At 71.7% G+C, this 57,016-nt stretch carries 48 protein-coding genes, 1 other RNA gene and 1 pseudogene (2 of these 50 running past the window's edge); 29 read left to right on the forward strand and 21 right to left on the reverse strand.

Features of this window, described 5'->3' with window-relative positions; all coding sequences use genetic code 11:
• On the forward strand, positions 1-12 hold the final stretch of the coding sequence (locus ACLHRZ_RS13735; protein ID WP_490418667.1) for a hypothetical protein. The gene continues 186 nt to the left of window position 1, outside the view; only the last 12 of its 198 coding nucleotides appear in the window; its start codon lies off the left edge, out of view; it ends in the stop codon at positions 10-12.
• Positions 13-59: 47 nt separating this feature from the next.
• Here ACLHRZ_RS13735 and ACLHRZ_RS13740 read toward each other — a convergent pair whose 3' ends face one another.
• The 5 genes from ACLHRZ_RS13740 to ACLHRZ_RS13760 form a co-directional block, all read right to left on the reverse strand.
• On the reverse strand, positions 60-647 hold the full coding sequence (locus ACLHRZ_RS13740; protein WP_490418668.1) for a hypothetical protein: 588 nt from the start codon (positions 645-647) through the stop codon (positions 60-62).
• Positions 640-2,418: an alpha/beta hydrolase gene (locus ACLHRZ_RS13745; protein WP_490418669.1), complete on the reverse strand. Its 1,779-nt coding sequence runs from the start codon at positions 2,416-2,418 to the stop codon at positions 640-642. Before ACLHRZ_RS13745 ends, ACLHRZ_RS13740 begins: the two co-directional genes overlap by 8 nt.
• Before the next feature lie 15 nt (positions 2,419-2,433).
• Complete coding sequence (locus ACLHRZ_RS13750) at positions 2,434-2,832, reverse strand: hypothetical protein (RefSeq protein WP_490418670.1); 399 nt, start codon at positions 2,830-2,832, stop codon at positions 2,434-2,436.
• A gap of 49 nt (positions 2,833-2,881) precedes the next feature.
• The gene (gene mycP, locus ACLHRZ_RS13755) at positions 2,882-4,147 is read right to left on the reverse strand and encodes a type VII secretion-associated serine protease mycosin (RefSeq protein WP_490418671.1); all 1,266 of its coding nucleotides are present in this window, start codon (positions 4,145-4,147) and stop codon (positions 2,882-2,884) included.
• A gap of 1,535 nt (positions 4,148-5,682) precedes the next feature.
• Positions 5,683-6,384: a hypothetical protein gene (locus tag ACLHRZ_RS13760; protein WP_490418672.1), complete on the reverse strand. Its 702-nt coding sequence runs from the start codon at positions 6,382-6,384 to the stop codon at positions 5,683-5,685.
• A gap of 280 nt (positions 6,385-6,664) precedes the next feature.
• On the opposite strand from ACLHRZ_RS13760, the gene lanKC reads away from it, so the two are divergent.
• The 4 genes and pseudogenes from lanKC to ACLHRZ_RS13780 form a co-directional block, all read left to right on the forward strand.
• Positions 6,665-9,223, forward strand: coding sequence for a class III lanthionine synthetase LanKC (gene lanKC / locus ACLHRZ_RS13765; protein WP_490418673.1), 2,559 nt, complete (start codon positions 6,665-6,667; stop codon positions 9,221-9,223).
• A gap of 91 nt (positions 9,224-9,314) precedes the next feature.
• The gene (locus ACLHRZ_RS13770; RefSeq protein ID WP_490418674.1) at positions 9,315-9,434 is read left to right on the forward strand and encodes a SapB/AmfS family lanthipeptide; all 120 of its coding nucleotides are present in this window, start codon (positions 9,315-9,317) and stop codon (positions 9,432-9,434) included.
• Positions 9,435-9,530: 96 nt separating this feature from the next.
• Positions 9,531-11,309 carry an ABC transporter transmembrane domain-containing protein gene (locus tag ACLHRZ_RS13775; protein ID WP_490418675.1) on the forward strand — a complete coding sequence of 593 codons (1,779 nt, stop codon included), beginning with the start codon at positions 9,531-9,533 and terminating at the stop codon, positions 11,307-11,309.
• 956 nt (positions 11,310-12,265) lie between these two features.
• A pseudogene (locus tag ACLHRZ_RS13780) lies at positions 12,266-12,751 on the forward strand (ATP-binding cassette domain-containing protein); the annotation flags it as partial.
• A gap of 282 nt (positions 12,752-13,033) precedes the next feature.
• On the opposite strand, the gene ACLHRZ_RS13785 reads toward ACLHRZ_RS13780, so the two are convergent.
• Together ACLHRZ_RS13785 and ACLHRZ_RS13790 are read right to left on the reverse strand one after the other, a co-directional pair.
• A complete protein-coding gene (locus tag ACLHRZ_RS13785; RefSeq protein ID WP_490418676.1) occupies positions 13,034-13,648 on the reverse strand; it encodes a LuxR C-terminal-related transcriptional regulator in 615 nt (204 codons plus the stop codon).
• A gap of 182 nt (positions 13,649-13,830) precedes the next feature.
• The gene (locus ACLHRZ_RS13790) at positions 13,831-14,430 is read right to left on the reverse strand and encodes a TetR family transcriptional regulator (protein WP_490418677.1); all 600 of its coding nucleotides are present in this window, start codon (positions 14,428-14,430) and stop codon (positions 13,831-13,833) included.
• Positions 14,431-14,659: 229 nt separating this feature from the next.
• On the opposite strand from ACLHRZ_RS13790, the gene ACLHRZ_RS13795 reads away from it, so the two are divergent.
• The 6 genes from ACLHRZ_RS13795 to ACLHRZ_RS13820 all read left to right on the forward strand — a co-directional run bounded on the left by ACLHRZ_RS13795 (position 14,660) and on the right by ACLHRZ_RS13820 (position 20,316).
• On the forward strand, positions 14,660-15,982 hold the full coding sequence (locus ACLHRZ_RS13795) for a glycosyltransferase family 4 protein (RefSeq protein ID WP_490418678.1): 1,323 nt from the start codon (positions 14,660-14,662) through the stop codon (positions 15,980-15,982).
• A gap of 265 nt (positions 15,983-16,247) precedes the next feature.
• Complete coding sequence (locus tag ACLHRZ_RS13800) at positions 16,248-16,985, forward strand: class I SAM-dependent methyltransferase (RefSeq protein WP_490418679.1); 738 nt, start codon at positions 16,248-16,250, stop codon at positions 16,983-16,985.
• The gene (locus tag ACLHRZ_RS13805; protein WP_490418680.1) at positions 16,982-18,061 is read left to right on the forward strand and encodes a prenyltransferase/squalene oxidase repeat-containing protein; all 1,080 of its coding nucleotides are present in this window, start codon (positions 16,982-16,984) and stop codon (positions 18,059-18,061) included. Before ACLHRZ_RS13800 ends, ACLHRZ_RS13805 begins: the two co-directional genes overlap by 4 nt.
• Positions 18,062-18,214: 153 nt before the next feature.
• Positions 18,215-18,757, forward strand: a complete 543-nt coding sequence (locus ACLHRZ_RS13810; RefSeq protein ID WP_490418681.1) for a hypothetical protein — start codon at positions 18,215-18,217, stop codon at positions 18,755-18,757.
• A 52-nt stretch (positions 18,758-18,809) separates the two neighbouring features.
• A complete protein-coding gene (locus ACLHRZ_RS13815) occupies positions 18,810-19,601 on the forward strand; it encodes a maleylpyruvate isomerase family mycothiol-dependent enzyme (protein ID WP_490418682.1) in 792 nt (263 codons plus the stop codon).
• A gap of 142 nt (positions 19,602-19,743) precedes the next feature.
• Entirely contained in the window at positions 19,744-20,316 is a 573-nt protein-coding gene (locus tag ACLHRZ_RS13820) for a Uma2 family endonuclease (RefSeq protein ID WP_490418683.1), read from the forward strand.
• 16 nt (positions 20,317-20,332) lie between these two features.
• Here ACLHRZ_RS13820 and ACLHRZ_RS13825 read toward each other — a convergent pair whose 3' ends face one another.
• Complete coding sequence (locus tag ACLHRZ_RS13825) at positions 20,333-21,634, reverse strand: alpha/beta hydrolase (RefSeq protein WP_490418684.1); 1,302 nt, start codon at positions 21,632-21,634, stop codon at positions 20,333-20,335.
• 251 nt (positions 21,635-21,885) lie between these two features.
• Here ACLHRZ_RS13825 and ACLHRZ_RS13830 point away from each other — a divergent pair, with 251 nt between their 5' ends.
• The 4 genes from ACLHRZ_RS13830 (at position 21,886) to ACLHRZ_RS13845 (ending at position 25,677) form a co-directional block, all read left to right on the forward strand.
• Positions 21,886-22,533, forward strand: coding sequence for a class I SAM-dependent methyltransferase (locus ACLHRZ_RS13830; protein WP_490418685.1), 648 nt, complete (start codon positions 21,886-21,888; stop codon positions 22,531-22,533).
• 35 nt (positions 22,534-22,568) lie between these two features.
• Positions 22,569-23,468 carry an N-acetylmuramoyl-L-alanine amidase gene (locus tag ACLHRZ_RS13835; RefSeq protein ID WP_490418911.1) on the forward strand — a complete coding sequence of 300 codons (900 nt, stop codon included), beginning with the start codon at positions 22,569-22,571 and terminating at the stop codon, positions 23,466-23,468.
• 163 nt (positions 23,469-23,631) lie between these two features.
• Complete coding sequence (locus ACLHRZ_RS13840) at positions 23,632-24,546, forward strand: DUF5336 domain-containing protein (RefSeq protein ID WP_490418686.1); 915 nt, start codon at positions 23,632-23,634, stop codon at positions 24,544-24,546.
• A 114-nt stretch (positions 24,547-24,660) separates the two neighbouring features.
• On the forward strand, positions 24,661-25,677 hold the full coding sequence (locus ACLHRZ_RS13845) for an LLM class F420-dependent oxidoreductase (protein WP_490418687.1): 1,017 nt from the start codon (positions 24,661-24,663) through the stop codon (positions 25,675-25,677).
• A gap of 161 nt (positions 25,678-25,838) precedes the next feature.
• Here the strand turns inward: ACLHRZ_RS13845 and ACLHRZ_RS13850 are convergent, their stop codons facing one another.
• Positions 25,839-26,444 carry a response regulator transcription factor gene (locus ACLHRZ_RS13850; RefSeq protein ID WP_490418688.1) on the reverse strand — a complete coding sequence of 202 codons (606 nt, stop codon included), beginning with the start codon at positions 26,442-26,444 and terminating at the stop codon, positions 25,839-25,841.
• Complete coding sequence (locus ACLHRZ_RS13855; protein ID WP_490418689.1) at positions 26,441-27,592, reverse strand: sensor histidine kinase; 1,152 nt, start codon at positions 27,590-27,592, stop codon at positions 26,441-26,443. The genes ACLHRZ_RS13850 and ACLHRZ_RS13855 overlap by 4 nt, the downstream gene beginning before the upstream one ends.
• Positions 27,593-27,814: 222 nt before the next feature.
• Between ACLHRZ_RS13855 and ACLHRZ_RS13860 the strand changes: the two genes are divergently transcribed.
• From ACLHRZ_RS13860 to ACLHRZ_RS13870, 3 genes are read left to right on the forward strand one after another with little or no spacing between them, the layout of a single operon-like run.
• Positions 27,815-28,675 (forward strand): MaoC/PaaZ C-terminal domain-containing protein, encoded by an 861-nt coding sequence (locus ACLHRZ_RS13860; RefSeq protein WP_490418690.1) that lies wholly within the window; start codon positions 27,815-27,817, stop codon positions 28,673-28,675.
• Positions 28,676-28,712: 37 nt separating this feature from the next.
• Complete coding sequence (locus ACLHRZ_RS13865; RefSeq protein WP_490418691.1) at positions 28,713-29,795, forward strand: Zn-dependent alcohol dehydrogenase; 1,083 nt, start codon at positions 28,713-28,715, stop codon at positions 29,793-29,795.
• 11 nt (positions 29,796-29,806) lie between these two features.
• A complete protein-coding gene (locus ACLHRZ_RS13870; protein ID WP_490418692.1) occupies positions 29,807-30,772 on the forward strand; it encodes a 3-oxoacyl-ACP reductase in 966 nt (321 codons plus the stop codon).
• Positions 30,773-30,809: 37 nt separating this feature from the next.
• Here ACLHRZ_RS13870 and ACLHRZ_RS13875 read toward each other — a convergent pair whose 3' ends face one another.
• Both ACLHRZ_RS13875 and ACLHRZ_RS13880 read right to left on the reverse strand, forming a co-directional pair.
• On the reverse strand, positions 30,810-30,980 hold the full coding sequence (locus ACLHRZ_RS13875; protein ID WP_490418693.1) for a hypothetical protein: 171 nt from the start codon (positions 30,978-30,980) through the stop codon (positions 30,810-30,812).
• Between the two features lie 228 nt (positions 30,981-31,208).
• On the reverse strand, positions 31,209-32,300 hold the full coding sequence (locus tag ACLHRZ_RS13880; protein WP_490418694.1) for a hypothetical protein: 1,092 nt from the start codon (positions 32,298-32,300) through the stop codon (positions 31,209-31,211).
• Between the two features lie 243 nt (positions 32,301-32,543).
• On the opposite strand from ACLHRZ_RS13880, the gene ACLHRZ_RS13885 reads away from it, so the two are divergent.
• From ACLHRZ_RS13885 to ACLHRZ_RS13895, 3 genes are read left to right on the forward strand one after another with little or no spacing between them, the layout of a single operon-like run.
• Positions 32,544-33,389, forward strand: coding sequence for a Nif3-like dinuclear metal center hexameric protein (locus ACLHRZ_RS13885; RefSeq protein ID WP_490418695.1), 846 nt, complete (start codon positions 32,544-32,546; stop codon positions 33,387-33,389).
• Positions 33,390-33,399: 10 nt separating this feature from the next.
• Positions 33,400-34,143, forward strand: coding sequence for a zinc ribbon domain-containing protein (locus ACLHRZ_RS13890; RefSeq protein ID WP_490418912.1), 744 nt, complete (start codon positions 33,400-33,402; stop codon positions 34,141-34,143).
• Positions 34,144-34,150: 7 nt separating this feature from the next.
• Positions 34,151-35,284 (forward strand): bifunctional RNase H/acid phosphatase, encoded by a 1,134-nt coding sequence (locus ACLHRZ_RS13895; protein WP_490418696.1) that lies wholly within the window; start codon positions 34,151-34,153, stop codon positions 35,282-35,284.
• Positions 35,285-35,377: 93 nt separating this feature from the next.
• On the opposite strand, the gene ACLHRZ_RS13900 is transcribed toward ACLHRZ_RS13895, so the two are convergent.
• From ACLHRZ_RS13900 to yaaA, 3 genes are read right to left on the reverse strand one after another with little or no spacing between them, the layout of a single operon-like run.
• Positions 35,378-35,821, reverse strand: coding sequence for a hypothetical protein (locus ACLHRZ_RS13900; RefSeq protein ID WP_490418697.1), 444 nt, complete (start codon positions 35,819-35,821; stop codon positions 35,378-35,380).
• A 5-nt stretch (positions 35,822-35,826) separates the two neighbouring features.
• Positions 35,827-36,468 carry a bifunctional 4-hydroxy-2-oxoglutarate aldolase/2-dehydro-3-deoxy-phosphogluconate aldolase gene (gene eda, locus ACLHRZ_RS13905; protein WP_490418698.1) on the reverse strand — a complete coding sequence of 214 codons (642 nt, stop codon included), beginning with the start codon at positions 36,466-36,468 and terminating at the stop codon, positions 35,827-35,829.
• 57 nt (positions 36,469-36,525) lie between these two features.
• Positions 36,526-37,326, reverse strand: coding sequence for a peroxide stress protein YaaA (gene yaaA / locus ACLHRZ_RS13910; protein ID WP_490418699.1), 801 nt, complete (start codon positions 37,324-37,326; stop codon positions 36,526-36,528).
• A 99-nt stretch (positions 37,327-37,425) separates the two neighbouring features.
• Between yaaA and rnpB the strand changes: the two genes are divergently transcribed.
• The 3 genes from rnpB (at position 37,426) to ACLHRZ_RS13925 (ending at position 39,109) form a co-directional block, all read left to right on the forward strand.
• An RNA gene (gene rnpB, locus ACLHRZ_RS13915) (RNase P RNA component class A) lies at positions 37,426-37,827 on the forward strand.
• Positions 37,828-38,018: 191 nt separating this feature from the next.
• Positions 38,019-38,561 (forward strand): superoxide dismutase family protein, encoded by a 543-nt coding sequence (locus ACLHRZ_RS13920; RefSeq protein ID WP_490418700.1) that lies wholly within the window; start codon positions 38,019-38,021, stop codon positions 38,559-38,561.
• A gap of 107 nt (positions 38,562-38,668) precedes the next feature.
• Positions 38,669-39,109, forward strand: coding sequence for a YidB family protein (locus ACLHRZ_RS13925; protein ID WP_490418701.1), 441 nt, complete (start codon positions 38,669-38,671; stop codon positions 39,107-39,109).
• 152 nt (positions 39,110-39,261) lie between these two features.
• Here ACLHRZ_RS13925 and ACLHRZ_RS13930 read toward each other — a convergent pair whose 3' ends face one another.
• Positions 39,262-39,594 carry a hypothetical protein gene (locus tag ACLHRZ_RS13930; RefSeq protein ID WP_490418702.1) on the reverse strand — a complete coding sequence of 111 codons (333 nt, stop codon included), beginning with the start codon at positions 39,592-39,594 and terminating at the stop codon, positions 39,262-39,264.
• A gap of 118 nt (positions 39,595-39,712) precedes the next feature.
• The gene (locus tag ACLHRZ_RS13935; protein WP_490418703.1) at positions 39,713-41,569 is read right to left on the reverse strand and encodes a stealth family protein; all 1,857 of its coding nucleotides are present in this window, start codon (positions 41,567-41,569) and stop codon (positions 39,713-39,715) included.
• A gap of 406 nt (positions 41,570-41,975) precedes the next feature.
• Here ACLHRZ_RS13935 and ACLHRZ_RS13940 point away from each other — a divergent pair, with 406 nt between their 5' ends.
• Genes ACLHRZ_RS13940 through ACLHRZ_RS13950 form a run of 3 tightly spaced genes read left to right on the forward strand, consistent with a single transcriptional unit; the run spans position 41,976 to position 48,064 of the window.
• Positions 41,976-43,004, forward strand: coding sequence for a hypothetical protein (locus tag ACLHRZ_RS13940; protein WP_490418704.1), 1,029 nt, complete (start codon positions 41,976-41,978; stop codon positions 43,002-43,004).
• Positions 43,005-43,047: 43 nt separating this feature from the next.
• Positions 43,048-45,918, forward strand: a complete 2,871-nt coding sequence (locus ACLHRZ_RS13945) for a stealth conserved region 3 domain-containing protein (protein WP_490418705.1) — start codon at positions 43,048-43,050, stop codon at positions 45,916-45,918.
• 4 nt (positions 45,919-45,922) lie between these two features.
• Positions 45,923-48,064, forward strand: coding sequence for a PIG-L family deacetylase (locus ACLHRZ_RS13950; RefSeq protein WP_490418706.1), 2,142 nt, complete (start codon positions 45,923-45,925; stop codon positions 48,062-48,064).
• A gap of 83 nt (positions 48,065-48,147) precedes the next feature.
• Here ACLHRZ_RS13950 and ACLHRZ_RS13955 read toward each other — a convergent pair whose 3' ends face one another.
• Positions 48,148-48,552, reverse strand: a complete 405-nt coding sequence (locus tag ACLHRZ_RS13955) for a hypothetical protein (protein ID WP_490418707.1) — start codon at positions 48,550-48,552, stop codon at positions 48,148-48,150.
• Positions 48,553-49,304: 752 nt separating this feature from the next.
• On the opposite strand from ACLHRZ_RS13955, the gene ltrA reads away from it, so the two are divergent.
• Positions 49,305-50,507, forward strand: a complete 1,203-nt coding sequence (gene ltrA, locus ACLHRZ_RS13960; RefSeq protein ID WP_490418913.1) for a group II intron reverse transcriptase/maturase — start codon at positions 49,305-49,307, stop codon at positions 50,505-50,507.
• A 262-nt stretch (positions 50,508-50,769) separates the two neighbouring features.
• On the opposite strand, the gene ACLHRZ_RS13965 is transcribed toward ltrA, so the two are convergent.
• The 3 genes from ACLHRZ_RS13965 to ACLHRZ_RS13975 are packed head-to-tail and all read right to left on the reverse strand — an operon-like array spanning position 50,770 to position 54,477.
• Positions 50,770-52,320: a S1 family peptidase gene (locus tag ACLHRZ_RS13965; protein ID WP_490418708.1), complete on the reverse strand. Its 1,551-nt coding sequence runs from the start codon at positions 52,318-52,320 to the stop codon at positions 50,770-50,772.
• Between the two features lie 12 nt (positions 52,321-52,332).
• Positions 52,333-53,937 (reverse strand): S1 family peptidase, encoded by a 1,605-nt coding sequence (locus tag ACLHRZ_RS13970; protein ID WP_490418709.1) that lies wholly within the window; start codon positions 53,935-53,937, stop codon positions 52,333-52,335.
• A gap of 51 nt (positions 53,938-53,988) precedes the next feature.
• The gene (locus tag ACLHRZ_RS13975; RefSeq protein ID WP_490418710.1) at positions 53,989-54,477 is read right to left on the reverse strand and encodes a hypothetical protein; all 489 of its coding nucleotides are present in this window, start codon (positions 54,475-54,477) and stop codon (positions 53,989-53,991) included.
• A 503-nt stretch (positions 54,478-54,980) separates the two neighbouring features.
• On the opposite strand from ACLHRZ_RS13975, the gene ACLHRZ_RS13980 reads away from it, so the two are divergent.
• Positions 54,981-57,016, forward strand: partial view of an ALF repeat-containing protein gene (locus ACLHRZ_RS13980; protein WP_490418711.1) — the 5' portion only. 1,222 nt of this gene lie beyond the right edge of the window; only the first 2,036 of its 3,258 coding nucleotides appear in the window; it begins with the start codon at positions 54,981-54,983; the stop codon falls past the right edge of the window.

Here is a 57,016-nt window from a genome sequence, read left to right on the forward strand (position 1 = left end):
TTCGTCGTGTAGCCGCCTTCCGAGTCATCGCCGCCTTCGGGTAGCCGTGACTTGAGTTCTCAGTACTCGGCACCCAAGTCCGTGCCCTCGGGCGCTCGGAAACACGCAGAGACCAGCGTGACCATGATTCCGGACTCCTTGCCGGCAGACGGAGGGTTTCCGGGCTTCGTCCCGTCGAACAGCTCAATTCTGGCTGTGTATTGCTCCTTGGTGGAGTTGGCGAAGATTCGCAGATCTTTGGACTGGCTAGTATCTGGCCCGTACTCGGTGATCTTCCATCCGTTGTCGGGCAGCCCCCCTCTCGCCGTTTGAAACCCTTGGGACAGAGTGTCCAGAGAGACCCCGTAGACGGACCACGTGTGACGCACTCTGTAGAGGTGCTCGGGATCCTCGGCGCATGTTGAAACGCTGGGGCCGGGTCGAGTTGTCGCCCCATTCCGGATTCCTATCAGGTCGAATATTTGACTCGAAAGCGTTTTCGTCTTCGTTCTGGCCTCGTCAACATCAAGCGTGACCGGCTTGTATCCGAGCTTATCCACTTTATTCACTTTCGAGCATGCCGTTCCGGCAGCTGCCAGAATCACTACGATTGCGGCCGTGACGAGTGGGCGGCCTCGACGTCCCACGGCGGAGATTGCTCTACTCATGTTCCACCTTGTTGTACTGTCGGACGACAACTGCTGCCTGGTTGTAGAGGCTTTGTGAGCCGGCGTCCCAGTAGCCGCCATGTCCGTCGGAATCCGTCGCCATTCTGTTGGCGCCGAATGCTTCATCGGATGGCACGGTCTGCTGGTACCCGAAGTTATATGGGATGCCGTGCCAGGTCTGCACTCCCCATTTGTACCCGCCAAGGCCCGCGACCCGGCCTCCGGCCGGGACTTGATCATCTGCAACCGAGGCAGCCTCGGACCAAACATGCCCCTTCCCGACGTCGAGGTCGTCGGCTTTGCCGACCAGCATTCCCGGGCTGCCTGCCACAATGATGTCATCAGCCGCGAGGTGCCCTCTATTGGAGGCGTCCCCGACCACGGTGCTGCCGTAGCTGTGGCCAATGACAGTCGTGTGGCTCTTGCTCGGGCCACCCTGTGCAGTCTGCAACCCGTCCAGAAAATTATTCAGTTTCGGGGATCCCGCATGCGCGTACTTCTCTTCCGTAGCCTCAGGAACGATGCTCTGCGGAGCGTCATAACCAAGCCAAGTCACGGTTGACACGTCGGAAACCCCGGGCATGCCCTGCGCAGTTGTCCACAATCGGGTCATTCGCTTGATGTCGCCATCGATCTTCCCGAGTCGTGCGGTAGTTCCTGGCACGTAAACCGCAGTATGAGCGGCTGTATCCGGGTTCCCGTTCGCGACTATGGCGTGCCCATTGCCTCTGGTGTCGAAACCCAGCAGGTAGGCCTCAGGAAGCCCTTCCTTGCCATTGTTCCCGAGATCCAATCGCTGCTGAACCGCATCCATCCCCTTGAGGCTGTCAGTGAGCCGATTCTTCTCAGCATCCCACTTCCTCCATTCTGACGCGATCACCCACTCTCCGCGTGCGCCGTGCTTCAGCTTCTGAGGCTCGTGTTGGCTGATTTCGTCCAGGCGGGCAGTGGCATCTTCTCGACTTGCGGACAACACGATCCTGTTCGCGCCATCGCGAACATCGGCTGGCAGGCCGTCCAGCGAGCCGATACTGGCCGGGTATAGAGAGGAATATTCATCACGTTCCGCTTGGGACAGGCTTCCCCACCATCTGGCGTTCTCCTTGGGGGCCTTGCCTTTAGGAACGCGGGATTCTGGGAAGTGCTTACCTGCAGCGGCGCGGACGTCCTGCACGTCGTGAGCGACAGCGGACCAGTCGGTGTTTTTCAGATTTCCGTCAGTTCTGAGCTTGGCAAGAGATCGGGCATAGCGCCCATCGATCTCGTTCGCCTCGTTGAGCGCATCGCCTATGCGGTTCGCTATCTCCTGCGCCTTGGCCTGGTTGGGGTCCGGCGTGCTGTCCGGCTTCAGCAGTGACGGCATCGAGCCGGGGGCTGCCGGTGTCGGGAGCAACGGAGCCGGGGCTGACGGGTTCTTCGGGTACTCGACCGATCCATCCGGCTTGACCGTGAACTTCAGGCTCTGTGCGTCCTCAAGCGCCTGCTTCAACTTCCGCTGAGGAGCTTCGAGCTCTTCAGCCAGGCCGCTGAGAGCAGTGCGGATCAGTCCGCATTCTGCGTGGATGTACTGGTAGTTCTTGCTGAGCTTGTCCAGATTCTGCAGGGCAGCGTCTGCGGCGTTGCCCTGCTGGGTGCCGCGCAGCTTGGCGGTCATCTGTTGGTCCACGCACTCTCGTGCGGCGGCGGCCCGGTTACTTATCAGGCTCCAGCCTTCGGCTGCCTTGGTGAACTTCGAGCGGTCCAGGTTCGCCAGTTCATCGATGGTTACCACGGTTGGTTGTCGCTCCTACTTCGCGTAATCATCGATCTTGGACTTGGCGTGTGCGGCGTCGAACGACGCCTTCACGTGGGCTTCGTTCTCTCCGAAGTTGGTGCCGGCCTCCTTCAGCGATCCTTCGAGTTGCGCACAGTGGTCGCGGACAGCGCTGAGGCGACTCTGCCAACCACCCAGAATCCCGGCCAGACTTGAGGAACTCGCGAAGCCGGTTGTGCCCGACTTGATGCCGTCGTGGGCATGCTCCAGGTCCTGGAGGCCCGTCTGCATGCCGTGTTGCAGTTCGCTTGCCACTCCCGAGGCCGCAGTCCACGGCTGCACGCTCGCCTTGTGCGTGTCACCCCCTCCGGAGCCGGATCCGGTGGAGGCCAGATGTATTCGGGCGTCCTGTTGGAGGTAGGCGTCCGTCATCGTTCAGAGCTCCCAGGGGGTGGTGCGGTACTTCGGGGCGAGGGAATCGTCAGGCCTTGCGGCGGCGGGTGATGAGCATCGGGACGCCGACTCCCAAGGCCACTACGAGGGCGATGCCTGCCGCGAGCATGTTGCGCGTGGACAGGAGGCTGTCGCCTTCGGAGGCCTGGTCAGCGGCGGTTGGCTTGGCTTCGCTGTGCGGGGACGGTGACGATTCCGACTGCGGTGCGAGCGGGCTGACGTCGGGCGGGCCGGGGTCGCCGGGGGCCTGGAGGGCGATGCGGGGGCGGACGACGCCGTAGCCGATGGTGTCGCTGCGCTTCTCGCCGTTCTTCGGGCCGCCGGCCGTGTTGATGAGGACGCGGAGGACCTGGTTCGCGGTCCAGTCGGGGTGGACGGACCAGACGAGGGCGGCGGAGGCGGAGGCCAGGGCGGTGGCGTCGCTGGTGCCTTCACTTACGCAGACCCCTGAGGTTCCGTTAGTGCAGGGGGCTGCCATGTCTGCTCCCGGGGCGGCAAGCACGACCTGCGGACCTTGCTCGGACCAAGCAGTGGCCTTGATCTCTCGATCCACCGCCGAAACTCCTACGACGCCAGGAACTGCAGCTGGGTACAGCACGGGGTTTCCCTGGTCACCGGAGTTTCCGGCACCCGCGAAGACGAGCTTGCCTTTGCCCAGTGCGTAGTTGACAGATTTGGTGACCTGGTCGTCGTCGTGCCTCGCCAATGAGATGTTGATGACCTTCGCTTCAGAGTCGGCTGCGTAACGAATCGCAGAGGCGATTGCCCCGGACTCGTCTTCAAAGTTGTCCGTGTCGGTGACGCGAAGAGGAAGGATCTTGGCACCGGGAGCCAGACCGAAGGATCCTGCGCCCTTTCCTGTTCCCGCGATGAACAGTGCCATCCGCGTTCCGTGCCCATCAGCATCACCGCGCCCGTCACCGTTTTGCCCTGGAAAGTCGCGTCCCTTGAGTACTTGCCCTTGCAAGTCAGGGGTCGCAGCATCGACGCCGGAGTCGATGACAGCCACGGTCATTCCTTCGGCGGTGCTCGTCTTCCAGATTTCTTCAGCGCGCATCGCGTCCAGGTACCACTGCCGCGAGCGTGTTTGGTCGGCATGGGCCTGGGTCCCCGTCGAGCCTACGAGGAGTACACCGCCCGCGAGGAGTCCAAGCCATCTGCCGGCCCGGTTTCCGGCGTAGCCATACATACGCTTTCCCTCAGTCGATGACCGGCGGAACCACACGGCGGTGTCCCTCGTTCCAAGTTTCTTCATCCTCGACCAAGTAATCAGGCCGCCGACCGCGTTGTCCACGTTGCGGATTGGAGCGGCGCTCACTTGTGAGTCCCGTCCCGCCCGGGGTGAACGGACGATTCGCGGTTTGTGATCCCTGGTGAGGCTGTCCGCCCACAGTTCCTCCTGGCTCGGACGCCAGCCTCCTGCCGCCCCCATTCCCGAACTGATTACTAGGCCTCCCCGCTGGTGACGCGGTGCTAGGCCCTGGGAGGGTCGAAGCGCGCCCTCCGCCTTGCTGGGGCTCCGCGCCGATGACGGTGCCTCTGGGAATCGCGTTGCGCGGCTGCTCTCCCGGTCGCGGAGCCGGACGTCCCCCGACGATGCCGTCAGGAGCACGATTCGGGACCCGGCCTACGTGCTCGCTGGCCTCAGTCTGGCCGGGAGAGACCCTGCCCGAGGTTCCCTCGACGGCTCTGGTCCTGCTGAGCCCCTGTGCTGTTCCTGCAGGCAACCCGCGTGGGTTCCCGAAGCGGGGAGAAACAGACGGTGCCGGCACCATGTTCAGCGAGGCGCTGCCGCTAGGGAGCGACGCAGTTGCTGTGCTTGACGTTTCCGTCAATGCCTGAGGGACGGCGGTTGCCACCCCGTCGATCCGGCTGAATGCCGGCTGATCGGGAAGTCTGCGCACACCATCAGGAGCGGCTGCAGTCTGAGGCCTCGTCAAAGCTTGGTGGCCCGAGGTTTCCAACCCTGAAGCCAAGGCAGTTGGGGAGGAATTCGCGCCGGCAATCACTCGCTTGGAGTCCCGCGGGGTCTGAACATAACGGTCGACCCTGCCGTCTTCTTTTGGCAAGATCTTCCCGGAAATCGCAGGAAACACAGGCCGCTCCGCCCCCTGCACATTGTGCGCCGACCACGCATACGACTCCGCCAGCTGGCGCATCAGCCGTGCCGCTTCCGCGTGGTCCGCGTCCAGGCGTTGTTGCGCTGCGTACGCCTCCTGTTGCGTCGGGCCCCGCCCTTGCAAACCGCCGGACTGGCCTCCCCCCGCCAGCGGCGGCGACACCGCGCCCACCTGGCCGGGGTTGGCCGCCCGAAACGCGTCCAACGTCATCCGCGACCCCGCCGAGACCTCCGGCATCGCCCCATGCACATGCGTCAGCGTCTCCGCCGCGTGCCCCATCCACGTCCCCGTGGTGCTGCTGAAATGCGCAAGCCGCTGTGCCGCGTTCGCCAGGTCCGCGCCCCACATGCGGAACGCCTCGCCGCCCTCGCCCTCCCATTCCACATGGGCAGTGTGGGCCTTGAGGTCCTCGGCGATGCCGCTGACCGCCTCCGCGGCAGCCGTCAGCTTCCGGCTCAGCTCGGCGGCCGCCGACGGCGACGCGTGCTCCACCATCGCGCGCAGCTCGTCATGCGACTTCGACTCGAAGTCCGACACCGTGAAGAGGCCATTGACCTGCTGCCTGATGAGAGGGCTCACAGAACCACCGCCGACTGCAGGCGTGGTCATCGGATCGCCCCTTCGTCCTTCGTCGAGCTTCGTCGAATTGCTTCGCGTTGACGGATGGAGCTTACTGTCGGGCTCCGACAGCCCACCTGAGTACGCGTACTCAGTGAGGACTGTTCCCGTCCAGGACAAGTCGGGCAGCCGGACGGCACGGCCGGCCCATGGCCGCGCATCGTTGCTCGAAGTCCGGCGGGAGCCAGCTGTCCGCCAGCAGGCGAGGGTGGGCGGGGAACGCCGTGATGGCCGCCAGGGCGAACAGCAGCGACGCCCACGGCGTGTGGAGCCGGACGGTCAGGTACTGGCCGCTGTTGGTGTTGTGGAAGCCGGTTTCGAAGATGTCGGGGGCGACGAGGTCGATCGCGTCCAGGCCGTCCCATACGAGGTCGAGCCATGAGACGGGGTGCCCGAAACGGAGCTTCCGTGCCGAGACGGTGACTTCTCCGGGTCCCTCCGGCACCCATCGGGGTTGCGCGTCGAGTGCGGCATTGCGGCGGCGCGCGGAGTTGCCGAGGGCGGAGGCGGCCATGCTGCCGATCACGAAGGCGGGGCCGCCGAACGCGACGACGTTGTTGTGCGTATAGCTGCCGTCGCCCAGGGCTCGCCAGGTGAAGCGTTGTCCGGGGCCTACCGCGAGTACACGGTCGCCGGGGTCCACCCGGGCTGTGGTGGCGACGAGCGGGCGCCGGTCCAGCCGGCCTTCGAGCAGGTCGGCGAGGATGTCGCACGAGTGCCACAGGTACTCGTCGAGCGGGGACCATGTCGACTGGGGCCGATGCCCCGGCGGGGGCACAGAAGGCTTGGTCACTGTCTCTCCGGTTGTCCCGTATCCCTGCGCTGAGGTGCCGTAGGTCTTGTCCGGCAGACGAGGAGCCTAACGGTGGCCTTCGTACGTCCGTACGTCTTGCGGTAGTCAACCTGACGTAAGCGGGGGGACTGCTGTGGCTTGAGGCACCCAAAAAGGCCTGGACCAGGACAAGTTACTCATGCGTTCCGCACGCCTCCTTTGTGACAACCGCGACTGGTCGCCCCCACCCCGGCGTGGAACTCTCGTCCCGTCACCGGACGGGGCGAGGGGGAGTGCTCACATGGACATGCGGTACGAGGTCCACTGCCTGGCCGACCGGCACTTCTACGAGACCCCGGACCGTCTGGCCGCCCTCGGTTCCGAGGGGGGTGACGGGCTCTTCGAGCCCGCACGCCGGGCCGCGCCCGGTGGGTGGCGGACCGCGCGGAGCGGGGACTGGCTGCACTTCATTCCCGACGGGCCGCGGCTGCCGTCCCAGGGGTGGAAGATCCACGTGTCGGCCACCGCCGACGCCGCGGAGAAGACGGCCGCCGCCGTGTGGGACTACTGCATCCCGCGGGGCATCTCCTTCAAGTTCGTCCCCAGCCGGCCCCTTCTCCACCTGCGCAACAGCAAGTACGCCGCCCGCGACGCCAGCGGGAAGTTCGTCACCGTCTACCCGCGGGACGAGCAGCAGCTGCGCACGGTGCTCACCGAGCTGCACGAGATCGTCGGCGGGCGGCCGGGGCCGTACATCCTCACCGATCTGCGCTGGCACGAGGGGCCGTTGTACGTCCGGTACGGGGCCTTCGAGCAGCGCTACTGCCTGGACGGGCGCGGCGTGCTCGTCCACGCGGTCGAGGACGGCGCGGGGCGGCTCGTCCCCGACGCCCGGAACCCCGCCTTCCAGGTGCCGGCGTGGGTGACCCTCCCCGGCTTCCTGGAACCCCACCTCGCCGCGCGCAACGCCACGACCGTCGGCGAACTGCCGTACCGCATCGAGAAGGCCCTGCACTTCTCCAACGGCGGCGGCGTCTACCGCGGCACCGACCTGCGCGACGGGCGTGCTGTCGTCCTCAAGGAGGGCCGCCCGCACGCCGGGCTCGCCGCGGACGGGGCCGATGCGATCGCCCGGCTGGAGCGGGAGAAGGCGGCCCTGGAGAGGCTGGACGGGCTCGGCGTCGCCCCCGCCGTGCGCGACTGGTGCACCCTGGGCGACCACCGCTTCCTCGTCATGGACTTCGTCGAGGGCCGCACCCTCAACTCCTTCTTCGCCGAACGCCATCCGCTGATCGCCGCCGACCCCGACCCCGCCGCGCTCGCCGAGTACACGGCCTGGGCGCTGCGGATCCACCGTGCCGTCGAGGAGGCGGTCGAGGCGGTGCACGGCAGGGGAGTGGTCTTCAACGACCTGCACATGTTCAACATCATGGTCGCGCCCGACGAACAGTCCGTCGTCCTCATCGACTTCGAGGCCGCCGCGGACGTCTCCGACCGCGGCCGCCAGGTCGTCGCCCACCCCGGCTTCTGCGCCCCGCCCGGCCGTACGGGCACCGCCATCGACCGGTACGCGCTGGCGTGCCTGCGGCTCGCGCTGTTCCTGCCCATCACCACGCTCTTCGCCGTCGACCGCGGCAAGGCCGCCCACCTCGCGGACGTCATCGCCGCCGAATTCCCCGATGTGCCCAAGGGGTTCCTGGACGAGGCCGTCGACGAGATCACCCGCGAGGAGCGCGGCGTGCGGGGCCGGACGCCCCTGCCCGAGCCCGGCGACTGGCCGCGCAGCCGGGACTCCATGGTCCGCGCCCTCCTCGCCTCCGCCACGCCCGACCGCGACGACCGGCTCTTCCCCGGCGACGTCGCCCAGTTCACCGAAGGCGGCGGCCTCGGGCTCGCGCACGGCGCCGCCGGAGTGCTCTACGCCCTCGCCGAGACCGGCGCGCCGCGCCACGAGACCGGCGAGCAGTGGCTGCTCGACCACACCGACCCCGCACCGCCCGGCACCCCGCCCGGCCTCTACGACGGGCTGGCCGGTGTCGCCTTCGCCCTCGACCGGCTCGGCCACCGCGACCGTGCGCTCGGCCTCACCGAACTCGTCCTCGGCGAACGCTGGCAGCGGCTCGGCTCCGGCCTGCACGGCGGCGTCGCCGGCATCGGGCTCGTCCTCGATCACTTCGCCCGCACCACCGGTGAACCGGACTTCCATGAACGGGCCGTCGAGGCCGCCCAGTTGCTCGCCGACCGGATGGCGGCCCCCGCAACGCCGGGGACCGGCCGGGCCGGGCTGCTGCACGGCGCCACCGGGTCCGCCCTGCTCTTCCTGCGGCTGTACGAGCGGACGGGCGCCCCGGCCCTGCTCGACCTCGCCGGGTCCGCCCTGCGCGCGGACCTGGAGCGGTGCGTCCGCACGGCCCGGGGCGCGCTGGCCGTGGACGAGGGCTGGCGCACCCTGCCCTACCTCGGCGACGGCAGCGCCGGCATCGGCGCCGTCCTGGACGACTACCTCGGGCACGTCCCCGGATCCGACCTGGCCGATGCCCGCCCCGGGATCCTCGCCGGTGCCCGCTCGCGCTTCTACGCCCAGCCCGGCCTGTTCCAGGGCCGGGCCGGGATGATCTGGCACCTCGCCCGCACCACCGCTCCCGGCGTCACCCCGGACCGACTGGTGCGGCAGATCGCCGCACTGGGCTGGTACGGCATGGACTACCAGGGCGGACTGGCCTTCCCCGGCCACCAGATGATGCGGCTGTCCATGGACCTCGCCACCGGAACCGCAGGCTGCCTGCTCGCCCTGGGCGCCGCCCTCGGCGACCGCACGGCACAACTGCCGTTCCTCCCGCGCCCGCAGGGGCGCCCCTGAACCGGCTCCCCGCCGATGCGGAGGAGTCGTGGCACAACCCTGTTCAACCTGTTCAACTCTGTCCCCATGAACGTGATGAAAGGAATGGATCATGTCGCTTCTCGACCTCCAGGGCATGGAATCCGAAGAGCAGGCACACGGCGGTGGCGGCGGCAGCGAGGTCAGCCTGCTGCTCTGTGACAGCGTCGGCAGCGTCCTCCTGTGCCTCTGACGCACGCCCTGGTGATCGGTAACCGGTGACCGCTCCGGGCGGGCCCTTCCCCTTCGGCGGGAGGGCCCGCTCGACCGCACGGAAGGGCTCCCGCCCATGGCCGCGAGGCACCGCCGATCCCGTCTCGGCCCCGGCGACCGGCTCGTCGCCGACGCGACCCGGTACGTCGGCGCCCGTACGCTCGTCCTCGGCCTGACCTCCGTCGCGGGCACCGGCGCCGCCCTGCTGCTGCCCGCCGTCCTCGGCCGCACCGTCGACCTGCTGCTGGCGCGGCAGGGCGCCGAAGCGGGCCACTGGGTCGTGCTGTGCGCGCTGCTGCTGTGCGCACCGGCCGTCTTCGACGCGCTCGACGGCCTGCTCACCGGCACCACGGCCGCCGGGGCCACGGCCTGGCTGCGGAACCGGGTGCTCGGGCACGTCCTCGCCGTCGGGCCGCGGGCCACCGCCCGCTTCGCCCGCGGCGACCTCGTCACACGCCTCGTCGGCAATGCGGCCTACGTGGGCACGGCCCCCGGCAGCCTCGCCTCGGCCGTCGCCTCCGTCGCCGCGCCGCTCGGCGGGATCGCCGCCCTCGGCCTCGTCGACCCCTGGCTCGCCGTCGCCTTCCTGGCCGGAGCCCCCGCACTCTTCCTCCTGCTGCGCGCGTTCACCCGGGCCTCCACCGACTGCCTCGCCGCCTACCAGCGCCTCCAGGGCGACCTGGCCGGCCGGCTCGTCGAGGCCCTCGACGGCGTGCGCACCATCACCGCCGCCGGAACGGCCCGCCGCGAGGCGGACCGCATCCTGCAGCCGCTCCCCGGACTCTCCCGCGAGGGCCACCGCATGTGGCAGGTCCAGGGCCGCTCGGCCGCGCAGGCGGCGGCCGTCGTGCCGCTGCTGCAGATCGTCGTGCTGGCCGTCGCCGGACTGCGCCTCGCGCAGGGCGCCCTCAGCGTCGGCGACGTGCTGGCCGCCTCGCGCTACGCGGTGCTGGCCGCCGGGATCGGCGCCGTCGTCGGCCGCCTCAACGCGCTGGTGCACGCGCGCACGGCCGCCGGGCGGCTGGCGGAGGTCCTCGCGGAGCCGCCCGCGCGGTACGGGCCGCGGGAACTGCCCGCGGGCGACGGGACCCTGCGGCTGCGCGGCGTGACCGCGGTCCGCGGGGGCCGTGCCGTGCTGGACGGGCTGGACCTGGTGGTGCCGGGCGGTACGACCCTGGCGGTCGTCGGCCGCTCGGACGCCGGCACGTCGGCCCTCGCCGAACTGGCGGGCCGGCTGGCCGACCCCGACGCGGGCGTCGTGGAGCTGGACGGGGTCCCCCTCCGCGACCTCACCCGCACCGCACTGCGCTCCCGCATCACCTACGCCTTCGCCCGTCCCGCGCTGCTCGGCGGCACGATCGCCGGCACGATCGGCCTGGGTCCGCACCCGCCCGCCCCCGAGGCGGTGGCCGCGGCGGCGCGGGCCGCCTGCGCGGACACGTTCGTCCGCCGCCTTCCCGCGGGCTACGGCACGCCCTGCGCGGCGGCGCCGCTGTCGGGCGGCGAGTCCCAACGCCTGGGGCTGGCAAGGGCGTTCGCCCGCACGGACAGCCGCCTGATCGTCCTGGACGATGCGACGTCGAGCCTGGACGCCGTGACGGAACGCCGCATCACCCGCACCCTCCTGACCGCCGCGGGCCCCGCCCGCACCTGTCTCGTCGTGGCCCACCGCGCCACGACGGCGGCCCGGGCGGACCGGGTGGCCTGGCTCGAGGATGGCCGGATCCGAGCGGTGGGAACCCATGCGCACTTGTGCGAACTGGCGGACTACTGTGCGGTGTTCGGCGAGACGGAGGGGGATGGTGTGCCTGCTGGGACGCAGAGGGCGCGGGGGGCAGCGGAGGCGGAGGCGTAGCCGTGGACCCGAAGCCCGAGGAGGGCCCCGTGGGCGGAGCCCGGACCCCCCGTACCCCGGCCCGGCAGGGCGCCCGGTTCCTGTGGCGCCGGCGCCGTGCCGTCGCCGCCCTCGCGGGGTGGTCGGTCGCCGAGGCCGCGTACACCTTCGCCACCGGGTACGCCCTCGCCCGGGCCCTCGACGCCGGGTTCCTCGCCGGGAGGCCGGCGACCGGCCTCGCCTGGCTGGCCGGCGCCGCCGGTGCCGTCCTCGTCGGCGCCTACGGCACCGGCCGCACCTACCGCGGCACCGCCGCCCTCGCCGAGCCCCTGCGGGACGCGCTCGTGCGGCGCGTCGTCGCCCGTGCCCTGTACGACGGCGACCGGGCCGCCGTGTCCTGGCTCACGCACCAGGTCGAGATCGCCCGCGACACCTTCGCGGGACTGGTCATGGTCGCGCGGACGTTCGTCTTCACCGCCGCCGGGGCGCTGGCCGGCCTCTGCCTCCTCGCCCCCGTCCTGCTTGCGCTCGTCCTGCCGCCGCTGCTCGCGGGGCTGGCGCTGTTCGCGATGACGCTGCGCCCGCTCGTCGGCCGCCAGGAGGCGTTCCTCGACGCCGACGAGGCCGTGGCGCAGTCGCTCGGCGACGTCTGCGCCGGCCTGCGCGACGCCGCGGCCGCGGGCGCCGAGGAGCGGGTCCACGCCGGCACCGCGGCCCTCGTCGACGCCGAGCGGGACGCCGCGTACGCCCTGGCCCGCTGGTCCGTGCTGCGCGTGGCGGCGCTGGCCGTCGCGGGCCGGCTGCCGGTCGTGCTGCTGCTGGCCGCCACGCCCTGGCTGCTGGACCGGGGCGTGTCCGCGGGGGCGCTCGCCGGCGCCCTCGCCTACCTCACCCAGTCCCTCCTGCCGGGCCTGCAGAACCTCATGCACGGCCTGGGGACGAGCGGCTCGCGGCTGGCCGTCGTCCTCCGCCGACTGATGGCCGAACCCCCGCGGCCGGCACCGGGGTTGCGGACGGCCGCCGCCGTCCCGGGCACCCCCGCCGTCGCCCTGCGCGGCGTCACCTTCGCCCACGGCCCGCACGCCGCCCCCGTCGCCGACCGCCTCGACCTGGCCGTCCCGCACGGCGCCCACCTCGCCGTCGTCGGCCTCAGCGGCATCGGCAAGTCGACGCTGGCGGCGCTGATCGCCGGGGTGCTGGAGCCGCAGCGGGGCGAGGTCGCGGTGTGCGGGGTCCCGGCCCGGGCCCAAGGGGCGGGCGCCCTCCGGGTGTTGATCCCGCAGGAGGCGTACGTCTTCTCCGGCACCGTCGGCGACAACCTCCGCTACCTCCGCACGGACCCCGTCCCCGACCGCGAGGTGCTGGCCGCCGCCGAGGCGGTGGGGGCGGGTGAACTCCTGGACCGGCTCGGCGGGTTGTCCGCACCGCTCGTCCCCGGCGAGCTGTCGGCGGGGGAGCGGCAGCAGACCGCGCTGGTGCGCGCGTACCTCTCCCCGGCCCCCGTCGTGCTGCTGGACGAGGCGGCCTGCCACCTCGACCCGGCCGCCGAGGCGCGCGCGGAGCGCGCCTTCGCGGCGCGCCCCGGCGGCACCCTCGTCGTGATCGCGCACCGCGCCGGCTCGGCCCGGCGCGCGGGCCGGGTCCTCGTCATGGACGGGGCGCGGACGACCGCCGGGACGCACACCGAACTGCTGCAGCGCTCGGCGCTCTACCGCGACCTCATGGCCCCGGCACCGGCCCCGGTGTCACAGCCAGCCCGCCCCCTGCGATATGCGGATCGCGTCGACCCGGTTGCGGGCCCCGGTCTTCCGGGTGATGGCGGCCATGTAATTGCGTACGGTCCCGTTCGACAGGTGCAGACTGCGGGCGATCTCCCCGATGGAGGCCCCCTCCGCGGCAAGTGACAGCACGCTCAGCTCTCTTCGGGTCAGCGGCATGGCGGCGGCCTCCAGGAAGCCGTGGCCGAGCGACTCGTCGATGTAGCGCTCGCCCTTGGCCACGTGCCGGATGCCCTCGACCAGCCGGTCCGGTGAGGTGTTCTTGCTCAGGTATCCCAACGCGCCCTCCTCGAAGGCCCGGCGCAGCGGCCCCGGCCGCCCGGGTGTCGCCAGGGCGAGCAGCGCGGCGCCCCCGTCGCCCGGTGCGTGACATCGGTGCGCGAGGTCGCCGATGCCGCGCGGGCCGCCCGCCTCGGGTCCGTCCATGTCGACCACGCACACGTCCGGCCGCAGTGTCCGGTATCCGGCGGCTGCTCCTTGCCAGGGCGCCGCGGCGACTTCCAGGTCCGGCTCTCTGCCGAGCACGGTCGCCAGTGCCGTCCGCAGCAGGCAGGTGTCGTGTATGAGCAGGACTCGGATCACGTTTCCGTCCCTCCCCGTTCCCTGTGACGAACCGTCCCGGTCACGTCGGTCAATTCATACCGACGTGAACCTCTTTCCTGGGTAGGGAAATTAGGACGCCCGGGGGCGCGAGGACGTACCGAATCGGCCATGTATGCCCCACGCGCGAGCACATTGCGCCTACCGGGGCGCGGCCGGTCCCGTCACCTGGCGATGAGCCGGCACACCGTCTCGATGTCGATCTTGACCTGGGCGATGGAGGCCCGCCCCGACAGCCAGGTGATCAGCGCGGAGTGCCAGGTGTGCTCGATGACGCGCACGGCCGAGAGCTGCTCGGCGCCGGGCGGCCCGGCCGGCCCCATCGCGTCCAGGATGATCGCCGTGGTCAGCCGGGACACCGCGTCGACCTCGGCGCTCACCGAGCGGTCGGCGAAGGTCAGGGCCCGCACCATGGCGTCGGCCAGGTGCGGTTCGCGCTGCATCGCGCGGAACGCCCGCATCAGGGTCTGGGCGACCCGGGCCGCCGGGTCCTCCTCCGTCGGAGGCCGCTTGCGCAGCGTCGCGTGCAGCTGCTCCAGCTGGTCCTGCATCGTGGCGACGAGCAGGTGGACCTTGGAGGGGAAGTAGCGGTAGAGGGTGCCGAGGGCGACGCCCGCGGACTCGGCGACCTCGCGCATCTGCACCGCGTCGTAACCGCCGCGCCCGGCCAGCCGGGCGGACGCCTGCAGGATGCGGCGCCGCCGCTCCTCCTGACGCTCCGTCAGTGGAGCGGTGGTCGAAGCGGGGTGCGGATGCGTAGTCATGTGCCCCATTCCGTGCCCATCTGTCCAGTGCTGCGCGAAGGTTCTCCGTACGGCCCGGACGGCACAGCATGGCAGGGGCCGGGCCGTGGCGCGAATCACCCGGCGGCGCCCTTTCGGCCGCCCGTCGTGCCGGTAGATTCGGGGCTTCTGGACGACTCAGTCTGAAACTTGTTCTAGATTAGCGCGACCGGTTACGCTCCGGCGGAACAGCAGCGACAAGGAGGCCGGAGTGACCGCTGAGGCCACGGAGGCAGCGTTCACGCGGGGCAGCGGCCTCCCGGCCGGAGGCGGCGGCGACCGGCCGCTGCGCATCGCGCTGCTCACCTACAAGGGGAACCCGTTCTGCGGCGGCCAGGGCGTCTACGTACGCCACCTCTCCCGCGAACTCGCCCGCCTCGGCCACACGGTGGAGGTCATCGGCTCCCAGCCGTACCCCGTCCTCGACCCCGGGGAGGGCGTGCGCCTCACCGAGCTCCCCAGCCTCGACCTCTACCGGCAGCCCGATCCCTTCCGCACCCCCGCGCGCGACGAGTACCGCGACTGGATCGACGCGCTGGAGGTGTCCACCATGTGGACCGGTGGCTTCCCCGAGCCGCTCACCTTCAGCCTGCGCGCCCGGCGCCATCTGGCGGCACGGCACGGCGACTTCGACGTCGTCCACGACAACCAGACCCTGGGCTACGGCCTCCTCGGCGGCCCCGACGTGCTGGGCGCCCCGCTCGTCACCACGATCCACCACCCCATCACCGTCGACCGGCAGCTCGACCTCGCCGCCGCCCCGGACTGGAAGCGGCGCGCCTCCGTGCGCCGTTGGTACGGCTTCACGCGCATGCAGAAGCGGGTCGCCCGGCGGCTGCCGTCCGTCCTGACCGTCTCCGGCTCCTCGCGCGACGAGATCGTGCAGCACCTCGGCGTGCGGCGGGACCGCGTGCACGTCGTCCACATCGGCACGGACACCGACCTCTTCTCGCCCGACCCGTCGGTGCCCGAGGTCCCCGGGCGCATCGTCACCACCTCCAGCGCGGACGTCCCCCTCAAGGGCCTGGTCCACCTGGTGGAGGCCCTCGCGGTGGTACGGGCCCGCAACCCGCAGGCCCACCTGGTCGTGGTCGGCAAGCGCCCCGAGAAGGGCCCGGTCGCCACGGCGATCCGGCGCTGCGGGCTCGACGGGGCCGTGGAGTTCGTCAAGGGCATCAGCGACGCGGAACTCGTCGACCTGGTGCGCTCCGCGCAGGTCGCCTGTGTGCCCTCGCTGTACGAGGGCTTCTCGCTGCCCGCCGCCGAGGCCATGGCCACCGGCACCCCGCTGCTGGCCACCACCGGCGGCGCCATCCCCGAAGTCGCGGGCCCCGACGGGGAGACCTGCCTGGCGGTCCCGCCGGGCGACCCCGGCGCCCTGGCGTCGGGCCTCGCGCGGCTGCTGGACAACGAGACGCTGCGCCGCCGCCTGGGCGCGGCAGGCCGGGAGCGGGTCCTGGCGCACTTCACGTGGCGGCAGGCGGCGTTGGGGACGGTGCAGCGGTATCGCTCCGCTCTGAGGACGAACCGTTGAGGGCCGAGCTCGTTCGGCCCTGCCGGGGTACGCCGTTGCGGTCGCTCGCCGTTGCGGCGGATTCAAAGGTGGGCCGCCTCGCCTTTGAATCCGCCGCAACGGCGAGCGACCGGCCACAAGGTGACCGGCGGTGCCGGACCGGCGGTGGCCGACACCGCCCCGCGCCGGCACGGCGCACCAGTGCTCCGCCCCCGCAGGGAACCCCCGCGGAGCGGACCCGCACCGAACCCCTCTCCCGGGCGGCAAGCCCAGAAGGCAAGGACTCGTGCTGACCGTCGATTTCTCCCGCTTCCCGCTCGCCGCAGGCGACCGCGTCCTCGACCTGGGCTGCGGCGCGGGCCGCCACGCCTTCGAGTGCTACCGGCGCGGAGCGCGCGTCGTCGCCCTCGACCGCAACGGCGAGGAGATCCGCGAGGTCGCCAGATGGTTCGCCGCCATGAAGGAGGCCGGCGAGGCCCCGGCCGGGGCCACCGCCACCGCCATGGAGGGCGACGCGCTCGCGCTCCCCTTCCCCGACGCCTCGTTCGACGTCGTCATCATCTCCGAGGTCATGGAGCACATCCCGGACGACAAGGGCGTCCTGGCCGAGATGGTCCGCGTCCTCAAACCCGGCGGCCGGATAGCGATCACCGTGCCCCGCTACGGCCCGGAGAAGGTCTGCTGGACGCTCAGCGACGCCTACCACGAGGTCGAGGGCGGGCACATCCGCATCTACAAGGCCGACGAACTGCTGCGCAAGATGGAGGAGGCCGGCCTCAAGCCCTACGGCACCCACCACGCGCACGGCCTGCACAGCCCGTACTGGTGGCTCAAGTGCGCCTTCGGCGTGGACAACGACAAGGTGCTGCCCGTCCGCGCGTACCACAAGCTGCTGGTCTGGGACATCATGAAGAAGCCGCTGGCCACCCGGCTCGCCGAACAGGCCCTCAACCCGGTCATCGGCAAGAGCTTCGTCGCCTACGCGACCAAGCCCCACCTCCCCGTTCAGGCGGCAGCGGAATGACCAGCCCCGGCCGTACCGAACGCCTGGTCCTGCCCGGCGTCCTCACTGCGGAACAGGCCGCCCGCACGGTGGCCGGCATCGCCGCGACCCAGCGCACCGACGGCGCCATACCCTGGTTCCGCGGCCACCACCTCGACCCGTGGGACCACGTCGAGGCCGCCATGGCCCTGGACGCCGCCGGCGAACACGCCCGCGCCGAGGCCGCGTACACCTGGCTCGCCGAGCACCAGAACCCCGACGGCTCCTGGTACGCGGCCTACGCCGACGGTGCCGCCGACGAACCCGCCGACCGCAGCCGCGAATCGAACTTCGTCGCCTACGTCGCCGTGGGCGTCTGGCACCACTACCTCTCCACCGGCGACGACTCCTTCCTCGACCGCCTGTGGCCGACCGTCTACGCCGCCGTCGAGTTCGTGCTGCAACTGCAGCAGCCCGGCGGGCAGATCGGCTGGAAGCGGGAGGAGGACGGCACGCCCGTCACCGACGCCCTGCTCACCGGCTCCTCCTCCGTCCACCAGGCCCTGCGCTGCGCGCTGGCCATCGCCGAGCACCGCGAGGAGCCCCAGCCGGACTGGGAGCTGGCGGCCGGCCTGCTCGCGCACGCGGTACGGCACCACCCGGAGCGGTTCCTGGACAAGAGCCGCTACTCCATGGACTGGTACTACCCCGTGCTCGGCGGCGCGGTCACCGGCCCGGCGGCCAAGGAGCGCATCGAGGAGGGCTGGGACCGCTTCGTGGTCCCCGGCCTGGGCGTGCGCTGCGTCGTGCCGAACCCGTGGGTGACGGGCGGGGAGAGCTGCGAACTCGCCCTGACACTCTGGGCGATGGGCGAGTCCGACCGCGCGGTGCAGATCCTGCAGTGGATCCAGCACCTGCGGGCCGAGGACGGCATGTACTGGACGGGCTACGTCTTCGACGACGAGACGGTCTGGCCGCGGGAGTGCACGTCGTGGACGGCCGGTTCGCTGCTGCTGGCGGTGGCGGCGCTGGGCGGGGACGAGGCGACGGTGTCGGTGTTCGGGGGAGAGCGGCTGCCGTCGGGACTGGAACCGGACTGCTGCGGGGGCGGCTGCTGAGGGCGCCGCCGGGAGTACTGCCGGGAGTGCTCCCGTACGCCTCCTCCGAACGGCCCGTTCCGGATGGCGGCGTCCCACGGCGTGGGTAAGGCTGAAGGGCGCATGCCCTCCGCATGCCCCTGTCGAGCCGCGCCGATCCGCCGGAGGCACCTTGTGAACCGCCGCGCCCGCACCGCCCTGGCCGCCCTGCTCGCCTGCTGCCTGCTGTTTGGCGGCGCGGTGGCCTGCGGCGGCAAGAAGAAGGAGAAGGCCGGGGAGGAGGCGACGCCGACGAGTTCGGCGGAGAAGCAGAAGTTCGCCAAGACCCGCTTCGTCACCAACGCCGGCCTCGCGGCCGGGGCCACCTACCAGTGGATCATCAAGCCCTTCAAGAACGGCTCGTTCAAGAAGGGCGCGGACGGCCGCACGGTCGCCCTCGTCAAGGCGGGCCTGGCCGGCACGTTCGCGTACAACCGCCTGAAGGCCGCGACGGAGAACGCCAAGGGCGACCCGACGCTGTCGAAGGCCCTGGTGCCGCTCACGGCCGGGATCGACTCGCTCAAGAACCTCTCCACCAAGATCCGCAAGGGCGATGCGACGGACGCCGACGTGAACTCGTTCGGCGACGTCATCAACGGTGTGAAGGACGCGGGCAAGAGCGCGGGGGCCGAGGTCAAGGACAAGGTCCCGTCGTACTCGGAGGTCCAGAAGGGCTGAACGGGCCGTTCCGGCAGGGGCGTTGTCGGAGGCTCCCCATACAGTGGAGCCCATGAGCGCTTTCTCTTACGAACGCTACTGTGCGGAGATCGTCTCCCAGACCGGGCTGCTGAGAGCCGCCTTCCAGGGCGCCGACCTCTCGGCCCCCGTCCCCACGTGCCCCGACTGGACCCTGGCGGACCTCCTGCTCCACCTGGGCACGGCCCACCGCACCATCGAGACGGCCGTCCGCGAGCGGGGCGCCGAGCCCCCCGCCGGCCGGCCCCCCGCCACCCCCGCGCCCGGCCCGGACCCGGCCGACACGGACGCCCTGGACGTCTGGCTGGCGGACGGCGCCAGAGCGCTGGCGCGCAGCCTGCGCGACGCCGGCCCGGACGCCACGGTGCGCAACTTCGGCTTCGAGCGGCCCGCGTCGTTCTGGGCCCGCCGCGCGGCCCACGAGACGGTCGTCCACCGCGCGGACGTGACGGCGACGACGGGCGCCGACTACACGGTGGACGCGGCGCTGGCGGCCGACTGCCTGGACGAATGGCTGGAGATCCTCTCCTTCGTGCTGACCACGGACTTCCGCCCGGAACTCAAGGAACTCCCGGGCCCCGGCCGCACCCTCCACCTCCACGCCACGGACACCCCGCCGGAGACGGAGGGCGAGTGGTTCGTCGACCTGACGGGCGACGGGATCGCCTGGCGGCACGCCCACGAAAAGGCGGCGGTGGCGGTCCGCGGCCCGGTCGCCGACGTCCTGCGCGTCTTCTACCGGCGCCTGCCGGCGGACTTCGACACGGTGACGGTGTCGGGGGATCGTGAGGTGCTGGATCTCTGGCTGGACAAGGCGCGGTTCTGAGGACGGATAGCGCGGTCCCCGCAGCGGCTTTCCCGGAGGGTGGCCGCTGCGGGGTTCTCGGGGCGGGGGCCGCCAAGCAGCAGAACGAGTAGCAGCGCGCCGACATGGATACGCTGGGCCGGGCACCCACTGGAGGACCTGAATGACCGCCACACTTCCCGAGTGGCTCTACCCGCCGCGTGACAGCGGCTGGGAGGCCGACGATCTCGACACCATCCCCGGTCTGCCTCGCCACACGGAACTCATCGACGGAGCCTTGATCTTCATGATGTCTCCTCAGCGGTCGTGGCACGACCGTGTCATTCGACGTCTGACCTCCGCCCTGGAGGACCAGGCACCGCGGGGGCACACCGTCGAGGCGCAGATGACCATCCGGCTGAGCGTGAAGAGCCGCCCCGAGCCGGACGTCGTCGCCGCCGGCGTTCCCTACGACCCCGACCGGACGCGCTTCTTGCCGGAAGAAGTCGCGCTCGTCGTGGAGGTCGTCTCCGACGAGTCGCAGGAGCGCGACCGGGAGACCAAGCCGTTCAAGTACGCCCGAGCGGGCATTCCTCACTTCTGGCGCATCGAGGAGGAGCGCGGCCTTCCCGTCGTCCACTCCTACGAGCTGGACGAGACGACCCGGGCCTACGTCGCCACCGGCATCCACCGTGAGCGGATCAAGACGTCCGTACCGTTCGGCATCGGCATCGACCTGGTGCGGCTCGCCCGCTGAGCTCCGGGAACAGGCCCTAGCCCCGTGCGGCGCGGAGCCCGCCGGGCTCCGGCGGCGGTGGCGCGGCCTTCGCTCCCGGGGAGCCCAGCTGGTGCGCCAGCCAGGGCAGCGCCTGCGCGAAGGCGGTGGCGCCGAACTGCCAGCTGTGCCGGCCCGGTGCCACCACGACCGTCGTGGTGAAGCCGTCCTTGCGGGCCGCCGCACTCAGCTGCCTGGCCTGCTTGATGTGCGGGGCTTCCTGGTCGCCGCTCTCGAACCAGCCGGATGCGTGCGGGTACTTGCCGTGGTGCGCCAGTACCGTCAGGGGATCGTGCGCGGCCCAGGCCGCCGCGTCGCCGCCGTAGAGGTGGGCGATGGTCTGCTGCTTGTTCCCGGCGTTGGGGCCGGCGTCGCCGGAGATGTCCTCGAAGTGGGAGAAGACGTCAGGGTGTTCCAGCGTCAGGCCCACGGCGCAGGTGCCGCCCATCGACCAGCCGACCACACCCCACTTGTGCGGGTCGGAGGCGGCGTTGAACGTCTTCTCGACATAGGGCGGAATGTCCCGTGTCAGGTGGTTCTCGGACTGGCCGCGAGGGCCGTTGACGCATTCGGTGTCCACCTTGAAGCCGCCGGAGGCGTCGGCGAAGACCAGGATCGGGGCGAAGCCGTGGTGCTTTCGGGCGTAGGCGTCGGCTGTGGTGACGGCATTGCCGGTTCGGGGCCAGTCGTCCGGTTCCGAGAACTCGCCGCCGATCATCTCCAGTACCGGCAGCTTGGGCCGTGTCCTGCTGCGGAACCAGGCGGGCGGCAGGTAGACCAGCTCCTGGCGCGGGTGGAAGCCGCTCGACGACGGGATGTTCACGTCCACGATGCGGCCGGTCGAGGTCTTTCCCGTCACGGTGCCGAGCTGATCGAGGGCGATCTCGTGAGGCAGCGGGGCATCGGACAACTCGCCGACGGCATCGGCCAGCGTGGAGTAGTAACCGGTCGAGGTGTTCAGTACCTCGGCGGCCGAGGCCAGGGCCAGCACCGCGGCGACGGGCGCCATCGTCCGCCGCCACCAGCGGGCGCTGCGCCAGCCCGTCACCAGGACGGTCAGAGCCGTGACCGCGACACCCACCCAGATCCACAGCATGAGCGGAACCGGGTCGGTGATCCCGGCCGACTGGACCACGGCCACCGCCAGCACGGCAGTCAGTACGCAGGACACCCCGATGGCCATCGGTGCCCGGCGCAGCCGCCATATTCGGTCGCGCCGGCCGATGGCGGCGAAACATGCAGCGACGGCGGTGAGTTGGAGGGTCCAGGGGAACCATCCGTCGAGCAATGAAACGTTCATGACGAGGAGCGTAAGCAGGGCGGCTCCGTCCACCAGCCCTTCCGGTGGCGGGCAACGAGCTTGTCGAAGGACTGTGCGCCGACCGAAACAGGATTGCGGTCAGATCTCCGCACTGCCCGTGGAACCTCCGGGCGCGTCGGACCGTCGGCCGGACCGGCCGAGCCGCCGGACCACGGCCCCGGACCCGCGGTCCCCAGCCGGGTAAGGCAGCATGAGCGCACCGCCGACGAACACCCTGGAGGACGGACGCCATGCCGCCCAAGCCCGAGATACTCGCCGCCTTCGAAGCGGCAAAGGGATTCATGCCCGTCGACGAGGGCCTGGCCCTCTACGCCGCCGCCGAGCAGGCCGCAGGCCTCGGGCTGCCGCTGCTCGAAGTCGGCACCTACTGCGGGCGGTCCACCATCCTGCTCGCCGCCGCCGCGCGCGAGGCCGGGACGACGGCCGTGACCGTCGACCACCACCGCGGCAGCGAGGAGCAGCAGCCGGGGTGGGAGTACCACGACGCCTCCCTCGTCGACGGCGGTGACGACGGCGTGGGCCTGATGGACACGTTGCCCGTCTTCCGCCGCACCCTGCACCGGGCCGGGCTGGAGGAGCACGTCGTCGCGATGGTCGGACGGTCGCCGCAGGTGGCCGCGCTCTGGCGGGCGCCGCTGGGGCTGGTGTTCATCGACGGCGGGCACACCGACGAGCACGCCACCGCCGATTACGAGGGGTGGGCCCCGCACGTCGCGCCGGGCGGGCTGCTGGTCATCCACGACGTCTTCCCCGACCCCGCCGACGGCGGGCAGGCTCCGTACCGCGTGTACCTCCGGGCCCTGGAGTCCGGGGCGTTCACCGAGATCTCGGTGACGCACTCGCTTCGCGTTCTGCAGCGCTCGGGCACCGGGATCTGAGGAGCGGGGCTAGCATCGCGGGGGTGTCCAGTCGTATGTGTCGCCACCCCGCTGTCGTGTTGACGGCCCTGGCCGTGACCCTGTCCGTCGGTGCCGGTCTCACGGGCTGCTCGGGCACCCCGGCCGCCAAGGCCGGTCCCGCCTCCGCAGCGCCGTCCGTTCCGACGGGCGGCGCCACGGTGGCGTCCCGGCCGAAGCCGTCGGAGCCGTCCGGACCGTCGGCATCATCGGCATCGCCGGAGTCGGCACCCGCCGCCGACGGCCCCCTCAAGGGGAAGACGGTCGTCATCGACCCCGGCCACAACATCCACAACCAGGATCATCCCGCGGAGATCGACCGCCAGGTCGACGTCGGCAACGGGCACAAGGAGTGCGACACCACCGGCACCTCCACCAACTCCGGTTACGCGGAAGCCACCTTCACCCTCGACGTCGCCCACCGCCTCCGTACGCTCCTCCAGGGCCGCGGCGCCAATGTCGTCCTCACCCACGACGGCGACCGGCCGTACGGGCCGTGCGTGACCGAGCGCGCCGAGATCGGCAACAAGGCGCACGGCGACGCGGCCGTCTCCATCCACGCCGACGGCGCCGCGGCCGGCGACCGCGGCTTCCATGTGATCCTGCCCGCAGCCGTCCGCGGCGGAGGTGTCGACAACTCGGCCATCGTGGCGCCCTCCAAAGAACTGGGCGCACGGATCGCGGGCAATTTCGTCCGGGCGACCGGAAGCGCGCCCTCCAACTACATCGGCGGCGGTACGGGACTGGACACGCGTAGTGACCTCGGCGGTCTCAACCTGTCCACCATTCCGAAGGTTTTCATCGAATGCGGCAATATGCGCGACCCGCAGGACGCCGCTCTGCTCACCGACGGATCATGGCGCGAGAAGGCGGCGCAGGGAATCGCGGACGGCATCACCGACTTCCTGCACGGGTAGGAGCAGCAGGCCACAGGCGTGTCACGAGGGTGATACGAACAGGGCTCCCCGGACGACCCGCGACGGGTTCACCCGTACGATGGGGGGCCGCCACCCCCGCGCCCTCGCATCTCGCGTACCGGCGACAGCGACGATTACTGACAGCACTGACAAAGGATCTTAGGTGAACATCCGCTCCCTCACTCGAGGTGACGGCGGGGTGATCGGAGCAGCGGTGTTGCTGTTCATCGCCTCGTTCCTCAGCTTCTACTCGTTCGACTGCGGATCGGCCACAATCGGCTGCCCCAGCGAGCCGAGCGGCTGGAAGTCCGATTACTTCCCTGCGCTGCCGTCGATCTTCCTCGCCGGAATCATCGCCGCTGCCCTGATCGTCGCCTCCCGTTTCCAGCCCGAGGGCCGCAAGCTCGTGGGCCTGAGCCTGGACCAGTGGGGCATCGCGCTGGCCGTGTTCGCCGCGTGGTCCTCGCTGTGGACGATCTTCGGCGGCCCGGCCAGCGACCGTGTCTCGCCCGGAATCGGGCAGATCCTGGCGCTGATCGCCAACCTGGTGCTGGCGGCGATCGCCCTGCTCACCCCGCGCACCCCGGCCCTGAAGGCCCCGCTCGTGCCGGCCCCGTCCGCCCCGCAGCAGGCGGCCGGCCCGTACGGCATGGCCCCGCAGCAGGGGTACGGCTACCCCGGCCCGGGTGCGATGCAGCAGCCCGGCGCGGGCGCCCCGTCCCCGTACGGTGCACAGCCCCAGCAGCCCCAGCAGCCGTACGGTGCGGCGCAGTCCGGTGAGACGCGGATCCAGCCGCCGGTCGGCGGGCACGACGCGGCGGCCCCGGCCGCCGAGGGCACGGGTGCCGGTGCGGCCCCGCAGCCGGCGGCGGCTCCTGCGGACTTCGCCCCGTTCTGGTTCGCGGTGCCGGTGAATCGTCCCCTCTACGCGGAGGACGGCTCGCCCGCGCCGATCGCCGAGCTCGCGCCCGGCACCTGGTACCTGGCGGTCGACCAGCGCGGCCAGGCGCTCGTGGCGCAGACGCAGGACGGCCGGCGCGGCGTCCTGCAGGACACGACGGGCATCCAGCGCGGCTGATCCGCCACACCTCAACGGGCAGCGGCCCGCCGGCTCCAGCCGGCGGGCCGCTGTCTTGTCCCCGGAACCGCAACTGACGTACCGTCAGTGACCTTCCTTCCGGGAGGAGCTCCCATGCGACTCGGCCTCGCGCTCGGCTACTGGGGCCGCCGCCCCGACCCCCGCCACCTCGAACTCGCCCGCCACGCCGAGCAGCTCGGCTACCACTCCGTATGGACCGCCGAGTCCTGGGGCTCCGACGCCTTCACCCCCCTGACCTGGATCGCGGCCCGCACCCGCCGCATCCGGCTGGGCACCGCGGTGGCCCAGATGGCGGCCCGCACCCCCACGGCCACGGCCATGCACGCCCTCACCCTCGACCACCTGTCCGGCGGACGCCTGCTGCTCGGCCTGGGCCTGTCGGGCCCGCAGGTGGTGGAGGGCTGGTACGGACGCCCGTTCCCCGCAAGCCCGTTGACGGCCACGCGGGAGTACGTGGACGTCGTCCGCCAAGTGCTGCTCCGCCAGGGCCCGGTGGTCCTGAACGGCCGTTTCCACCAGCACCCGTACCAGGGCCCGGACGGCACGGGCCTGGGCAAACCGCTCCGCTCGATCACCCACCCGCTGCGGCGCGGCCTGCCGCCGGTGCTCCTGGGGGCGGAGGGCCCGAAGAACATCGCGCAGACCACACACATCGCGGACGGCTGGCTTCCGCTGTACTGGTCCCCGACCCGGGACGCCGCGCTGTACGGGGACACCCTGGCCGCCGCGCCCGCAGGGTTCATGGTGGCGCCGATGGTACGGGCGCAGGTGTGCGCGGACGTCGGTGAGGGCCTGCTGCCGGTGAAGGCGATGCTGGCGTTCTACGTGGGCGGCATGGGACACGCGAGCCGCAACTTCCACGCGGAGCTGATGGCCCGCATGGGCTTCGAGGACGCGGCGCACCGCGTACGGGAGTTGTTCGCGGAGGGGCGGCGGGCGGAAGCGGTGGCGGCCGTACCGGATGCGTTCGCGGACGAGATCTCCCTGGTGGGCCCGCGCGAACGGATCGCGGAACGGCTGGAGCCGTGGCGGCGGGGCCCGGTCACGGACCTGCTGGTCGTGGCGCCGGACCGGGGGACGTTGCGGGTGCTGGCGGAGGTGAACGGCTAGGCGTTCTGCGAGGTAACGGTGATTCGTCGGCTGCGGGTTCGTCGTGGCTTGTCGCGCCCACGCGGCGGAGCCGCTGGGGGTACCTCCTGGGGGCACCCCCAGCGGTAGCTGGGGGAGGTAGCTGGGGGAGGAACTGCCCCGCGCCCCTTCGGGGCGCCCCTCTACAGCCATCCGTTCTGGCGTGCCGCCCTCACCGCCTCCATCCTGTTGCGGGTCTGCGTCTTGCCGATCGCCGCCGACAGGTAGTTCCGCACCGTCGCCGGTGAGAGGTGCACCTTCGCCGCTATGTCGGCCACCGTCGCGCCGTCCACCGCCGCTGCCAGGACGTCGCGTTCGCGTTGCGTGAGCGGGTTCGGGCCGGCGCTCAGGGCGGCTGCGGCCAGGGCCGGGTCGATGACGCGCTCGCCCGCCAGGGCGCGGCGGATCGCCGCCGCGAGGTCCTCCACGGGGCCGTCCTTGACCAGGAAGCCGGAGGCGCCCGCCTCCATCGCGCGGCGGAGGTAGCCGGGGCGGCCGAAGGTGGTGAGGATCAGGACGCGGCACTCGGGGAGCCGCGTGCGCAGGTCGGCGGCGGCGTCCAGGCCGCTGCGGCCGGGGAGTTCGATGTCGAGCAGGGCGACGTCGGGGCGGGCCGACAGGGCCGTGGGGAGGATCTCGTCGCCGTTGCCCACCTGGGCGACGACCTCCATGTCGTCCTCCAGGCCGAGCAGCAGGGCCAGCGCCCCCCGCATCATGCCCTGGTCCTCCGCCAGCAGCAGCTTGATCATGCCGCGCGTCCCTCTTCCTCGTCGTCCACGGGCAGTTCGGCCACGAGCCGGAAGCCGCGCTTGCCATGGGGGCCGGTGGTCAGGGAGCCGCCCGCGGCGGCCAGCCGCTCGGTCAGCCCCTTCAGACCCGTACCGCCCGTACCGCCGGGGCCCTCGCCCGAGCCTACGCCGCGGCCGTCGTCCGTGATCTCCAGGTGGACGCGGCCGGGTTCGCCCCGTATCTCGATCGCGCAGCGCTCCGCGCCGCTGTGCCGTATGACGTTGGTGACGCCCTCGCGCACCACCCACCCCAGCAGGGCCGCGGTCTGCGGCGGCAGCGGCGGGCCCGACTGGCGGATGTCCGCCGCGATGGCGGAGGCGTCCAAACAGGAACGGGCCCGGTCGAGTTCCGTCGCCAGGCTGCCCTCGCGGTAGCCGGTGACCGCCTCCCGGATCTCGGTGAGGGCCTGGCGGCCGACCGCCTCGATGTCCGCGGCCTGGCCCAGCGCCGCCTCCAGGTCGCGGGGCGCGAGGCGGCGCACCGCCTCGGCCTTGACGACGACGACGGACATGGTGTGGCCGAGCAGGTCGTGCAGGTCCCGCGAGAACCGCAGTCGTTCGCGCTCCACGGCCGCGTGGGCCAGCTCCTCCTGTGTGGCCTTGAGCTGGGCGACGGTCTCGAAGAAGTTCAGCAGCGTGGCCGCCACGACGCCGGACAGCGATGTGCCCCAGGCGATGGCCAGCGTGTTCTGCGGGTGATCCTGGAATGTGGTGATGGCCCAGACCGAGAGCCCGGTCGCCGCCAACACGCCGCCGAGCCAGGGGCCTTTGAGGCGCATGACGACGCCCGTGGCCATGGAGAGCATCGGGAAGCACAGCATCCAGTCGCCGCCGTAGCCGATGGTCAGCGCGTAGGTGACGACGACCAGCCCGGCCAGGGCGATGAACGGGGTGCGGGTCTCGCGCCGGCGCTCGTCGAGACTGGTGACGATCGCGGTGACGTAGCAGGCGACGAAGGCCGCCATGCCCGCGCCGGCCAGCCACGGCAGGGGCACCCTGCCCCGGAAGGTGTCGATGACGTCCCCGGTGAGGGCAAGGAGCCAGGGGGTGAACGTGCGCCAGGTCGGCGCGTTCATCCGCTCGATCGCCTTCATTGCTCCGCTGCTCATGCCCACGACTGTACGAAAAGCCGCACTGAGCTGGGGAGATGCGAATGTCTGCGGGGTGCCGGTGACATTTGTCCCGAAGGGGGCTTCCTCCCTTGTAGAACGCGTTCTATGCTGCGGGTTCGCTGAGGCTGGTCGCGCCCGCGCGGCGGAGCCGCATATCGACACAGTCCCGCGCCCCTTACGGGGCGCCTCGGTTCGCTGAGATGAAGGGCACCCCTCTCCATGCCCATCGATCCCGTCAAAGCCGTCTCCGCCCCGCCGCGGGCGGTCCCCCTCGCCTGGGACCACAAGGACGTCCAGCTCTACCACCTCGGCATCGGCGCCGGCATCCCCGCCACCGACCCCGGCGAACTCCGCTACACCCTGGAGAGCCGGCTGCACGTCCTGCCCTCGTTCGCCACCGTCGCGGGCGGCGGCATGGCCCTCGCCGGCGGGCTCTCCGCGCCCGGCGTCGACGTCGACCTCGCCGCCGTGCTGCACGGCGGGCAGCACATCACGCTCCACCGCCCCATCCCGGTCCGCGGTACGGACGTCACCCAGACCTCGCGCGTCGTCGCCGTGTACGACAAGGGGAAGGCCGCCGTCATCGTGCTGCGCGCGGACGCCGCCGACGCCGACGGGCCGCTGTGGACCTCCGACGCCTCCATCTTCGTCAAGGGCGAGGGCGGCTTCGGCGGCGAGCGCGGCCCGCAGGCCGAGCGCCGCGAACTGCCGGACAAAGCGCCCGACTTCACCGTGGAACGGGCCATCCGCGAGGACCAGGCCCTGCTCTACCGGCTCTCGGGCGACTGGAACCCGCTGCACGCCGACCCCGGGTTCGCCGGGCTCGCCGGCTTCGAACGCCCCATCCTGCACGGCCTGTGCTCGTACGGCATCGTCCTCAAGGCCGTCGTGGACACCGCGCTCGGCGGCGACGTCACCCGTGTGCGCTCGTACGCCACCCGCTTCGCGGGCGTGGCCTACCCCGGCGAGACGCTGCGGATCCGGATGTGGCGCGACGGCGCCGGTATCCGGGTGGCGGCCGGTGCCGTGGAGCGCGAGGAGGCGCCCGTCCTCACCGACACGTTCGTCGAGCACACCTGAGCCGTACCACCTGCCCGTACGTGAAGGGAGCACCGCCATGCGTGCCGCCGTTCAGCTCGAGACAGGCCGGGACAAGCTCGAAGTCCTCGACGACGTCGAGGCCGTGGGGTTCGGCCCCGGCAAGGTGAGAGTGCGCATCCGGGCCGGCGGGCTGTGCCACTCCGACCTCTCCGCCATGTCCGGCGTCCTGCCGCAGCCCGCCCCCTTCGTCCCCGGGCACGAGGGCGCGGGCGACGTGCTGGAGGCGGGCGAGGGCGTCACCTCCGTCAAGCCCGGTGACCGGGTCCTCGTCTGCTGGCTGCCGCCGTGCGGGGACTGCAGGGCCTGCCGGCGCGGCCAGGGCCACCTCTGCCTCTCCGGCTTCATGAACTCCGCGACCCCCAACTTCCGCCGCGGCCCCGGCCCGAGCGAGGTCTTCGGCTTCGCCGGCACCGGCACCTTCGCCGAGGAGGTCGTCGTCGACGCCGGGTGCGCCGTGCCCGTCCCCGACGACGTGCCCTACGACATCGCCGCCCTGATCGGCTGCGGCGTCACCACCGGACTCGGCGCCGCCCTCAATACCGCGCGGGTGGCAGCCGGTTCGTCGGTCGCCGTGATCGGCTGCGGCGGCGTCGGCATCTCCACGGTGCAGGGCGCGCGCCTCTCGGGCGCCGCGCAGATCGTCGCCGTCGACCCGGTCGTCTCCCGCCGCGAGGCCGCGCTGCGGTTCGGCGCCACGGAGGCCGTCGACCCCGGCGAACTGCCCGCAGCCAAGGCCCGGGTCACCGGCGGCGAGGGCTTCGACTACGTCTTCGAGGTCGTCGGCACCTCCGCCACCGCCCGCACCGCCTACGAGGCCACCCGCCGCGGCGGCACGCTGTGCATCGTCGGGGCGGGCGCGATGGACGACAACCTGCAGATCAACATGTTCGAGCTGTTCTTCGACGAGAAGCGGATCCTGCCCTCGCTGTACGGCGGCGGGGACGTGCTGCGCTCCTACGAACGGGCCATCGCCCTCTGGCGGGCGGGCCGCATCGACCTCGCGGGCCTGATCACCCACCGCGTCCCGCTCGCGGGCATCAACGAGGCCGTCGAGCAGATGCGGACGGGCCAGGCGCTGCGCACCTGTATCGAGTTGTGAAGGGGATCGCGATGAAGCCCGTCAACCCCCTCCCGCTGCAGGGCAGGACCGCGATCGTCACCGGCGCCGGGCGCGGCCTCGGCCGGACCGAGGCCCTGGAACTGGCCCGGCTCGGCGCGGCCGTGGTCGTCAACGACTACGGGCAGGAGAGCCACCACGGTTCCGGCGAGGCGTCCGCCGGGCCCGCCGAGTCCGTCGTCGAGGAGATCCGCGCGGCGGGCGGGCGGGCCGTGGCCCACCTCGGCGACGTGGCCGACTTCGAGCAGGCCCGCGACCTCGTGCAGCTCGCCCTCGACAGCTTCGGCGGCTCGCTCGACATCCTCGTGAACAACGCGGGCATCCTGCGCGACCGGATGGTCTTCTCGATGTCGGAGGAGGAGTGGGACGCGGTCATCCGCGTCCATCTGAAAGGGCACTTCACCACCACACGCTTCGCTGCCGCGCACTGGCGGGAACGGGCCAAGGCCACCGGCCGCCCGGTCTACGGGCGGATCGTCAACACCTCCTCGGAGGCGTTCCTCGCCGGCTCGGCCGGGCAGCCCAACTACGCGGCCGCCAAGGGCGGGATCGTCGGCCTGACGACGTCGACGGCCGAGGCACTGCGCAAGTACGGGGTCACGGCGAACGTCATCTGCCCGCGGGCCCGGACCCGGATGACGGCGGACGTCTTCGCGGCGGCGGAAGAGGGCGGCGCGCTGGATCCGCTGGCTCCGGAATATGTCGCTCCGCTCGTGGCCTACCTCGCCTCGCCGGGTGCGGCGCAGGTGAGCGGGCAGGTCTTCGTCGTGCACGGCGGGATGGTGGCCGTGGTCGAACGGCCTAGGGTGGCCGCCCAGTTCGACGCGGAGGACGGGGCGTTCAGCGCCGCGGAGCTGGAGTCCGTGCTCGGCCCGTACTACGCGGGGCGGCCGCCGCAGGAGACGTTCGCGGCGGTGGAGGTGCTGGGGCTGCGCAAAGGCCGACCGGCCGCCGGATGAGCCCGGCGGCCGGTCGGATGGCAGGAGGCGGTGCTGCTCAGGCCGCCGCCCGCTCCGTGTCGTCGTTGCGGCGGTGCTTGCCGTGGGCGGGGGCGCGGTCGTCGTCCGAGGACGCCTGCGGACCGCGGTGCCTGCCGGTGCCGGCGGCTGCGGCCTGGGCGGACGCCTCGGGGCGCGCCTCGGTCGTGTCGGTACGGACATCGGGCATGTGGGAAGTCACTCCGTCGGATGTGGATGCGGGCTGTGCGCGTGGGGACAGCCTGTTCGCTTTCCGCGTGTGACCATGCGGCGGCGCGGCCCCCGCCCGAGTTTAACGGGGCCTTGATCACCGGAGTCAATCGGGTGCGGGGCGGACGTGGCCGGTCGCGCCCACGCGGCGGAGCCGCTGGGGGTACCCCCAGCGGTAGCCCCGCGCCCCTTCGGGGCGCGTGCCCCGCTACCGCGCCTTCGCCTGCGGCGCCAGCCGCAGCGGGACCGGTCGCAACGGTAACTCCCGCTCCTCCTCGGCGTACGGCACATGCGCCAGCCCGCACGGCACCGCCGCCGTCACGAACGGCAACAGCAGCTCCCCGTCCGCCGTCCACAGCCCCGCACCCGTCAACCAGCCCTCCGGCGCGGCGAATTGCCGCAGCCGTTTGGTGGCGGGCTGCCACACCCCCACCCTGCCGTGGTCGACGGCGAACGCCACCGCACACCCCTCGGGCGACAGTCCCTGCCCGGGCTGCGCCGCGATCGGTTCCGGTGAGATGCCGTCAGGCGCCAGGCACTCGGGGAACCGCATCGGCCGTGCCGAGCCGAGGACGCCCCACCCCAGCCGGTCCGTACCGGGCGCGTCGGACCGTACGACCAGCAGGCCGCTGTCCGGCTCGGCCAGCAGCAGCCGGTCGTTGCTGTGTTCCGTGATCTGCAGCAGCGGGCTCGTCTCGCCGCCGCGCCCCAGGTCGACGACGACGGTCTTGGCCAGCCCCTCCAGCTCCCGGTCCAGCGCCAGCAGCCGGCCCGAGCGGTCGAGCCAGGCGCCGCCCTCGCAGCGGCCGGGCACCGTGGCCAGCAGGTCGGGGCAGGAGGTGCTGCCGTGCACCTGCCACAGCGTGGTCGACTCGGCGCCGTGCACCAGGGCGTAGGCGGACGTGCCGTCCGGAGCGGGCGGCAGCAGCGTCAGCTGCGGGCACTCGATGGCCCCCAGCGGCAGCTCGCCGGTGCCCGGCCCGGCGGGGTAGAGCAGCGAGAGCGCGAACCGCTCGGCGATCCGGCGGCGGATGAGCACGCGGCCGTCGGTGAGCGGCAGGACCTGGCTGTCGGGCTCCTCCGGCTGCTTGCCGGGCAGCGGCACCGCGTACGGCTCGGGGCCGTCGAGCGTCCAGCGCTCCGGAAACCAGCCATCCGTCCCCCGCCCGAGGGTCAGCCACGCCGCGTACGATCCGTCCGCTGTGACCGTGAATGGCGTGTGTCGTCCGTCCGCCCGGGCACCCGGTGGGGTGCCGGCCGGAGCGCTCTGAGGACTGCTCTGTGGGGCACAGACCGTCATGAGAAACGTCACCTCCGGCACAGAACGTAGTTTTCGGCCCGCGAGCCGAACCCTTCGGGCGGGGGTGCTTCACGCGTAAGGGTGGCTCTTGTCCGATTCGCCTGAGGAGCGGGGCGCAGGTGTGCTCCCTCCGCGGCGGTCGGGTGAGGGGAGGCTCGCCTCAATGGCCGGACGAGCCCCCTTGACCCGGTCCCCCGCTCCGGCCCGCGAAGCCCGGGCCGGGGGACAGGTAGCCTTTCCCCCGTGCCCGCACTGTCTGAAGTCATCGCCGCCCTCGACGCTCTCTGGCCCCCGGAGCGGGCCGAGCAGTGGGACGCCGTCGGCACGGTCTGCGGCGACCCCGACGCCCCCGTCGGCCGCGTGCTCTTCGCCGTCGACCCCGTCCAGGAGGTCGTGGACGAGGCGGTGCAGCTCGGCGCCGACCTGCTCGTCACCCACCACCCGCTCTACCTGCGCGGGACGACGACGGTCGCGGCCTCCACCTTCAAGGGCCGCGCCGTGCACACCCTCATCAAGCACGACATCGCCCTGCACGTCGCGCACACCAACGCCGACCGCGCCGACCCCGGCGTCTCCGACGCCCTCGCCGGCGCCCTCGACCTGCGCGTCATCGCCCCCCTCGTGCCCGACCCGACGGACCCCTCGGGCCGCCGCGGCCTCGGCCGCATCTGCGAGCTCGACCCGCCGGTGAGCCTGGCCGACTTCGCCGAGCGCGCCGCCAAGCGGCTGCCCGCCACCGCCCAGGGCATCCGCGTCGCCGGGGACCCCGCGCGCACGATCCGCACGGTCGCCGTCTGCGGCGGCTCCGGCGACTCCCTCTTCGCCGAGGTGCGCGCCGCCGGCGTCGACGCGTACGTCACCGCCGACCTGCGTCACCACCCCGCGTCCGAGGCCCAGCAGCACAGCCCGCTGGCCCTCGTCGACGCCGCGCACTGGGCCACCGAGTGGCCCTGGACGGAGCAGGCCGCCGCCGAGCTCGACGAGATCTCCGACCGCCACGGCTGGGGCCTGCGCACCCACGTCTCGCGGACGGTCACCGACCCCTGGACCGCCCACGCGGCGTCCACCACCGTTTCTCATCACTCCTAGGAGCCCCCAACTGAACGCCGCGCCCGCCGACCAGATCCGCCTCCTCGATCTCCAGGACCTGGACACCCGCCTCAACCAGCTGGCACACAAGCGCAAGAGCCTGCCCGAGCACGCCGAGATCCTGGCGCTCGAGGGCGACCTCACCCAGCACCGCGACCTCCTCGTCGCCGCGCAGACCCAGGAGAGCGACACCGCCCGCGAGCAGGCCAAGGCCGAGCAGGACGTCGACCAGGTCCGCCAGCGCGCCGCCCGCGACCAGCAGCGCCTGGACTCCGGCGCCGGGATGTCCCCCAAGGACCTGGAGAACCTCCAGCACGAGGTGGCCTCCCTCGCCAAGCGCCAGGGCGACCTGGAGGACGTCGTCCTCGAGGTCATGGAGCGCCGCGAGGCCGCCCAGGAGCGGGTCAAGGAGCTGACCGGCCGCGTCGGGTCCGTCCAGGCCAAGGTCAACGACGCCGCCGCGCGCCGCGACACCGCCACCGGGGCCATCGACGCCGAGGTCGCCACCGTGACCAAGGAGCGCGAGCTCGTCGCTGGCACCATCCCCGACGCGCTCCTGAAGCTCTACGACAAGCTCCGCGTCCAGCAGGGCGGCGTCGGTGCGGCCCGCCTGTACCAGCGCCGCTGCGAGGGCTGTCGGCTGGAGCTCAACATCACCGAGGTCAACGAGGTCCGTGCCGCGGCCGCCGACGAGGTCGTGCGGTGCGAGAACTGCCGCCGGATCCTGGTCCGTACGCCCGAGTCCGGCCTGTAGGCCCACGGTGGTCCGGCGCTTCATCGTCGAAGCGGACGGCGGTTCCCGGGGCAACCCGGGCCCCGCCGGCTACGGCGCCGTCGTCCTGGACGCGGCGACGGGTGAGGCCCTCGCGGAGGCCGCCGAGTACATCGGCACGGCGACCAACAACGTCGCCGAGTACCGGGGTCTGATCGCCGGGCTGGAGGCGGCCAGGGCCATCGACCCGGACGCCGGGATCGAGGTCCGGATGGACTCCAAGCTCGTCGTCGAGCAGATGTCCGGCCGCTGGAAGATCAAGCACCCGGACATGCGGCCGCTCGCCGCCCGGGCACAGGCCGTCTTCCCGCCCGGCCGGGTCGCCTACGAGTGGATCCCGCGCGAGCGGAACAAGCACGCGGACCGGCTGGCCAACGAGGCCATGGACGCCGGCAAGCGAGGCGTGCCGTGGGAGCCGGGGGCTGCCGCTCCTGCACCTGCCGCCGCTTCTTCCGAGCCCAAGGCCGCGCCTGTCGGCCGGGCCGCGCCCGCCGACCTCGGGGCGCCGACGACGCTCGTCCTGCTGCGGCACGGGGAGACGGCGCTGACGCCGCAGAAACGGTTCTCGGGGAGCGGCGGCGGCGACCCCGAACTGTCGCCCGCCGGCCGCCGCCAGGCGGACGCGGTGGCCGCAGCGCTCGCGGCCCGGGGCACCGTCCAGGACATCGTCACCTCCCCGCTGCGCCGCTGCCGCGAGACGGCGGCCACGGTGGCGGCCCGGCTCGGCCTGGAGGTCCGGGTCGAAGAGGGCCTGCGCGAAACGGACTTCGGCGCCTGGGAGGGCCTGACCTTCGCCGAGGTGCGCGAGCGGCACCCCGCGGACCTGGACGCCTGGCTCGCCTCCACGAAGGCGGCCCCCACGGGCGGCGGCGAGAGCTTCGCCGCGGTGGCGCGGCGGGTGGCCGCGTCCCGGGACCGGCTGCTGGAGCGGTACGCGGGGCGGACGGTGCTGCTGGTGTCGCATGTGACGCCGGTGAAGACGCTGGTGCGGCTTGCGCTCGGCGCGCCGCCCGAGGCGTTGTTCCGGATGGAGTTGTCGGCGGCGTCGTTGAGTGCGGTGGCGTATTACGCGGACGGCAATGCGTCGCTGCGGTTGCTGAACGACACGGGGCACCTGCGGTAGGTCGTCGGGTGCGGGCCGGTTGTGGCTTGTCGCGCAGTTCCCCGCGCCCCTTGCGGGGCGCGGCCCCCGGCGGCTGACGGGGCGCGGCCCCCGTTACGGGGTGCGTCTCCTCGTTGCAAGCACCTTGTCCAGCAAGGCGATTGCGCGCAATCGTTGCTTCTCCCGTTGTTCGATCTCCCCGGAACTCTCGCCCGTTGCCGCGACCCTGGGGCAGGACGGGCACTGCCAGCGGTCGGGGGCTCCGACCGCCGGCGGGTCCATCGGCACGTCGCACTGCGGACACCGCACGGTGATCCCCTCCACGTGCCCGCACGACGCGCACACCCACACCGGCCCCTCCACGTCCTGCTGCCGCCACGCCGTCCGCCTGCACTGCGGGCAGCCGGTGGTGGCGATCCCGGCCCGGCTCATGACCGGGGGCTCGGGGGTGGAGTCGGCGTACTCGATGATCCGGGCCCGGACGCGGTCGTCCGTCGTGTTGGCCATCCGCAGCAGGTGGGCGACCCGCGAACGCGCTTCGTCGACGAAATCGTTCATGGCGCTCAGCAGGCTACCGCGCCGGGTCTCCGCAACTGTGCTGCTTCCCGGGCGAGTTCCGTGATCCGCCCCCAGTCGCCCGAGCGCACCGCCTCCGGGGGCGCCATCCACGTGCCGCCCACGCAGCCCACGTTGGGCAGGGCCAGGTAGTCGCGGGCGGCGGCGGGCCCGATGCCGCCCGTGGGGCAGAACCGGGCGGTCGGCAGGGGCGCGGCCAGGGACTTCAGATACGGTGCCCCGCCCGCCGCCTCCGCCGGGAAGAACTTCATCTCGCGCACGCCCCGCTCCAGCAGCGCCAGCACCTCCGACGCCGTGGAGACCCCCGGCAGGAACGGCACCCCCGAGGCCCGCATCGCGTCCAGCAGCCGCTCCGTCCACCCGGGGCTGACCAGGAAGCGGGCCCCGGCCTGCACCGCGGCCTCCGCCTGGGCGGGCCGCAGCACGGTCCCCGCGCCGACCACCGCCTCGGGGACCTCCTCCGCGACGGCCCGGATCGCCGCCAGGGCGGCATGCGTGCGCAGCGTCACCTCGATCGCCGGCAGCCCGCCCGCGACCAGGGCCCGGGCCAGCGGCACGGCTCTGGACACGTCGTCGATCACCACGACGGGGAGCACGGGGGCCAGGTCGAGTACGGTCACGGCGGTCATCCTGCCGCCGGGCCCCACCCCTCGCAACGGTCGTTGCACACTGCGCAACGGCAGGTGCTAGAGCTCGGACACCACGACGTCGAGCGCCCAGGGCCTTCCGCCCTTCGCGGGCGGGGTGTCGCCTTCGACCGCGTACCCCAAGTCCCGCAGCGCCACGGCCAGTTCGGCGGGGTCCGAGGGCCGTGCACCGGCCGTCAGCAGGTCCCGCACCAGCCGCCCCTTGGTGGCCTTGTTGAAGTGGCTGACGACCGACCGTTTCTCGACGCCGTTCACGGTCTTCGCGTGCAGCACCCGCACCGTCGCCGTGCGCCCGGCGAGTTCGCCCTTCGGCTTCCAGGCGGCGGCGTAGGCGGCGGAGCGCAGGTCGAGGACGAGCCCGTCGCCCGCCGCCGCGGGCATGACCTGGGCCATCGGCTCGCGCCAGTACGCGCCGAGTGCTCCGAGTCCCGGCAGCTTGACGCCCATCGAGCAGCGGTAGGAGGGGATCGCGTCGGTGATCCGCACCGCGCCCCAGAGTCCGGAGAAGACCAGCAGCGCCTTCTCGGCCGCCCTGCGGGCCGGGCCGTCGAGCGTGGCGAGTCCGAGCGCGTCGTAGAGGACGCCGGTGTAGATCTCCCCGGCGGGCCGGGTGCCGGCCGTGCGCAGCCCGGCGTTCTTGGCGATCTCGCCGCGCAGCCCGGGGCTCAGCCCCAGCACCTCGGCCGCCTTCTCCTCGTCGCCCGAGCACAGCTCGACCAGTTCCGCGAGCACGGCCTCCCGGGCCTCCGCGAGCCCCGGCAGCGACAACGACTCCGTCTTCAGCGCGGCACCGGCGCCTCCGGTGGCCTTCCCCTCGGACGGCGGCAGCAGGACGAGCACGGCGGATCGGTCTCCTTCGGGGGTCGGGGGCGAAGCCCTGCCGAGCCTAGTGTGGTTCGTCCCCGCGCAGGCTGCCGGTAGCATGGTCGTCACGGCGGACGAGCCGGCCGGGCGGCCGCGTGGGATCGTTTTCGGTCCCCCGAGGAACGTCCGGGCTCCATACGGCAGGGTGGTGGGTAACGCCCACCCGGGGTGACCCGCGGGACAGTGCCACAGAAAACAGACCGCCGGAGGCCGCAAGGCGTCCGGTAAGGGTGAAACGGTGGTGTAAGAGACCACCAGCGGCCGGGGTGACCCGGCCGGCTAGGTAAACCCCACCCGGAGCAAGGTCAAGAGGGGACACCCCGGTGTCCCTGCGCGGACGATCGAGGGCTGCCCGCCCGAGTCCGCGGGTAGACCGCACGAGCCTGCCGGCAACGGCAGGCCTAGATGGATGGCCGCCTCCCCGAGGGCCGCGAGGCCCCCGGGAGACAGAACCCGGCGTACAGGCCGACTCGTCCGTCGGTCATCCGAAGCGAACCCCTCTGAGCTGCACATGTGCAGCTCAGAGGGCTTTTCGTCGGCCGACTGGCCGGATACCGTGGAGGCAGGGCCCGGTCCGCGGGGAGTGGTGCGAGGCTGTGCGGCAGCCCTCGCAACCGAGGGGTCGACAGCGGGAACCGCGCTGAAAGGGGCCCAGGATGTCCTTTCTCATGTCAGTGCTTGCCTCTTCCATGGCCGTGGCCTCGTCCATGACCGGTGTGAACTGCGACGGGACGGCCGTGCACGGCCGGTTCGAGTCGGCAGCCGGTGGCGGTACGTACCAGGCGGTGACGTTCGACGCGAAGGCGGTGCCTGCGGGCAGCCGTGTCACCGTGCTGGAGAGCACCCACCGCGACGGCACCGAGATCGAGCTGCGTGTGCACGGTCTCCAGCCGGGCCGTACGTTCGGCGCCCACGTCCATCAGAAGCCGTGCGGCACCAAGCCTGCCGACTCCGGCTCGCACTATCAGGATGTCGTGGATCCGAAGCAGCCCTCGACCGATCCGGAGTACGCCAACCCGGACAACGAGGTGTGGCTGGACTTCACCACCGACGGGCGGGGGAACGGTTCTGCCAGTTCGTCCGTCGACTTCTTCTTCCGCGCGGGAGAGGCCCGTTCGGTGGTCGTCCACGAGCACGCCACCGAGACGGGTCCTGGTCAGGCAGGGATGGCGGGCGCACGGCTGGCCTGCGTCAATGTGCCCTTCGTCTGACGTCCCCGTCACCGCTGCGGTCCGCGAGGGGTGATGCACGCCTGCCCGGGTGAACCTCCCCCGAGCCTCCCGCCCGGCCGCCCCGCAAGGGGTAGGCCTTCCTCCCGGTGTCACCGTGTCCACGAAAGGCAGAGGCAACCGGTATGGCTGGGAACGACTTGGGGAGCCTGCTCGGCGGGCTGATCGGCGAAGGGCAGGGCGGCGGGTCCGGGAGTCTGCTCGCCGCCCTGCTCGGCACGCTCGGGGACAGCGGGCAGGGTGGCGGGAATCCGCTGCAGGGGCTGATGCGGGAGCTCACGGAAGGCGGGCTGGGGGAGCAGGCGCGGTCGTGGGTGGGCACCGGCGCGAACACGGCCGTGAGCGGGCCGGAGGTTGCGCAGGCGCTGCCGTACCAGGCGCTGGAGCACGTGGCGCGGCAGGCGGACTGCTCCCCGGAACAGGCCGCGGACCGGCTGGCGGAAGCCCTGCCGAAGGTGGTCGACCGGCTGACGCCGCAGGGGGAGGTGCCCCAGGGGGCGCTGGAGGATCTGATCAGGCAGCAGCTCTAGCGCTCCGCAGGGGGACAGCGCTTCAACTGCGGGCTCGTCGTGGCTGGTCGCGCAGTTCCCCGCGCCCCTGACGGGCGCGATCATGCAGGCGCCCCGCAGGGGTGCGGGGAACTGCGCGAGCAACCGCAGACGGCCCGCAACTGCAGCACCGCTCAGTCGGCAACCGCATCCTCTTCCGCGAACTCCGGTTCACGGAAGAGCGGACCGAAGGCCGAGGCAGGGCGCACCGGCGCCGGACGCCCCTGCTGCGGGATCCCCTTGGCGACCAGCCCGCGGTGATGCTCCAGCAACCACTCCGGCGGCTGCGCGAGCAGCAGCCGGAACTGCGCGACGGTCAGAGCGCCGGTGATCCGGCCCTCCGTGTCGTGCGACATCTGCAGGGCCTTCTGCACCTGCTTCGGCGTCAGCTGCGTCTCCGGCGCCCGGCCGAGGAAGTCGGCGGCGCGCTTGGAGACCAGGATGTCGGGGTGGGTCTCGGGCGGCATCGGGATCGGGCTCTCCTCGGCGGCGGCGTCCTCCGGTGCCAGCAGGCTGGATCTTCCGGGCCGCCCTCGTACGCCTATTGGCATACGACCACCCGATCGGGTGAGCGTCAGCCCTGCTTCAGCCCTTGCCTCGGCCCTGCTTCTCGAACGGGCTCGGCACCGGGAAGTAGCCCTCCAGGAAGGGGCTGATGAGCGCGTTGGTGCGCTGCAGGTCCTTCTCCGTCGAGACCGTGTCGTTGATGCAGAAGATGTCCAGGTCCCGGTTGGCCAGCAGCCGGTTGAGGCGGCGGGACGTGTTGGGGTGGGCCAGGTCCATGTACATGTAGCGCAGGTCGGACGGTATGGCCCGGCCCTGGTGGTACGCGTAGTAGTGGTGCAGCGAGGAGGCGACGGACAGGTCGTCGGGGCTGCGGAAGCGGGCCGCGGCGGTGGCCGCGTGGGCCTCGGCGTAGCGGTCCTCGATCTCGTCGAGCATGGAGCGCCGCAGCGCGTGCGGGACGTGCCGCATCTTCTGCGTGAGGGTGGTGGCGAAGCGTTCCTCCACCAGGGCCCTGTTGTTCTTGGCGGCCGCCGCGACCGGGGCGTCGGCGGGGCTGCGGTCGCCCAGCGGCACGAGGGCGGGGGAGAGGAAGAACTTCGTCAGGCCGTTGGAGAGGAAGAACGTCTGCGGGGTCAGCGGGTTGCCGAGGAAGACGTCGTCGTTGAAGTAGAGGAAGTGCTCCGACAGACCCTCGATGTGGTGCAACTGGCTTTCGATGGCATGCGAGTTGAAGGTCGGCAGCACCTCGGTGTCGGAGAAGATCTCCTTGTGGCCGACCACGCGGATGCCGGGGTGGGAGGTGTCCAGCCAGGCGGGGGTCTGGTCGTCGGTGACGAGGTAGATGGTGCGCACCCAGGGGGCGTACTGGTGCAGCGAGCGCAGGGAGTACTTGAGCTCGTCGCGGCTGAGGAAGCGGGCGGCGTTCACCGCCTCCTCGTGGTGGGACTCGCTGCCGCCGGCCTCGCGCAGGGCGCGGGAGCGGCGCTCGGCCCAGGCGGGGTCGGCGCCGTCGACCCAGGTGTAGACGACGTCGATGGGGAAGGGGATGTCCTGCGGCAGCCGGATGGTGAACTCGGGGCGGGTGTGCACCGTGCGGTGCGGGGCCACGGCGTTCTCGCCGCCGAGGGCGAGCGGTCCGGTGAAGAGCTCGGCGGGCGCGTCCACGGGGTCGGCGCTCGCGGGGACCTCCGCGGTGACGACGTTGCGGCGCGGGGCGACGAGCCAGGCGCCCTCGGGGCCGTCCTCGGGCTTCCAGTACTCGATGTCGCAGCCGTGCTCCTGGCCGAGCACCAGCTCGCCGTCGGCGAGGGTGCGGTACCAGGTGACGCGGGTCACGGGGGCGGACTGCAGCCGGCGCCAGGTGGTGTGGACGAAGCCGGCGTGCGGGGTGCCGGGGACGCCCTCGCGGTCGACGGGGGCGGCGTAGCCGGGGATGCGGCGGCACAGGCGGGCCAGCTCCTGCTGGACCCGGCCGCGGTCGGCGGCGGAGACGGCGACGGAGGGGGCCTCGCCCGGCTCCGTGCGCACGCAGAAGTGGTCGATCCGGGCGTGCTCGAGGGTGGTGCAGACGAGCGCGAGCGCGTCGGCGCGGGCGGCCTGCGGGGTGGGGGCGGGGTCGACCAGGGCGATACGGGCCTTGCCGTCGACGAGCACCACGCGGGGCAGGGCCTCGTCGAGGTGGGCGGCGTAGCGGCGCCGGAGGACCTTGCCGCGGAGCTTCTGGCCGCGCTGCTGGAGGTCGAGCGAACTGGCCATGTGCTGCATGAGGGCGCCGCGGGTCTCCACGGAGACCCGCTGGGCTATCGCGCGCCGGGTGCTCTCGGGCAGGAGGCGGCGGTACGCCTTGACCAGGCCGGACTTCTCGGGGTTCGCGCGGGCTGCGGGGACGAGAGCTTCACCACGTCCGGGCAGTGACGACTGGGCTTCCGATGTCATGGCCGTTCCAGATCTTCCCGTGGTGAGCCGCGGTCGTGCGCTGTGGGGGCACCCTCTCTTGCTTACCGGCATGCCAAAGCGGTCTATGTCGGCAAACAGATCTCCAAGTAACTATCAGAGATGCTCAACTGGGTGCAATTTCCTTGAGGATCCCCCAGGGGCACACCGCAGTGGCCCCGGAATGACGATCAGCTGTCGCGGCAAGGGCGGATGCGTTGCCGCGGGGTTTCGTGGGCCGCGGCACCCGCCCTGAAAATTTACCTGTCCTTTAATTGTAAACCCGTAACGGATCCCGGTCGCCCGGCCGGAACCGCTCCTCGCCACGTCGGGGGTCCGATTACCCTGTTGGGGTGCACTTCCAGATCATGACTCCCGAGGACCGGCCGAGCGCGCGCGGGGCACGCCCGTGAGCGCCCCCCGCCACGCCCTGCGCGTGATCAAGAAGTCCGCGCGCATCGCCCTGCGCCGCAGCCCCGTCCTGAAGGTCGGCGCCGCCGTGCGCGACGGCGTCCGCTCCGGCGTCGCCACCGGCCGCGACACCCTCGTCGACTCCGTGCTCATGCCCGCGGCCCACGGCTCCGCCGCCCGCGTCCGCTACGCCGCGGTCCTCGACGGTCACACCCTGAACCTGCACGCCGAGCTCCCGGCCGGTGCCCCCGAGGACGCCCCCGCCCGGCTCGTCCTCGTCCAGGGCGCCACGGAGCTGCGCGCCGACGCCCGCGCCCACCGCGACGACGCCGGCCGGCCCTGCGTCAGCGCCACCGTGCTGCTCGGCGACGCCATCGGCGGCCTGCCCCTCGGCACCGGCCGCTGGACCCTCGCCCTGGAGCTGGACGCCGCCGCCCCGGTCCGCCTCCGCCTGCTCGGCGACGGCGCCCCCGGCTTCTCCGGCCCCACCCGCGCCCTCGCCGTCTGCCCGGACACCGGACGGCGCCACCACATGGGCATCGCCGCCTCCGGCCAGCTGCGACTCACCGTCGCCCCCGCCCTCTCCCGGGCCGAGGTGCTGCGCATCGAGCGCTCCTTCACCGGGGCCGGCCTGCTCTTCGCCGTCCACGGCCCGGCCGCCGACGGCACCCGCGGCGCCCGGCCCGTCGTCGAGGTCGTCGAGCAGCAGCGCCGCCGCGTGCTGCGCCGCACCGCCGAGCCCCTGCCCGGCGACGACAGCGCCTGGCGGATCTCCGTCCCCCTCGCCGAGATGACCGGCACCTCCGGCCGCCAGGTCTGGACCTTCCGTCTGCCCGGCCGGAACCGGCGCAGCACGCTGGACCTCGGCCGCCGCGACCACGACCTGCGGACGCCCCGCAAGGTCCTCACACCGGCCGCGTTCACCGTGCGCGCCGCGGACGGCACCTTCGTCCGAGTCAAGCCCCAGTACACCCGCCGCGGCGCGCTCCAGCTCGTCTGTACCCCGCGCACCTCCGTCGCCCCATGACGGCCCCAGCCACCCGGACCGCCGCAGACCACGAAGGCCGCACGTGAAAATCACCTTTCTGCTGACCTACGCCGACCTGATGGGCGGCACCGAACGCGCCACGATGACCCTCGCCGAGCTGCTCGCCAAGCAGCACGACGTGGAGATCCTCAGCATCTTCCGCACCACCGGCGAGACGTTCTTCGGCAGCGGCGCGGTGCCCGTGCGCTACCTCGTGGACAAGAAGGGCGACCAGCAGCGCCCCGTCGAGGCCGACACCGCCGAGGGCATGGCCGCCGCCTACAAGCGCCTGGCCGCCACCCCCAGCGAACTGGTCGACGCCTCCTGGGAGTCGGACTTCAGCCGCCTCACCGACGTGGAGCTCGCCGAGGCCCTGCGCACGATCGACACCGACGTGCTGATCTCCAGCACGCCCGCGCTGATGGCCTACATGGCCCAGCTCGCCCCGCCGCACGTCCTCACCGTCCACTTCGACCACCGCGTCTCCGAACTGCGCGGCCCCTCCGGCGAACCGCTGCGGCTGTACAGCTCCGCCATCGACGCCCTGGTCGCCCTCACCGGCGCCACCCGCGACTGGTTCGCCGAGACCCTCGGCGCCTGCGCCCCCCGCCTCGCCGCCATCGGCAACGCCCTGCCCAGCGGCTACCGCCCCCAGTCCACGCTGCAGACCCGCACCGTGGCGCTCGGCGCGCGCCTGGCCACCGAGAAGCAGATCGAGCACGCGGTGCGCGCCTTCGCCACCGTCGCCCTCGACCGCCCCCGCTGGACCCTGCGCATCCTCGGCGACGGCCCCCGCATGCGGGCGCTCAAGAACCTCACCAACCAGCTCGGCATCGCCGACCAGGTGCAACTCGTCGGCAGCACCCCCAACATGACGGAGGAGTGGGCGAAGGCGTCCATCGCCATGCTCACCTCCCGCGTCGAGGCCTTCGGCCTGGTGCTCGTCGAGGCCCAGGCCGCCGGCGTCCCGGTCGTCGCCTACGACTGCCCCAACGGCCCCGCCGAGATACTCACCGACGGCCACGACGGCCTCCTCGTCCCGCTCGGCGACGAGACGGAACTGGCCGACGCGCTCGCCACGTTGATGGACGACGACGAGCTGCGCAAGCAGATGGGCGCCGCCGCCCTCAAGACCTCCGAGCGGTACACCGACGGCGAGGTCGCCGACGAGTGGAACCGCCTGCTCGACGAGCTCGCCGCCCACCGCGCCGGCGGCACCCGCACCGCCGACAAGGCCCGCCGCCGCACCCTCCAGGCCGCCGCCGACGCCCAGGGCGGCATCACCGGCGCCGCGGTCCCGCAGGGCATCGACCGCCCGCACTCCGACGTGGCCCACAAGGCCCACGAGGTCCGCATCGAGGCGGCCCGCCCCGACGTCAAGCGGGCCGGCGGCCAGATCTCCCTGATCCGGGAGAACACCACGCCGTTCGAGGTCATGCAGGACAACCTCGATCTGACGGTGGCGGTGCTGGACGGGCTGGGGATTCCGTACGTCCTCGTCCCCACTCCGCAGTTGCGGCACTCCGTTCTGGTGGACGGTGCGCATCGCAACGCATTCCTGACGGCTTTCGCCGAGCGCTACCGCGACGAACCGGTCTACGCCGGATTCCTGAACGACCGCGGCGCAGTGCTGCGTACGCTGCTCGCCTCGTTCTCGGGCCCGTCGGCGGTTCCGCAGGGGAGCAACATCGTCCGCATCTTCCGCCCCGTGCTCACCGGCCACGGTCAGCTGCGCATCAGTGGTGTCTACGGCTGCAACATCGTGTTCTGGCAGGACACCGAGGACGACGAGACGACCGTCACGGTCCCCGCCGGCACCCGCTACGGCGCCACGTTCCCGCGCACGGAGCTGGAGCGCGTGGCGAGCACCACGATCGGTGAGCGCGAGTACCGCACCGTCGAGGCATTCGCCAAGACCTTCGTCGACGACATCGACTTCCCCGTCGACGTCGTCTACACCTGGGTCGACGGCACGGACGAGGCCTGGCTGGAGCGCAAGGCGCGTACGCAGGCCGAGCACGGCATCCCCGTCGCCGAGTCCGCGAGCAGCTCGGCACGCTTCCGCAGCCGTGACGAACTGCGCTACTCCCTGCGCTCGTTGGACCTGCACGCCCCGTGGGTGCGCAACATCTACCTGCTCACCGACGACCAGACCCCCGACTGGCTCGACACCGACCACCCCCGGGTGCACGTCGTCAGCCACCGGGAGGTCTTCGGCGACACCGGGCGCCTGCCCTCCTTCAACTCGCACGCCATCGAGAGCCGCATCCACCGCATCGACGGCATCGCCGAGCACATCCTCTACTTCAACGACGACGTCTTCCTCGGCCGCCCGATGAAGCCCGAGTCCTTCTTCCACGGCTCCGGCAAGGCCAAGTGCTTCATCTCGCCCACCGCCATCCCGGCCGGCGACCCGTCGCTCGACAGCGACCTCGTCTTCGCGGCCGCGAAGAACAACAGGGCCCTGATGGAGCGGGAGTTCGGCAGGACCGTCACCAACACCTTCCTGCACGCCCCGCACCCGCTGCGCCGCAGCGTCCTGGCGGAGCTGGAGGAACGCTTCCCCGAAGAGGTGGGACGCACCGCCGAGGCGCAGTTCCGCAGCCGCACCGACCTGGCGATCCCCTCGTCCCTGCACCACTGGTACGGGCTCTTCACCGGCACCAGCATGCCGGGCTCGATCGGCTCCGCCTTCGTCAACGTCGGCCTGCGCGAGCACCACGTGCGCCTGCACCGCCTGCTGGCACTGCGCTCCCACGACGTGTTCTGCATCAACGACTACCACGACGGTGACGTCCCGGAGGACGAGCAGGCCGACGCGCTCGCGGTCTTCCTCGACGGCTACTTCCCCGTCGCCTCCCAGTACGAGAAGGGCTCGATGCGCAACCGGCGCTTCGCCCGAGAGGACGGATGATCGAGTGACGGGACGTCAAGGTTCCGGCCCCAGCAGAAGGTTGGTGCTGTCCGCGATGGCCGCACTGGCCGCAGCAGGTTGCACGTCCGGCCACGGGAAGAAGCCCGAGGCCGCGAAGACCGAACCGGCCGTGCGCGCCAAGGTGACGGCCGGCAACGACGGCACCGGCGGTGCCGTCACGATGCAGATCATCGCCCACCCGGACGACGACCTGTACTTCATGAACCCCGACGTCCGCCACTCCATCGACGCCAACCACCGCGTGGTGAGCGTCTACGTGACCAGCGGCGAGGCCGACGGCCTCAACAAGGTGCCCGGCAAGAAGGAGAAGCCGAAGCCGGACTACGCGGGTTACGCGGGCTCCCGCCAGCAGGGCCTGCGCCAGGCCTACGCGCTGATGGCGGCCGGCAAGCCGCTCGCCGAGTGGAAGCGCACCGTCCTGGACCTGCCCGGCGGCATCCAGTGCGAGATGGACAGCCTGGCCGACCACCCCGGCGTCACCCTGGTCTTCCTCGGCGTCTGCCAGCACACGGCGGACCAGCCCGACACCGGGGAGGGACCGGCCGGCAAGAACCGGGCCGTCCCGCAGGACGACCCGCCCGGCCGGAAGGACACCAGCCTGTCGGACCTGTGGTCCGACCCGAAGGCCGCCACCCGCACCCGCGTGTCCGCCGGCTCCACCGTGCGCGACGCCCGTCCCGTCACCCGCGCCGGGCTGATCGACGCGCTGGCGGGCGTGCTGGACCGGTTCAAGCCCACCCTGGTGCGCACCATGGACCCGGACCCGGACATGCAGGTCCACGACCGCAAGCACCGCCAGCACCACGACCAGACCGGCTACTCCGACCACCCGGACCACACGGCGGTCGCCCTCTTCACCTACGCGGCCCTGGAGCGCTACCGCGGCCCCGGCGACGGCAAGCACTTCACGGTCACCGCCCACCGCGGCTACTACAACGAGCGCTGGCCGTTCAACCTGCCGCCGGGCCTCGTGCGCGGCAAGGCGGACGTCCTCAACGCCTACGGCGGCGACCCCGCCCTCGGCTGCGGCTTCGCCGCGGGCTGCGGCGACTACGACGTCGGCCGGGACCGCTCGTACGGCACCGGCTGGCTGCAGAGCACCAACGTCCGCTACCCCGGCACCACCACGTGGCTGCAGCGCGGGCACGACGACCGGCTGACCGCGTTCGGCGTGCTCGACCAGCAGGCCGCGATGTGGACCGAGACCGCCCCCGGCAGCGGCCGCTTCGGCGCGCCCCAGCTGCTCGGCGGCGGCATGCTCGCACCCGCCCTCGCCGTCTCGCAGACCAAGGACGGCCGCTGGCAGCTGTTCGCCGAGCGGTTCGCCGGGCTGGGCGCGGACGCGGCGGGCAACCGCCGCGAGATCGTCGCCCTGGAGCAGGAGAGCCCCGGAGGCCGCTTCGGCTCCTGGGCCTCCCTCGGCAACCCCGAGGAGGACCCGGTCCGCGGCCGCCGCGTGGGCGCGCCCGTGGTCGCCCGCAACGAGGACGGCAGTGCGCAGCTGTTCGTCCGCACCTGGGCCAAGGGCGTGAGCACCAAGCGCCAGGGAGCCGACGGGCGTTGGGACGAGAAGTGGACCGACCTGGGCGGCGCCGAGGTCCAGGAGGGCCTCAGCGCGGTCACGGGCACCGACGGCCGCATCCACGTGGCCGGTTCGGGTCACGACACCGTCCACCACTGGGCGCAGGAACGTCCCGGCGGCGACTTCGCCGTGGCCGGGCAGCACGGCAGGCTGCCGGTGCCGGCCGACCCGCCGACGCTGCTGCCGCAGCCCGGCGGGGGCCTGCTGCTGGCGTTCCGGCAGCCGCACTCGGCCAAGCCGCTGGCCTACCGCCTGGAGGGCAAGGACGGCCAGTGGAAGGAACTCGCCCTCGGCCTCGCGGCCCGCGGCTACGGCGTGATGGCCGCCGCGCCGGACCCGGCGAAGGCCGAACGGGCCCTGCTCGTCAGCCGCAACAACGCCGGAACCCTCAGCGCGAGCGGTTTCGGCCAGGACGCCCGCCCGAAGTGGGCGACCTTCGGCGAACAGGCCGTGGGCGCACCGGCGGTGGCTGCGGACGCGAAGGGGCGGCTGGTGGTGGCCGCACTGACCCCGGAGGGCACGCTGCGGGTGACGCGTCGCTGATGCATTGATACGGCCCCGCGCCCTCTCGGGTGCGGGGCCGTATCAAGAGGGGCGCGCCCGGCCGCAGCGGAATTGCCTTTCGTTCAGCGAACCGTGACCGTGAATGCGGGCGATACGGCGCCGCCGCCGGAAATGCGCAGGAAGTTTTTCCCCTTGATGCCGAGCTTGACGCGCATCGCATAGGCGGAGTTCTTGTTGACCGAGACGGTCGCGGGCAGCGAGACCCACTTGGCGCCCTGCTTCTGCTGCAGGGTCACCTTGGTGCCGGCCGCTATGCCGGTGGCCTTTCCGGTGACGTGGAATTCCTGCCAGACGCCCACGGACGCGACACTGGCCTTGGCGGTCAGGGCGGGCTTTGCGGCCACGGACGGTGCGGTGGCGGCGGACGGTGCGGCCGGGGCCGGTGCGGCGACGGCGGTGGCCGTGAGGCCCGCGCCGAGTGCGACGGCCAGGCTTGTGGCGGCGACGAGGCGGAACGTGCGGTTCATTGCGTTTGTACGTCCAGGAGTCCGGGCGTCGTCTCAACTTGAAAGAGGTGGAGGGGATGTAACCGGACGTCAAGTTCAGGGCAGCCAGCCGGTGCAAGTCCGGTCCGGGGAGACGCCAGGGTCCCCGGTAGCTGACTCCCGGCGTCGTTCGAGAGGGCGGCGTCGAAGTGGGGTGACAAGCGTCCTTCGGGGGCGTGCGACCGGCCGGTCCGCAACATCAAGTGAAGCCTGCAGCGTCGTCATGTAGACCCCGCCCGGTGGGGTGGGCCAAGGAGGTGCCGAGCCCGTATGCGTAGGGCGAAGGCCATGGAAGGCGTCCGGGAACCTGGAGCGGGCGCCGAAGAACCTCCCGGCGTAAGGGGCGTGGAACGGTCGGAAGGTTGTCCTGGGAACTGGAGAGGGCCTACTCGGCCCCGGGCATGCGGCCCGGGAGCGTGGCTCGCCTATAACCGGCGGAACCGGGAAGTGGCGGGCTGTCGAGAGGCAGTCGGAGGGGGTCGTAGTAGTGCTGATCGGCGGGACAACATAACCCGCCGGGAGCGAAGGACCCCTGCTTCATCGACGCGATTCACAAACAGGGAGGGGCCCGGATGAGTGCCATTTCGGCTAGTTCCATCCGTCGGGAGGAAGGCGTCGCACGACCAGACGGCCGCCCTCTGGACAAGGTCCGAGCCTTGCAGTGGACGCTCTACCGCTGTGCCAAGCAAGAACCCGAACGACGATTCCATGCCCTGTATGGCCACGTCCACCGCATGGACGTCTTGTGGCGGGCATGGTCGGTCGTGTGCACGAACCGGGGAGCCCCTGGCGTGGACGGCGTGACCGTCGACGCGGTGGCGGCCTCGGGGGTGGATGTATTCCTCCAGGACCTGGCGGAACGACTGCGGACGTATACGTATCGTCCGTCGGTGCTGCGACGGGTCCAGATTCCCAAGCCGGGGCGGCCGGGGGAGTTCAGGCCGCTTTCGATTCCCATCGTGGCTGATCGCGTGGTGATGACGGCCGCGAAGCTGGTTCTCGAACCGGTCTTCGAGGCCGGGTTTACCGAGGCGAGCTACGGATTCCGGCCGAAACGGTCCGCGATCGACGCGTGCGATGCCGTGCGCGTCGCGGCGAACAAAGGTCGGGAGTGGGTTTTCGAGGCCGACATCCGGGACTGTTTCGGGACGATCGGGCACGACGCACTCGTTGCTCAGCTGGCGAGGCGCGTGGTGGACCGGTCGATGCTGAAGCTGATCCGGTCGTGGTTGCGGATGGGAGTACTGGAGGGCGGGGTGACCTCTCCGACCGGGGCGGGAACCCCACAGGGCTCACCGATCTCCCCGTTGCTGGCGAACGTCGCTCTGCACGTCCTCGATGAGGCGTGGCAGGACGAGGGCCGCCGGCTGGGAGTGCTGGTGAGGTACTGCGATGACTTCGTGGTCCTGTCGCCGACCAGACAACGGGCCGAGCAGGCCCAGCAACTGGCGGCGAGAGTGCTGGGACAGCTCGGGATGCGACTGCACCCCGAGAAGTCCGGCATCACCTGCCTCACCCGAGGTGGGCAGGGCTTCGAGTTCCTCGGCTTCCACCACCGGAAAGTGGAGTCGTGGAAGTGGCGGGGCAGGTTCTACCTGTACCGGTGGCCCTCGCAACGAGCGTTGAAGGTACTGCGGGACAAGGTCCGTGCGGCTACCTCGCGTTCTCGGACCGAGCGGCCGGTGGCTGCCGTGGTGGCCGAGCTCAACCCCGTGCTCCGGGGATGGGCCGGATACTTCCGTAAGGGAAACTCTGCGCGGAAGTTCGTAGCGGTGGACCAGTACGTCCACGAGCGGCTGGCGATTTTCACCAGCGATAAACACGGCCTCTCGGGCCGGAATTGGGCCGCCCGCTACAACTATGGGTGGGTCAGTCGGCTCGGGGTCTTCCGCCTGTCCGGAAAGTGGCACGGGGCGTTGGCGCATGCCCAGCGGTGAACGATGTCGGAAAGCCGTATGCGGGAGAACCGCACGTACGGTTTGAAGTGGCGGGGGCTGGAAACGGAGCGGAAGCCACCGCACCAGTCCCCGACCCTACTCCTCCCTGTGGACCGTTTCGCTGGTCTTACTGGGGAACACGGGAATCGGGTACCCCAGGTTGCCTGCCGACAGGCAGGTTTTCGGAGGGAGTTGGCGGGCCGTGTACGACGATGCGGCCCCCGCCCCGGGAGGGGCGGGGGCCGCAGACCGTCAGCCGGCGTCAGGAGCCGGTCGGCCACGCCGCGCGGGAGTCGCCCAGGTGACCCTTGCCGTCGCCGGGGTACCAGCGCAGGTCGCCGCGGCCCCAGCGGGCGAGGACGTCGCCCTTGCCGTCACCGTCGAAGTCGCCGCCCAGGGCGAACTGCATGGTGTCCCAGGTGTTGTCGTTCCACATGCGACCGGCCTTGTCGAACGAGCCCTTGGCGTTGCCCGTGTACAGGTCCATGCTGCCGGCCGAGGAGACGGCGGCGATGTCGTCCTTGCCGTCGCCGTTGAAGTCGGCGGTGGCGAGGAGACGCTTGGTCCACGTCTTGTCGCCCCACATCTCCTGCCGCTGGCCGGTCAGCAGACCGTCGGGGCCGGTCGGGTAGGCGAACAGCGAACCGTCGTCCCACTGGGCGATCAGACCGTCACGCGTCCAGCCGGGCGCGCGGAAGCGGGCGACGGCCGTCATCTTGCCCCACGAATTGTCGCGCCAGGCGTTCTGCCCGGTGGCGAGCTTGCCGCTGTCGGTGCCGCGGTACAGCTTCAGCATGCCGTCGGGGCCGATGGCCATGATGTCGGTCGTGCCGTCGCCGTTGAAGTCACCGGCGATGATCTGCTTCTTGCCGTCCCAGGTCTTGTCGCCCCACAGCTCGCGACCGTACTGGAGAACGCCGTCGGGACCCGTGTAGAAGGCGACCAGCGAGCCGTCCTTCAGCACGGCGGCCACGTCGCTGCGGCCGCTGCCGCTGAACCTGCCGGTGGTGACGACGTTGGTGACCTCGCCGGACCGGCCCGTCAGCCGCAGCTGCTGGATCCAGGTGTTGACGTCGTCGACGCGGGAGCCGGTGGCGCCGGTCCGCTTCTCGGAGTCGTCCGAGCCCCAGCAACCGCCCTGCCACGACGCCGTGTTGACCGCAGCCAGCTCGAACGCGCCGTCCTTCTCGCGGAAGAGGGGCGCGCCGGTGTCGCCCTTGCACAGGCTCGCGCCGGCGGGGGCCTTGCCGTCGACGTCGACGCCGGTGGCCGACACGTTGCCGACGCCGAAGGCGGCGGTGTGCAGCAGGTCGGGCACCCACTCGTCCTTGGTGCGGCCGTAGCCGGCCGCGCGCAGCTCCTCGCCCTGCTGGGGCGCGGTGGTGCCGACGGTCACGGGAGCGACGTTCGTGACGCGGTTGGCGAGCCGGACCATGACGAGGTCGCGGTCGCCGCGCGGAGCGAGATCGATCGCGTCCATCTGCGTGCCGCCGTTGCCCGAGAGGTCGGTGCGGCCGACGGTGACGGTGGTCTTGAGCTTCGGGGCGCCGGCGGGGATGTGGTAGCCCTGCGCCGGGTCGTCGGCGAAGCAGCCGGCGGCGGTGAGCACCCACTGCGCGTCGACGAGCGCACCGGTGCAGCTGCGCTTGCTGCTGCCGGTGCCGATGTCGAGCTTGGCGGTGAAGGCGTACTGGCCGTCCTTGGCCGGGTCGCCGACGACGGCGTGGGCCGGGGCGGCGGTCAGCAGGCCGGCGGCAACGGCCGTGGAGACGAGGGTGGTTGCCCACGCGGTCCGGGACGTCTTGTTGGTCATGAGTGATTGCTCCTAGCCGACGAGCTGGACTTCGCCGTGCGTGCCGCTTGCGTCCACGCCCGGGTAGTAGCTGAGGTTGCCGTCGTTCCAGCGGATGAAAATGTCGTTCGGGTGGCCGTTGGCGTCGGTGAAGTTGCCGACCGTGATCTGCGCGGCCTTCTCCCAGGCCGTGTGGTCGGGGCGGATCTGGATGCGGCCGCCGTGGTAGCCGGCGGCGTCGACGCCGGGGAAGAGCTGGGTCTGGCCTTCTTGCCAACGGATCATGAGGTCCGCGGCCCTCTTGCCGGTGAACTCGCCCGCGTTCAACTGAACGGCGTTCTCCCAGCCCTTGTCCGCATTGGTCAGCTGGGTTTCCTTGGAGACGCCGTTCTTCTCGGTGTCCGAGTACATCGACGTGGAGCCGTTGTCCCACAGCACGAGCAGGTCGTCCCGCAGGTTGTTCGTGGCGAAGCGGCCGGCGGTGATCAGACGGGCGCGCTTCCAGGTGTCGCTGTACGCAAGGGTCTTCTCATCGTGGAAGCCCGTCTCGTCGACGTGGGTGTACGTCGAGAGCTTGCCGCTGGCCCAGCGGACGGTGAGGCCCTCGGAGCCGTCCTGGGTGAACTTGCCGCCGGTGACGGCGCGGGCGTCCTTCCAGTAGCTGCCGGCGCCGGCGAGCTTGTACTCCGCGGTGAACGGGTACTTCGGGTCGCCGCCGTCGGAGCCCTGGTAGAGGGAGGCCGAGCCGTCGTTCCAGACGACGAAGAGGTCCATGCGGCGCTTGCTGTCGGCCGCGCCCTTGCCGGTGAAGTAACCGGAGGCCAGGTGGGAGGCCTTCTTCCAGTCGGCGCGGGAGAGCAGGGTGCGGACGTACGTCTGCCGGATCCAGTCCGCGACGTCGTCCACGCGGGTGGCGGTGGCACCGGTCCGCTTCTCGGAGTCGTCCGAGCCCCAGCATCCGCCCTGCCAGGAACCGGTGTTGACGGCGGCGAGCTCGAAGGCGCCGTTCCTCTCGCGGAAGACCGGGGCGCCGTCGTCGCCCGTGCAGGTCGTGGCCTCGGCGGGCTTGCCCGCGAGGTCGACGGTGGTGGCCGAGACCGTACCGGCGGTGAACGCTGCGGAGTGCAGGCGGGTCGGGACCCACTCGTCCTTGGTGCGGCCGTAGCCGGCCGCGCGCACGTCCTCGCCCTGCTGGGGCGCGGAGTTGCCGATGGCGACGGGCGCGATGTCGGCGACCGGCTTGGCGAGGCGGACCATGACGAGATCGCGGTCGCCGCGGGGGACGAGCTCGACGGCGTCGACGGTGCTGCCGGTCTCCGTGGTCAGGTCGGTGCGGCCGACGGTGACGGTGGTCTTCGCCTTCGGTGCGCCGGCGGGGATGCGGTAGCCCTGGGACGGGTCGTCGGCGAAGCAGCTGGCGGCGGTGAGCACCCACTGGCTCTCCACCAGGGTGCCGGTGCAGCTGCGCTTGCTGCCGCTGCCGCTGCCGATGTCGAGCTTCGCGGTGAAGGTGTACTGGCTGTCCTTGGCCTCGTCGCCGACGACGGCGCCGGCCGGGGCGGCGGTCATGACGCCGGCGGTGACGGAGGCGGTGACGAGGCCTGCCACCCACGCGGTGCGTGAGCGTATGGCTGACATGGGTTTCTTTTCCCTTGCTGGAGTCATGGAGAAAGAGCCGTTGTTTTCCGGCTACTTCTTGGCGACGATCTCCAGCAGGGTGAAGCGACGCCCCTGCGGGTCCTGGCTCTCGCCGACGTTCGTCCAGGCGTTCTTGTCCAGCGTGTAGGACTTGTCCTCGTTGGTGGTCTGCATGTTGAGGTTCACGTTGTAGTCGTTGCCCTTGGCCCCGTAGACGCTGGGCAGTTCAAGGCTCAGGTAACCCGACTTGCCGGAGACACGGAAGCAGAACTTCCCCTGGCCGACCTTGTCGGTCTCCTGCATGTCCCGTGCGCGCACCTCGATCAGGCCGGGGCGGCCGTCGCAGGCCACGAGCGTGATGTGCCCGTCGCCCGTCTTCAGCTTGATCCCGCGCTCCGCGAAGATCTTGTCGGCCTGCGGGTACTGGAAGTCCTCCACGGCGGAGGGCGGGGTGTCCGCGGCAAGGGCGGTGGCGGAGCAGGTGAGCACCGTGGCGGCCGTGACGGTGGCGGCGGTCAGCGTACGGGAAATCAACTTCATGGCTTCTCAGGTCCCTTGCGAACAGCGCGACAGGAAATCGCGCGCAGAGCGTCAAGAATTCACGCGTATACAGCGCATACGCGGTGCCCGTCCGACAAGGAACCGGGTTGGCTGGTCAGACCCCCCCGAGTCTCGTTGCCTGGTCTGATGGCGCGTCGACTGCCCCCTGCGCTCGGACCGGCGAACCCATTGATATCACCTTAGGCGGTGTGCCCAGAAGGCGGGTTGAATCACCTCACGTGCCGACTCACGTGTTCTTGACCACTCAGGCCCGGACGGCCCGCAAAGGTACCGTCTGGCCCTTTTCGCTATGCGATCATGCGCTGTGTCGCGGCAACTGCCGTCGCATATCGGGTCCTTGGGGGGGACAAGCGGACGACCCTTGGCGAATCCTTGACGGGCCCGCACAGTTTTGAGGGGATATGAACAGTAAGAGACGAATAGCGGGTCCGCTGCGTGCGCGACGCGCACGCAGGAAACTTCCGGCACTCACGGCCCTGACCATGGCCGCAACGGTGTTCGGTACCACGGTGGCCCAGGCCGCACCTGCCGATGCAGGTGGTCCGCCGCTGCCGGCGGACGCTCGGGCGCAGGTGGTCCAGGCCTGGACCCTCGGAGGCATCGCCACCAAGGACGCCGCCGCGAAGGCGCTGGCCGGCTCCGACACGGACATCGACGCCTTCCTGAGGCAGGGACTCGACCGTGCGTCCGCCGAGGACGAGCGCTTCGCCGCCCTGAAGATGCTCAGCTCGTCCGGCAGCGGTGTGCGTGCGGCCGCCTCGAAGGCCCTGAGCGGCTCGGACGCGGACATCCACGAGTTCGTGAAGTCGGGCTACAAGAACCCGCTGGACGACGACCGGCGGGTTGCGGTCCTGGCGGCCATGAACAATGCCGGCCCCGGTGTGCGCGCGGCGGCACAGAAGGCGCTGGACGACGGCTCTGCCGAGGTGCTGGAGAAGTTCCTCAACAAGGGCAGGGCCGACGCCCAGGAGGACGACGACCGCGTCCAGGTGCTCAAGATCATGGGCGCGGGCGGACCGGAGGTGAAGAAGCAGGCGCAGCGTGCGCTCGACGGATCCGCCCAGGACATCCGGGAGTTCCTCGAGACCGGGGTGAACCTGGCTCGCTCGCGCGATCAGGAGACCCTGACGGTCTCCCAGCTCGCCGACGTCGCGACGGAGGCCGGAAAGCGGGCCAAGGCCGAGACCGACGCTGCCAAGGAGGCCTCGGCGCGTGCCGAGGAGGCCGCGGCGAAGGCCAAGGAGGCTGCACAGAAGGCTGCCAAGGAGACCGCGGCGGCCAAGGACGACCTCCAGCGGGCCGGCCAGGCCGCCAACCGCGCCGCCGCTGCTGCCGAGGGCGCCGCCGACGCGGCGCGGACCGCCATCGAGGCGTCCAACACGGCGGTGTCCGCAGCCCGTACGGCCGCCGCTGCCGCCCAGGCCGCTGCCTCCGCGGCCGCTGCCGCCGGCCAGGCCGCCGCGCGTGCGTACTCCGCTGCCTCCGCTGCTGCCGGCAATGCGAGCGAGGCCGCGTCGGCCCGGCGGGCCGCGCAGGCTGCACGGGACGCCGCGGCCGGTGCCCGCACCGCGGCCTCGGCCGCCGAGGACGCCGCCAACGCCAGTGCCGAGGCCGGTCGTTCCGGTGCCGCCGCCGCCCGCGCCGCGCAGAACGCCGCGGATGCTGCCGCTGCCGCAGCGGACGCCGGCAGCTACGCCGGCGAGGCGAACGTGCAGGCGCGCCGCGCCCGTGACGCTGCCGACGTTGCCCGCAGCGCTGCCGGCGAGGCCACTGAGGCCGCCGGCCGCGCTCAGTCGCTCGCCTCCCAGGCCGCGTCCGCCGCACACGATGCGCACGACGCCGCCAACAGCGCGGCCGACCACGCGGAGAAGGCCGCGAAGGCCGCCGACGAGGCCGCGGCCCAGGCGGGCAAGGCCCAGGACTGGGCGAACAAGGCCACCGACCACGCCAACAACGCCATCGCGGCTGCCAAGGTGGCGTCCGCTGCGGTGACGCAGGCGCAGAACGTCGAGAAGCTCGCCCGCGAGAGCGAGAAGGCCAAGCTGGATGCCGACATGAAGCTCGGCATCGAGGAGGCCGAGGCCCTTGCCAAGGCCGACCAGGCCACGCACGACCAGCAGAACAGCCTACAGACCCAGGCCGCTGCGACCGACGGGGCGACCAGGCAGCTGCTGGACAAGGCCGCCGCCGGGAACGACACCAAGGCGGTGGCCGACCTCGGCCGCAGGGCGGCCGTCAACCTGCTGGACAGCACTGGCACGTGGACCCGCGCGGCGGCCCAGACCGCTCTCTCGGGCCCGGACGAGGCCGTGGCCACCTGGGTCCGGAAGGACTACAAGGAAGCCCAGCAACAGGACGACCGGGAGAAGGTTCTCTACCTCGCCAAGATCGGCGGACCGGGCCTGGCCGATGCGGCCACCAAGACGCTGCAGAGCAACGACGCGGGCCGGGTGGAGCAGTTCCTCACCCAGGGCGTCTACGACGTTCAGTCGCAGGACTACCAGGTCCAGGTCCTCAG

This window comes from Streptomyces sp. AM25 (assembly GCF_058146165.1).

Bases quoted from the DNA above. Each gene is read 5' to 3' on its own strand.
- ACLHRZ_RS13740 (WP_490418668.1), bottom strand. From the start codon at position 647: ATGAGTAGAGCAATCTCCGCCGTGGGACGTCGAGGCCGCCCACTCGTC.
- ACLHRZ_RS13750 (WP_490418670.1), bottom strand. From the start codon at position 2,832: ATGACGGACGCCTACCTCCAACAGGACGCCCGAATACATCTGGCCTCC.
- lanKC (WP_490418673.1), top strand. From the start codon at position 6,665: ATGGACATGCGGTACGAGGTCCACTGCCTGGCCGACCGGCACTTCTAC.
- ACLHRZ_RS13770 (WP_490418674.1), top strand. From the start codon at position 9,315: ATGTCGCTTCTCGACCTCCAGGGCATGGAATCCGAAGAGCAGGCACAC.
- ACLHRZ_RS13775 (WP_490418675.1), top strand. From the start codon at position 9,531: ATGGCCGCGAGGCACCGCCGATCCCGTCTCGGCCCCGGCGACCGGCTC.
- ACLHRZ_RS13790 (WP_490418677.1), bottom strand. From the start codon at position 14,430: ATGACTACGCATCCGCACCCCGCTTCGACCACCGCTCCACTGACGGAG.
- ACLHRZ_RS13805 (WP_490418680.1), top strand. From the start codon at position 16,982: ATGACCAGCCCCGGCCGTACCGAACGCCTGGTCCTGCCCGGCGTCCTC.
- ACLHRZ_RS13815 (WP_490418682.1), top strand. From the start codon at position 18,810: ATGAGCGCTTTCTCTTACGAACGCTACTGTGCGGAGATCGTCTCCCAG.
- ACLHRZ_RS13820 (WP_490418683.1), top strand. From the start codon at position 19,744: ATGACCGCCACACTTCCCGAGTGGCTCTACCCGCCGCGTGACAGCGGC.
- ACLHRZ_RS13825 (WP_490418684.1), bottom strand. From the start codon at position 21,634: ATGAACGTTTCATTGCTCGACGGATGGTTCCCCTGGACCCTCCAACTC.
- ACLHRZ_RS13830 (WP_490418685.1), top strand. From the start codon at position 21,886: ATGCCGCCCAAGCCCGAGATACTCGCCGCCTTCGAAGCGGCAAAGGGA.
- ACLHRZ_RS13835 (WP_490418911.1), top strand. From the start codon at position 22,569: ATGTGTCGCCACCCCGCTGTCGTGTTGACGGCCCTGGCCGTGACCCTG.
- ACLHRZ_RS13845 (WP_490418687.1), top strand. From the start codon at position 24,661: ATGCGACTCGGCCTCGCGCTCGGCTACTGGGGCCGCCGCCCCGACCCC.
- ACLHRZ_RS13850 (WP_490418688.1), bottom strand. From the start codon at position 26,444: ATGATCAAGCTGCTGCTGGCGGAGGACCAGGGCATGATGCGGGGGGCG.
- ACLHRZ_RS13855 (WP_490418689.1), bottom strand. From the start codon at position 27,592: ATGAGCAGCGGAGCAATGAAGGCGATCGAGCGGATGAACGCGCCGACC.
- ACLHRZ_RS13860 (WP_490418690.1), top strand. From the start codon at position 27,815: ATGCCCATCGATCCCGTCAAAGCCGTCTCCGCCCCGCCGCGGGCGGTC.
- ACLHRZ_RS13865 (WP_490418691.1), top strand. From the start codon at position 28,713: ATGCGTGCCGCCGTTCAGCTCGAGACAGGCCGGGACAAGCTCGAAGTC.
- ACLHRZ_RS13870 (WP_490418692.1), top strand. From the start codon at position 29,807: ATGAAGCCCGTCAACCCCCTCCCGCTGCAGGGCAGGACCGCGATCGTC.
- ACLHRZ_RS13875 (WP_490418693.1), bottom strand. From the start codon at position 30,980: ATGCCCGATGTCCGTACCGACACGACCGAGGCGCGCCCCGAGGCGTCC.
- ACLHRZ_RS13880 (WP_490418694.1), bottom strand. From the start codon at position 32,300: ATGACGGTCTGTGCCCCACAGAGCAGTCCTCAGAGCGCTCCGGCCGGC.
- ACLHRZ_RS13900 (WP_490418697.1), bottom strand. From the start codon at position 35,821: ATGAACGATTTCGTCGACGAAGCGCGTTCGCGGGTCGCCCACCTGCTG.
- eda (WP_490418698.1), bottom strand. From the start codon at position 36,468: ATGACCGCCGTGACCGTACTCGACCTGGCCCCCGTGCTCCCCGTCGTG.
- ACLHRZ_RS13920 (WP_490418700.1), top strand. From the start codon at position 38,019: ATGTCAGTGCTTGCCTCTTCCATGGCCGTGGCCTCGTCCATGACCGGT.
- ACLHRZ_RS13930 (WP_490418702.1), bottom strand. From the start codon at position 39,594: ATGCCGCCCGAGACCCACCCCGACATCCTGGTCTCCAAGCGCGCCGCC.
- ACLHRZ_RS13935 (WP_490418703.1), bottom strand. From the start codon at position 41,569: ATGACATCGGAAGCCCAGTCGTCACTGCCCGGACGTGGTGAAGCTCTC.
- ACLHRZ_RS13955 (WP_490418707.1), bottom strand. From the start codon at position 48,552: ATGAACCGCACGTTCCGCCTCGTCGCCGCCACAAGCCTGGCCGTCGCA.
- ltrA (WP_490418913.1), top strand. From the start codon at position 49,305: ATGGACGTCTTGTGGCGGGCATGGTCGGTCGTGTGCACGAACCGGGGA.
- ACLHRZ_RS13965 (WP_490418708.1), bottom strand. From the start codon at position 52,320: ATGACCAACAAGACGTCCCGGACCGCGTGGGCAACCACCCTCGTCTCC.
- ACLHRZ_RS13970 (WP_490418709.1), bottom strand. From the start codon at position 53,937: ATGTCAGCCATACGCTCACGCACCGCGTGGGTGGCAGGCCTCGTCACC.
- ACLHRZ_RS13975 (WP_490418710.1), bottom strand. From the start codon at position 54,477: ATGAAGTTGATTTCCCGTACGCTGACCGCCGCCACCGTCACGGCCGCC.